The organism is Rhodomicrobium sp. R_RK_3, from assembly GCF_002198715.1.
In the GTDB taxonomy this organism is placed as follows: domain Bacteria; phylum Pseudomonadota; class Alphaproteobacteria; order Rhizobiales; family Rhodomicrobiaceae; genus R-RK-3.
Genome location: NZ_MWLK01000037.1, coordinates 170,404 through 227,112, shown reverse-complemented (window position 1 = coordinate 227,112; position 56,709 = coordinate 170,404). Strand labels below are relative to the sequence as shown.

Genomic DNA, 56,709 nt, shown 5'->3' with positions numbered 1-56,709 from the left:
GAGAGACGGTGCGCGCCACGCCCGATTATGGGACGCCCGTCAACGATACATTAGCCCTGGCAGGCTTTTGGCTGGAAAGGCCGGCTGACCGCCTTGCCCGAGTTTCATTCGCGGGTTGTAATCCCGCCTCGCCGGTCTTCCGCGACGCGCGGCCCCTCGCGCTGACAAAACAGGTTCGTAGTATGAGTGTCGACCTCGCCGCGCCAATGCCGTTCCCCCGCGTGAAACCGGTGTCCCCGACCACAGCCCTTCGCGTCAGGCAGGCGCGCGAAAAGCTCATGAGCCGCTCCGGCACGCGGCCCGAATTCAACTACGAGCTTCTGGCGATCTTCGTCCGGTCGGAACTGACGGCCTCCCTGGCCATCCCGCTGCTGGCGGTGGTGGTGGCGGTCGGCCTGTTGCCCTGGGCGCCGGTCGACAAGCTGCTGTTCTGGCTGGCGACCGTCTTCATCTCCAAGGGTATCCTGATCCTGCTCTGCCGCAAATTCCAGGCGCTGAGCCGGAAGCAGGCCGATTGCGAACTGTGGCGCCGCTATCTGGCCGCCGCCGAATTCCTCTACGGCACAACCTGGGCCGCCGTCGCTTTCATCGATTTCGCGCCCGCCGACCAGCGTTCGGCCTTCTTCTTCGTCTTCGCCGCGATCATGGTCGTCGTCGCCATGCGCACCATGTTCGCCTCGACCGTGATGCGCATCCTCTATGCCGGCACCATCCCGATGACCACGGCGCTGGTGCTGCGCTTCGCCCTCGCTGAGCAGCCCTTCTACTGGGCCATGGCGGCGGTCGCCATCGGCATCCATGTCTATCTGATCTTCCTGGCGAGCGGGCTGCACTCGACCGTGCTGGCGATGCTGGAATACCGCGCCGAAAAGGACGCCCTCGTCGGCGAACTCGAACAGGCGAAGGCGGTCTCGGACGAGGCGCGGCGCCGGGCGGAGGCGGCGAACCTCGCCAAGTCCAAATTCCTCGCCAATATGAGCCATGAGCTGCGCACGCCGCTCAACGCCATCCTCGGCTTCTCCGAGATGATGCGCGACGAAATCCTAGGGCCGATGCAGAACCCGACCTACAAATCCTACGCCCAGGACATCCACCATAGCGGCGAGCACCTGCTGAACCTGATCAACCAGATCCTCGACCTCTCGCGCATCGAGGCCGGGCGCTACGAACTGGCCGAAGAGCCGGTCATGCTGGCCGATGTGATGGATGATTGCCAGCGCCTGCTCAGCCTGCGCGCCGAGAGCAAGGGCTTGAAGGTCATCGAGAATTTCAAGGAGACCATGCCCCGGCTGTGGTCGGAGAAGCGCGCCGTGCGCCAGATCTGCCTCAACTTGCTCTCCAACGCGATCAAATTCACCCCGCCCGGCGGCACCATCACGCTGACCGTCGGCATGAGCCGCAAGGGCGAGCAGTTCCTCAGCGTCAAGGATAGCGGGCCGGGCATACCGGAATCGGAAATCCCCCGCGTTATGAGCCCGTTCGGCCAGGGCTCGCTCGCTTCGGCCTCGAATGAAGGCGGCAGCGGTCTCGGCCTGCCCATCGTTAAAGGGCTGGTGGAACTCCATGGCGGCAGGCTCGACCTGAAGAGCCGCCTCCGCCATGGCACCGAATTGAAGATCACCTTCCCGCTCAGCCGCGTCATGCAGCCGACGCCGCGGCTTGCGATCCCCGTCACCGTGGCCGCCCCCGTCGCGCCGGCGGCGGTGCTGCGCGTGAGCAACGGCTGACGATCAGCCCACGTCCCGCGCGCGACCTGGCATCAGGTAAACAGGCGCCAGAGCAGCGGCAGCAGCAGGGCGGTCGCCAGCGCGTTGAGGCCCATGGCGAGGCCGGCGAAAGCACCGGCGACCTCGTTCACCTGCAAGGCGCGCGCCGTCCCCAGGCCATGGCTGGCCGTGCCGATGGCAAGGCCCCGGGCGCTCCAATCGGTGATGCCGAGCATCGTCATCAGCGGCGGCCCGAGCATCGAGCCGAGGATGCCGGTCAGGATCACCAGCACGGCGGTCAGCGAGGGCAGGCCGCCGAGCTGTTCCGAGATGCCCATGGCGACCGGCGCCGTCACCGATTTCGGCGCGATCGAGATGGCGGTGATCGCGCTGCCGCCGAGCAGCGTCACCAGGGCGTAGGCCGAAACCGACGCCGTCAGCGAGCCGGTGAGGATGCTGGTGAGCACCGCCAGCGCCGAGCGCTTCACCCGGTCGAACTGCCGGTAGAGCGGGATGGCGAGGGCGACGGTCGCCGGGCCGAGCAGGAAATGCACGAATTGCGCGCCTGCGAAATAGGTGGAATAGCTGGTGCCGGTCAGCGTCAAGGCCGCCACCAGCAGGATCACGGCGAGCAGCACCGGGTTGAGCAGCGGGTTGAGGCTGCCGCGCCGGTAGACCCAGCTTCCGGCCTGGTAGGCGACGAGTGTCAGCGTCAGATGCAAGAGCGGGCTGGCGGAGAGATAGACCCAGATTTCGCGCAAATTTCCACTCATGACGTTTTGCCGTCCCTGCCCTCGGCGGCGGGGGTGGCGCGGCGGCTGAGCCACTGCATCATCAGCCCGGTGACGGCGATGGTGAGCAGCGTCGAGACGACGAGCCCCACCGAAATCGGCACGATCTCGGCCCGCAGCAGCTCCAGATGCAGCATTACGCCGACGCCGGCGGGCACGAACAGCAGCGACAGATTGCCGAGCAGCGTGTCGGCAAGCCGTCCGATATCGTCCGGGATGCCGCCGCGCAGGACCAGCCCGCCGAACAGCAGCGCCATGCCGCAAACCGGGCCCGGCACGGAGAGTCCCGTCGCGGTGACCAGGAGTTCCCCGGCCAACTGGCAGCACAAGATGAGAGTGAGAGCGTTGAGCATGGAAATTGAATTACCTTTCAAGGAGATGCGGTCGGATAGCTCCCTGCAAGCGGCAGGCCAGGAGCGGGGCGATGTTCACCCGGAATTCACGCCGCATTCGGAATAGTCGGCAAGAGATTGATTGCGCAGCCAACAGAATTTACAACGGTCCCTGCTGGATCATGGGTGCCACGCAAAAAGCACCCGGCGGCGGCACCCGCCGGGGCGTCTCCCGCGGGTCTCCGGCCCGGCGGGGATTGGGAGCCGCTACACTTTGGAAGGATCGCATGAAACGGATCGTCATCGCGGCGCTCGCCGTCAGTTTTTCGGGCAGCGCCATGGCTGAGCAATTGCCGCTGAAGCGGGTGGTGTTGTCGACGGCGGGGCTGGCGCAGTTCACCCATGCCGGCGAGGTCGTGGCGGGCACCACGATCGACCTGTCGGTGCGGCTCGACCAGGTGGACGATCTGCTGAAGAGCCTGACCGTGTTCGACCAGGAAGGCGCCATCGGTGGCGTCAGCCTGCCCGGCAAGGCGCCGCTCGCCGAGCTGTTCCGCGACCTGCCTTTCGGGCCCGAGGCGCTGAATTCGCTGCCGAATCTGCTGAACGCCCTGGTCGGCTCGGAGATCGAGATCGAGGGGCCGGTAAACGCCAAGGGCCGGGTGCTGCGGCTCGAAGAGGTGCAGGCGCGGCTGCCCGACGATGGCGGCCAGCAGGTGCAGCACCGGCTGACCATGATGACCGAAGGCGGCTTCGTGCAGGCCGTGCTCGAGGAGCTGTCCGCCGTCCGCTTCAACGATGAGAATACGCGCAACCAGATCGACCGGGCGCTGAAGGGCGTCGCGGCGAACCGGGCCAAGGAGCGGCGCACGCTCGCCATCAACCTGCTGGGGCGGACGACGCGGCCGGTGGGCTTCAGCTATGTGGTCGCCGCGCCGGTCTGGAAGACCGCCTATCGGCTGGTGCTGCCGCCGGATGCGGGCGGCAAGGCGCGTCTGCAGGGCTGGGGCGTCGTCGAGAATCTGACCGGCAGCGACTGGGCCGATGTCGAGCTGGCGCTGATTTCGGGCAATCCGGTGGCGCTGAAACAGCCGCTCTATACGGCGTTCTATGTCGAGCGCCCGGAAATTCCGGTGACGACCGCGCAGCGTATCGTGCCGCGCCGTGATGACGCCGAGGAGGCGGTTCCCGCGCCCGCGCCGATGGCCAAGGGGGGAGTTCTGCGCTACTCCCGCCTCGCCGATAAAGCCGAGGCGCCAGCCGCGCGGGCGATGAGCATCGCCCAAGACTCCGCGCCGATGCCCGAGGAGATGGGCAACGCCGCGCTGGCCGCCGAGGCCGAGGAAGCCACGACGCAGATCTCCTATAAATTCCCGGAAAAAGTGACACTGGCCAACGGCTCCACCATGATGGTGCCCTTCGTCGACCGCGAGGTCGCCGCCGCCCGCACCTGGCTCTATCAGCCTGACACCAATGCGCGCCACCCGCTCGCCGCTGTGCTGCTGCAGAATGACAGCGCGAGCGCCCTGCCGGCCGGCATCATCACTGCCTATGACCGCACCAGCGACGGCCGCTCGAATTTCGTCGGCGACGCGCAATTGCCGCTGACCGCCAAGAGCACGTCGAAATTCGTCACCTTCGCGCTCGACGCCAAGACCGATGTTCGCCGTACCGACAATGGCATCAAGCAGACGCGGCTCGGCAAGGTGGCGAACGGCCAGCTCACCGTGTCGGTGAAGTCGGTGCGCCGCATCGATTACGAGATCACCCCGCCAAAGGAGGAAGACCGCGATGTCGTCATCGACGAAGTCCGCCCGAGCGGCTGGAACCCGGTCGGCGATGCGGCCAAGATCGAGCAGACCGCCGCGCGGCTGCGGCTGAAGGTGAACGCGCCCAAGGGCCAGACGACGAAGGCCTCGCTGGGCCTCGAGCGCACCGACCAGGAATTCATCGCGCTGAATACGCTGGATGCGGGCGGCATCGAGGCGACCTTGCGGGGCCTGGAGAATACCAGCCCGGCCTTGCAGCAGGCGCTGGCCCAGCTCGGCGCGATCGTCGCCGACATCAACAGGGCCGAGCGCCGCCGCGAAGCGATCGAGGCCGAGGTCAAGGGCGTTTCAGAGGATCAGGAGCGCATCCGCAAGAACCTGCAGGCGGTCGGCGCCAATTCCGATCTCGGCCGCCGCTATGTCGAGGCGCTGAAGACTCAGGAGAACCGGCTCGACGCGGTCAAGGAAGAGAGCGACAAGTTGGATGAGGAGATCGCGGCGAAGGGCGAGGAAGCCGCGACGGTTGCGAAGACGCTGGTGCTTTAAGGCGCCGGCGGCCGGCGTCGACGGCCCGGCAGGGTCTTGACGACCGGGCGAAATTGCCGTGGATTGCGGCCATGAGCCAGATCGTCGTTGCCGCGCTGTACAAATTCACGCCCTTCGCCGACCTGCCGGCGCTGAAGGCCTCGCTCGAACACGCCTGCGCCGAGGCGGGCATTCTCGGCACGCTCATCCTCGCGCCCGAAGGCATCAACGGCACGGTCGCGGGCTCGCGCGCCGGGATCGACGCCCTGCTCGGCCATATCCGGGCCATCCCCGGCTGCGGCGATCTCGACCACAAGGAGTCTTTCACCGACACGCCGCCCTTCTACCGCATGAAAATCCGGCTGAAGCGCGAGATCGTCACCATGGGCGTCCCCGGCATCGATCCGAACCGGCTCGCGGGCACCTATGTCGAGCCGCAGGATTGGAACGCGCTGATCGCCGATCCGGAGGTGGTGCTGATCGACACGCGCAATGATTATGAGGCCCGCATCGGCAGCTTTCCCGGCGCCATCGACCCCCAAACCACCTCTTTCGGCGAATTCCCCGACTGGTTCGACCGCCGCACCGACCTGCATGGCAAGCGCAAATTCGCGATGTTCTGCACCGGCGGCATCCGCTGCGAGAAGGCGACCGCCTTCCTGCGCCTGCGCGGCTTCGACGAGGTCTATCACCTCAAGGGCGGCATTCTGAAATATCTCGAAACCGTCCCCGAGCATGAAAGCCTTTGGCACGGCGAATGCTTCGTCTTCGACCAGCGCACCACGCTCGCCCATGGCAATGCGCCCGGCTCCTACGAGATCTGCCATGCCTGCCGCAATCCGGTCAGCGAGGCCGACCGCGCCGCGCCGGGTTATATCCCCGGCGTGAGCTGCCCGCATTGCGCCGACGCGCTGAGCGAGGACCAGAAGCGCCGCTTCGCCGAGCGCCAGAGGCAGGTCGAACTCGCCGAGCGGCGCGGTGTCGGCCATATCGGCGTCGCGCCGGAGCCGCGAGCCAAGCGCCGCGCGTAAGTCCCCAGCCTGAGCTCGCAAACTCCCTCCGCACCCGCACGGACTGGACGGCGCGCTTCTACATGATAAAGTCGTCACTTATGGTTGACGCGAGGTGAAACTTCTCGCCGCGCGCGGCAGCTTTGCCCTGCGCGGCGAGGGGTTTGGCCGGCGAAGAGAGCGCCGGTTCATCGCTCGCCCGGCGTCAGCCCGTATAGGAGGCCAGTTCGACGCAACAATGCCATTTCGCATCCAAGCTGCCAAACAGAGCAGGCGGGCGGAGCGGCATCATCTGGGAGGAAAACATGACGGACACGACGCTCGGCGCGGCTCGGATGGACCGCGCGGCCGGGACAAGCGGCGACTACCAATGGTTCAGAACCTACCCCAAGAGCGTCGATTGGTACGCCGAACTGAAAGGCGAGCCGCTCCCCGACATTCTCGACCGAACCGTGAGCGAATATCCGAACGCCATCTGCACGTCCTTCATGGGCGCCACGCTGACCTATCGCGAGATCGGCGCGTTGGCCGACAAGGCCGCCAAGGGATTGCAGCAACTGGGCGTGACCAAGGGCACCCGCGTCGGCCTGCTCCTGCCGAACGTGCCCTACTACCCCGTGCTGTACTACGCCATCCTGAAGGCGGGCGGCATCGTGGTAAACTTCAATCCGCTCTACACGGTCGAGGAGATCGCGCATCAGGCCAAGGACAGCGGCGCGTCGATCATGATCACGCTCGACCTGAAAGCCATCTTCCCCAAGGCCGAGGCGCTGCTGGCGTCGGGCGTCCTGTCGAAGCTGATCGTCTGCCCATTCCCGAAAGTGCTGCCGGGCCTGAAGGGCATGCTGTTCAAGCTCGCCAAGGGCAAGGAACTGGTGAAGATCAACGCCTCGGCGCAAAAGGCCAAGATCGTCAGTTTCGACACCCTCCTCGACAATGACGGCAATTACAAGCGCGTGCCCATCGATCCCGACAGCGACGTCGCGGTGCTGCAATATACCGGCGGCACCACCGGTACGCCGAAGGCCGCGATGCTCACCCATTCGAACCTGTCGATCAATCTGAAGCAGGCCGACCTGTGGGAGATGCATATAGAAAAGGGCACCGAGCGCATCATGGCAATCCTGCCCTTCTTCCACGTCTTCGCCATGACCACGATCATGAATCGCGGCATCTCCAACGCGGCCATGCTGATCCTGGTGCCGCGCTTCGACATCGACATGGTTCTGAAGTTGATCCGCGTGACCAAGCCCACGACGATGCCCGGCGTGCCGACCATGTTCAATGCGCTGCGCAATCATCCGAAGATGAACCCCAACGATTTGAAATCGCTGCGCACGGGCGTCTCGGGAGGCGCGCCGCTGCCGGTCGAGCTGAAGCGCAATTTCGAGAAGGAGGCGGGCGTCATTCTGGTCGAGGGCTACGGGCTGTCGGAGACTTCGCCGGTCGCCACCTGCAATCCGGTCGAGGGACCGGTGAAGGAAGGCTCGATCGGCCTGCCGATGCCGGGCACGATCCTGTCGCTGCGCTCGCTGGAGGACCCCACCAAGGAAGTGCCGCTCGGCGAGAAGGGCGAGATCTGCATCGCCGGGCCGCAGGTGATGAAAGGCTATTGGAATAAGCCGGAGGAAACCAAGGCGGCGTTCGTCGGCAAATTCTTCCGCACCGGCGATGTCGGCATCATGGACGCCGACGGCTTCACCTATATCGTCGACCGCATCAAGGATCTGATCCTTTGCTCCGGCTACAATGTCTATCCGCGCCGCATCGAGGAGGCGATCTACCAGCATCCGGCGGTCGAGGAGGTGACGGTGATCGGCATTCCCGACACCTATCGCGGCGAAGCGCCGATGGCCTTCGTCAAGCTGCGCGCGGGCGAGGCGGCGACGCCGGCGGATGTGATGAAATTCCTGGAGCTGAAACTGTCGAAGATCGAGATGCCCGCCAAGATCGAGTTCCGCGACGAGCTGCCGAAGACCATGGTCGGCAAGCTGTCGAAGAAGGAATTGAGGGCCGAAGTGATGAAGAGATAGATCACTAAGGCGGATTGTACCCGAACCCTCCCGGCCCTGGGGCACTCCTGGGGCCGAACCACTTTACCTATTTCGTAAAACCGTCACAAAACCGTTGCAAAATTCATAAGACATGCGCGGAACCGGATGGTGACAGGCAACTCCACGCAGTCATGCGCGAAGGAGTGGCGATGTCTGCGTTCGTGACCTATTCCGATATTCAAAGCGTTCTCAAGCTCGAACCCCATATGCGCAGCGCGGCGAAATGCGAGGCGCCGGCGCTGGTCTGCCATATCGCGGTCTGGCCGAAAGCCGGGGAAGACCCGCAAGGCACGCGCTCGGTCGCCGACTTCAATTTCCGTATCGAAAAGTGGAAGAACAGCCTCAACCGGTTCCTTGCGGGCCTTTCCGCATTCGGCAATGCCGCGCCGGCCTTGCGCCTGCACAGCCGCAAGGGCGAGGAGCGCATCCGCACCTTCCGCCGCAGCGCGGTCGACGTCGCCATGGTCTGGCGCGGCATACCGATCAACGCCCAGATCGAAATCCACACCGACTATGCGACCTTCACATTCGTCGCCAGCCTTGGCGGCCTCGACGCGCAGCCGAAACTGGATGGCGACAACCGCGATTGCGATCTGCGTGAGGCGCGCACCGGCGACAGCGATCTGCATGCGCGCATCCTGACCTTCCTCTCGCAAGCCGCGCGCCGCGACAGCGGGACGCCCGCCGCCGCCCCGGCTCCCGGCGAGCCGGCGGACCTGGATGCTTCGCCCGGCATGTCGGGCGAGACCGATGCGGAAGAGGAGGACATTGCCAGCTTCGCCGCCAACCAGCTTTACGAGGTGTTCTGGTCGATCTTCCTCGATGAGGCCTGCCGCAACGGCCAGTCGGCGGCGGGGATTCCCGGCGAGATCTTCGCCGACCTGCGCGGCGTCGTACTGGAGCCGCAAGTGGACCAGCGCACCGGCATCTGGATGCCGCGGCTGCAGCGCCGGCTCTCCCCGGCGCAATGGCTGCGAGGCCTGGCGGGCGAGTCTCAGGCGGAGCCGGCCGAGGTGAAGACCTTCGCCGACGAGGCTGTCTGCCATCAGATCCTGAAGAACTACGAGAAATTCGTCGCCTATCAGAATTTCAAGACCGACCAGCGCGAATTCGTGGCCTCGCGCGTGTTCAAGAACCGCGCCATTTTCGTCTCCGCGCTCGGGGCGGAATTGCTCGCCCAGGCCGCCGGCGACAGCGACGAAAGCGCCGAGCCGGGCGACGCCTCCGACCGCGCCATCCGCTATCTGATCCTGCTGGCCGATGCGAACGAGCGACAGGCGGGGCGGCTGGTCGAGCTGGTGAACACGCTTTCGACGCTGCAGGCGGTCGCCCTCAAGGACATCGACAAGATCCGCGAGATCGGCACCGCCATCCGGCTTGCCGGCGCCGAGCTCGACGAGATCTCGCGCGAATTCCGCACCTATATCCAGAATGAGGAGGTCGGACGCGCCGACCGCAGGTTCAACGACCATGAGGAGGTGCGGCGGCTGGAGACCCGGCTCTGCGACATGGAGACGAGGCTCACCGAAGTGTCGAGCACGCCTGTCGGCGGCCTGCAATACCGCGTCAGCCGCGCCCTATATTACTCGTCGCGCTTCAAGACCCGGATCGAAGGGCTCGACGTCAAGCCGATCACCACCTGGCAGCAATATGACGAGTTCGTCAAACGGCGGCTCTACTCGACCTTCGACTATCTGATCGAGGTCGGCAACCGCATCATCAAGCTGCAGGCGCGGGTGCAGACCACGCTGGAGGCGGTCGAGGCCAAGGCGCTGGTGCAGATTTCGAAGAATATCGAGGAGCTGAATGCCGAGCTGAACCGGGTCTACAACTCGCAAAGCTGGCAGACGGCGCTGCTTTTCGTCATCGGCATCACGGCGTTCGCCGGTGAGATTTTCGGCCCTGTCGCGGTGCATCAGGACTTGGGCCAATATGCCTATCAGGTCGTCGCGGTGCCGCCCGATTGCATGATGCCCGCCGAGCTGCGGCACCCGCTTCCGCAGCAGCAACCGCAGCCCCAGCCGCAACCGCCCGGCGCTCCGGTTGCGGGCGCGGCGACCGAGCCGCCACCGAGCGTCGGCGCGCTTCCCAAATCCGACGATTCCTGGTCGAACAGCGACAATCTGCGCTGCGGCGGCGCTTACCGGTTGAACGGCTACATCTTTGGCGTCGCCATCTCCCTGCTGCTGGGGGTGGTCGTCCATGCGCTGCGGCTGCTGAAGGCCGGCTGGCGGCAGCTCACACGCGGCACGGTCGGGGAATGGCGCCAGCGCCTCACCGCCGGGCGGGACGCACGAAGCTCATCAGCAACAGCCCCGCGCCCAGAAACAGCATGATCACCGATAGCGCGATCTGAAGGCTGCCGCTGATCTCCGCCACGAGGCCAATGACGAAGGGCGCGGCGAAGGCCGTCACCTTGCCGGAGAAGGCGAAGAAGCCGAAGAACTCCGTCATATGCTCGGCAGGCGCCATGCGGGCAAGCAGGCTGCGGCTCGCCGATTGCAGCGGGCCGGAGGCAAGGCCGATCAGGATCGAGAAGGCGATATAGACCATCTCGCCGGTGCTGGCGAAGGCGCCGTCGGTCGGCGCGCGCGGCGTCGCCGACAGCACGAACAGCACGGTGTCGCGGTCGATCGACATCGCCCCGGTCAGGCCGATCATGATGGTGAGGATCGCGCCGATGATGACGGGCTTGGAGCCGAGCTTGTCGTCGAGGAAGCCGCCGATCAGCGCGCCGACGCCCGCCGCCAGCGACAGGATGATGCCGAAATAGCCGATGACAATGGTCTGCCAGCCGAATTCGGTCGCCGCGTAGATGCCGCCGAAGGTGAAGATCGCGAGCAGGCCGTCGATATAGAGCATCCGGGCGGCAAAGAAGAAGGCGATGTCGCGATAGGCGCGGATTTTCTGCAGGGTTCCGACGACCGAGGCCAGCGCGCCGCGCAGCGAGACGCGCTCGGCGCCGGCGCGGGCCGGAGCGTCCGGCGTGAACAGGAAGAAGGGGATGACGAAGAGGACGAACCACAGAGCGCAGAACGGGCCGACGATGCGGTCCATCTCCCGGCTGGCGACGTCGAGCGTCAGCAGCGGTTCGAGGCCGAGCATGGTCAGGCCGCTGCCGGTGTCGATCAGCACGAAGGCGACCATGAAGATCAAGGCGACCAGGCCGCCGATATAGCCGAGCCCCCAGCCGGTGCCGCTGAGCCGGCCGAGCTGTTCGGGCGCGACCAGACGCGGCATCAGCGCATTGTTGAGGATCTCGGCATATTCGATGGTGACGGTGGCGACGATCAGCGCCAGTACGATGAACCAGATATTGCCGGTCGCGCCGGGGACGGCGAACCACAGCAGGAGCTGGCCGGCGACGAAGCCGATCGACAGCAGGAACATGATCGGCTTGAGGCGCCCGCGCGCATCCGCGAAGGCGCCAATGATCGGGCCGCCGAGCGCGATGAACACCGCCGACACCGCCATCGTATAGCCCCAGATCGCGGTGCCGCGCGCCGGGTCGCCGATGAAATAGGCGCTGAAATAAGGGGCGAACAGAAAGGTTGTGACGAGCGTGTAGAAGGGCTGCGCCGCCCAGTCGAAGAACATCCAGCCCGTGATCGCCAGCGGCCCGGCGGATTTTGTCACGGGGACGTAGTCAGATGCGACCGATGTGCTCATGGCGTGGCCCCAATGAGAGCGAAAGGGCAATTTAATGCCCGTTTTTCTCGGCCGCGTGAAGGCGGGAATCTCGCGCATGCACGTCATTCGTCGGAGCGCCGCCGGTTCCGCGGTCAGGGGTCACTGCCCCCGCGCGTCGCTTCGTCTCAGAGTTGCAACCGCAAAATCGCCACGCGTTTAACCATCCTTAGTGCATCCGGATGCGTCGCGGTCCGTGTTCCGGTTTAATCCAAATCCGTTCCGAATGTGATCGCGGGGATGTGTGATGCGTATTCTGACCCTTGTTTTTGCGGCATGCCTGTTATCGCTCGGTTTCGCGAAGCCGGCGGACGCCTCGCTGCTTGTCCGCGTCGACAAGGGCGAGCAGCGGATGCGCGTCTATGTCGATGACCGGCTGATGTATACTTGGCCGGTCTCCACCGGCCGCAGCGGCTACAGCACGCCGCCGGGACTTTACCGGCCCTATACGCTAAGCCGCTACCACCGCTCGCGCCGCTACAACAACGCGCCGATGCCCTATTCGATCTTCTACCGGGGCGGCTACGCCATCCACGGCACCAACGACATCAACCGGCTCGGCGGCCCCGCCTCGCATGGCTGCATCCGGCTGCATACGACGAATGCGCGCGAGCTCTTCCAGATGGTGGAATATTTCGGCAAGGACTCAACGCGGATCGTTATTCATCAGTGACGCCGGGCTTGGCCGGGGTGGTCTGGCCCTTGCCGCGCAGCCGCAATTCGGCGAGGAAATCGCGCAGGCGAGGGCGCTCGGCCTCGATATAGGGCAGCGGGCGGCAGAGATCGACAGCGGCGATGCCGATGCGGCCGGTGAAGGCGCCGTTCATCACGCCCTCGCCGAGCTTGGCCGATAGCCGCGCGGTCAAACCATGGCCGATGAATTGCTGGATCAGATCGTCGCCCAGCGCGACGCCGCCGGTCACCGCCAGATGGCCGAGCACCAGCCTTGCCAGTCGCAGCGAGCCGAGAAAGCCGGGGCGTCCGCCATAGAGCGTGGCGAGGCGGCGCAGCATCGAGAGATTGGCGACGGCGACGAAGCCGACATCGATGATGGCCGAAGGGCTGATCGCGGTGATCAGCGCGACGCGGCGGACGGTCGCGCCGATGATGCCATTGGCCTGGATGTCGAGCGGGCGCAGCATCTCGCGCTCGGTGAGGATCAGCAATTCGCGCGCGTCGAGCACTTCGCGGCGGTGGTCGGCGAGGCGGCGGGCGCCCCATTTCAGCTCGGCGCGGCCGGAGAACAGACGTTCGATGCCGTGCGAGACGTCGGTCGCCAGCGCCTTATCGGCCTGGGTGAGCGCGCTGTCGGCCTTGAGGCGGATGGCGGCGACGCGGCCGAGGCGGAAGAAGCCGAGCACTTCGCGGCCGGCGATCATCAGCCCCGCGAAGGCGGCGATGAGGGCGCAGGCGAGCGCGAGATAGCCGATCCAGCCGCCGCTGGCGAACAGATCGATGATGAATTTATAGGCCCAGATGCCGAGGGCGAGCGAGATCAGGCCGGAGAGCGCCGAGAAGAAGATGCCGCCCCAGCCGATGCCGCGCCGCCAGCCCATCATGGCGCGCAGGGCCGAAGTCGTGCCGGGTTGCTCCTCGGGCGGCGGCGCGTCGGCCGGCAGTGGCTCGGGCAAGGCGGTCTCGAGCGGGCCGAGGCGGCTATCGTCGAGGCGGAACACCGCCGGCTTGCGGGGCTGGTCTGGGCCGGTCATTCGAGCTTGTCCCCGAACAGGAACTGCATGGCGCGGTCGAGCCGGATATGCGGCAGCACCGGGTTCGCGCCGAAGCCGTCATTCTGCAACGCGGGCGGCCGGAAGCGGAGAAAATTCAGCGCGGTGCCCTGGAGCGGCGAGGCGACGGCCTTGCCCGACAGCACAGGCAGGTCGCCGGGGAACAAAGCCACCTCCTCGCGGCCGTCGAAGCGCTGGCCGTCGATGACCTCGCCCGGCAGCGGCGTGCCGGCGATGCAGGCGAGCGCGCCGCCGCGTTCGCGCGCTTCGAGCTCGCGGGTGGCGCGCACGGCGGCGAGCGCCACGGATTGCACCGAGGCGCCGGAGAACACGGCGCGGTCGATGGCCTTCTGCACGAGGCGCTGCAGGATGGCTTCCAGCCGGTCGTGACTGGTGTGGTGGATGTGGTCGGCCTTGGTGGCGGCGAACAGGATGCGGTCGATGCGGCGGCCGAGGATGCTGGCGAGCCAGCTATTGGCGCCGGGCCGGAAGCAGCCGAGGATCGCGGCGAGGGCGCGTTCAAGATCGGCGAGCGCGGCGCTGCCGGAATTCATCGCGCCGAGCACGTCGATCAGGACGATCTGCCGGTCGAGCTTGGCGAAATGATCGCGGAAGAACGGTTTTACCACATGCGATTTATAGGCTTCGAAGCGGCGCGCCATCATGGCGTGCAACGAGCCGCGCGGCCCGTGGGCGCCGCCGGGCAGGTCGAGCGGCATGAAGGTCAGGGCGGGGGAGCCTTCGAGGTCGCCGGGCATCAGCATCCGGCCGGGAGTGACGGTCGACAACAGGCTGGTCTCGGCGCGGCAGCGGCGCAGATAGGCGGCGAACAGCTCAAAGCCCTGCATGGCGATCTGCTCGTCCTCTCGGGCATTCGGATCGACGCCGCGCAGGAATTCATGCCAGTCGCGCGCGAAGGCGGCCCGCTCGGGGGCGCGGCTGAGCGCCATCGCCTCGGCCGACCATTCCTCGAAATTCAGCTTCAGCAGCGGCAGGTCGAGCAGCCACTCGCCGGGGTAATCGACGATGTCGATATGCAGCGCCGAGCTGCCGAGCTGGCGGCTGAGGAAGGCGGTCGGCTCGTATTCGAGGGTGAGGCGGAGCTGGCTGACGCGGCGGGTCGACTCGGGCCAGTCGGGCGGCGAGGCGGTCAGCTTGGCGAGGTGGTCCTCATAGGCAAAGCGCGGCACGTCATCGTCGGGCTGGGGTTCGAGATAGGCCCGGATCAGCCGGCCCTCGGCGGCGGCGCGGAAGAAGGGCAGGCGGCCGCCGGCGATAAGGTTGTGCACCAGCGCGGTGATGAAGACGGTCTTGCCGGCGCGGGCAAGGCCGGTCACGCCCAGGCGCACGGTCGGCGCGAAGACGCCGGTCATGCTGCCCGCGGCGCGCGCTAGACTGCCGAGTTCGTCGAGGATCACGGAAAGGCTCGGGGGATGCGGGGAAGGGGGCTTGAGCGTCGAATGTGGGTGCCGGCGGCCCCCCTCCACCGGCGGCTCCGCCACCGCCCACTCCCGCGAGGGGAGAGAGCCGAGTTGCGGAGAGGATCACGCTTTTTGCCCTCGCCGCTTGTGGGAGAGGGCGGGCGCGTCAGGAGGCGGAAGCCGCTTGCTCCGCCCGCGGCATCAATAAGGCTGGCCCCACCGCCGGTAAGGACGATAGGCCGGTTCGTCGACGCGGTCGTCATCATCGGAATAGGCCTCGTCATCGGCGTCCTCGGGATCGGCCGGAACCGGATAGGCGCCGTCATACCGGCGGCGGGCGCGGTCCTGCTGGTCGGCGTAGTCGCGCGGCGGATATTCGCGCGTGCCATAGCGCTGCGTGTCGCGCGGATCGGCATAGGGGTCGTCCTCGGCCGGGGCCGGCGCCGCAGCGGACGGATTGCGGTCGTAAGGCGAGGGCCGGGCGCCTGGAATGTCCTCGGGCGGAACGGTGCCATAGGGCGCCGGGCGGCGGTCGCGCAGATCCTCCGGAGGCACGGTGCCGTAGGTCGAGGCGGAGCGGTCCCGCGAATCGCCATAGGGCGCGGCGTCGTAGGGGGAGAGGCGTCCGCGCGGTTCATCCGACGGGGCGGCGCTATAGGCGCCAGAGCGGCCGCGCGCGTCATCGGACGGCGCTGAGTCATAGGCGCCCGACCGGCCGCGCGGGTTGACCGGCGGATATTCGTTGCGGGCGACCGGCGCGGCGCCGCCGCTCTGATAGCGGAAGATGAGGCTGCTGGACGGACCTTCCTCGGAATAGCCGGTGATCTTGCAGCCCTGGGCCGAATAGACCGGCGCCTGGCCCTGCAGCAGCAATTCGCCCTTCTCCTTGTCGAAGCCGCCCTCGACGAAATAATCGACCGGATCGCAGCCCTTTCGGAACAGCTTGGCGTAGCCAGACAGCCGCCCGTCGGATTTTTCCTCGCCTTCGAACAGCACGGCGCCGGGCTTGATGCCGGCCGGCGTCAGGCCAGCTTTGGGCTGGTCGTAGCTGAAGGTCCGCTTCTTGCCGTTTTCCTCGAGCCGCACCAGCGACCCATTATGGTCCCACAGGCTGACCGTTGCCGCGGAGGCGGGCAAACCGAGGAAGAGATAGGCCGCGCCAGTTGCGGAAAGGGCGGCGAGCTTGCGAAAGCTGCGCATGGTCGGTCTCCTATAAACCCTGGCTTTCGCGGTTTTATACCACGAAACAATCGCCAATGGATTTACGTTTGGTCAGTTATCCTTACGTCGCACGATGAATGCGAGCCTCTCGAACAGATGCACGTCCTGTTCATTTTTCAGCAAGGCACCATGCAGAGGTGGTATGGCCTTTTTCGGATCGCGCTCGCGGAGCGTGTCCGCGTCGATGTCCTCGTTTAAAAGAAGCTTTAACCAATCAAGCAGTTCCGAGGTCGAGGGCTTTTTCTTAAGGCCCGGCGTGTCGCGCAGCTCGTAGAAGATGGTCAGCGCCTCTTTCAGCAGCCGCTGCTTCAGATCCGGAAAATGCACTTCGACGATCCGCGTCATGGTGTCCGGGTCCGGAAACTTGATGTAGTGGAAGAAGCAGCGGCGCAAAAAGGCGTCCGGCAGCTCCTTCTCATTGTTCGAGGTAATCATAACGACGGGCCGCTGCACCGCCTTGACCGTCTCGCCGGTCTCGTAAACGTAGAATTCCATACGGTCGAGTTCCTGCAGCAGATCGTTCGGGAACTCGATGTCGGCCTTGTCGATTTCGTCGATCAGCAGGACGGGACGCTGATCCGCGACGAAGGCGTCCCAGAGCTTGCCGCGCCGAATGTAATTGCGGATGTCCTTGACGCGCTCATCGCCGAGCTGGCTGTCGCGCAGGCGGCTGACGGCGTCGTAATCATAAAGGCCCTGCTGGGCCTTGGTGGTGGACTTGATGTGCCATTCGATCAGCGGCGCGCCAAGGGCGGCGGCGACTTCATGGGCGAGGACGGTCTTGCCCGTGCCGGGTTCGCCCTTGATCAGCAGCGGCCGCTCCAGCGCGATCGCCGCATTCACGGCGACGCGCAGATCCTCCGTCGCGACATAGCTCTTGGTGCCTTCGAAGCGCATCATCCATCCCGGTCCGTTGCATGGTGTTGTCTTGTGGCCGGGCGGAGGCCCGGCAAGCGTTGGGCGCACGCGCCGATCTCCTGCAGAGGAAAGCCCGAGCGGCGATATTAAGCAATTTCTTTTTCGTCGCGGCTATTCACGGGCGATTTCAGCGAATTTGCTGCCTTCGCGTTTACCTTTCATAAGCTTCGATGCCTCACCCTGAAACGAGACTTAAGGTCAGCTTAATCAAGGAGCATGGCATGGGGTTGATTCAGGCACTGGCAGGTCCGCAGGGTCTTCGGCATTTCGCAAGGTCGGGCGGCATCGATTTCGGTGATGATTTCCACGGCTATGAGCCTGATTTCGGACTGCCCTGGGCCGATGATGGCGGCGCCAGGCACGATCTCGACCACGAGCCGGAAGCCAATGACGTCTTCCTGGTTTGCGAACAGACTGGCGCGACCGTCTCTGGCGAGCCGCTGTTTGCCCGCCCCTTTGCCTCCAGCGACGACGCGCTAGCGCTGAGCGAGGACGGCTATCTTATCAATGGCGACGGGCATTTCCTACTCGGCATGGCCCTTGACGAGAACGGCAAGCCCTCTGCCAGCGAGCCGGAAGTGGTGCGCCTGGACGCCGCCGGCATCGAGACCGTCGGCACCACCCGCCTCACCTACCGCGCCAACCTGCCCGCCTTCCCGCTCACCGCCAATGCCGATTATGACGTCACCGGCAGCGAGCTGCTCGACAAGACGCTGTTCGCCCGCGACCCATCGGTGCAGGGCTCCGGCATCGTGCTCGGCGACGACCGGGTGAAATTCCTCGACCGCTCGTTGGCGGGCGGCTCGGTGCGGGTGATCGCGGGGGACGGGCGCATCGTGCCGCTCGTGCTGCGCTGGGCGAAGGCCACATCGCTGCGCAGCGCCGGGCGCGATAGCTGGAACCTGTTCTACCGCGTCCGCCGCGACGCGCGCGCCGGCGAGGTCGCCTGGAAGAATATCGGCCATGCCTTCGGCTTCAGCGCCGACGGCCGTCTGGACGAGGTCTCGCTCGTCGTCCCGGTGATGGACATGATGGTCGACGGCGTGCGGCTCGGAAATATCTCGATCGTCTTCGGGCCGGGCGGCGTTACTCAATTCGCCGACCGCAGCGGTCTCGTCAAAATCCTGGCCGCGGAAGCCGATGGCTGCCTCGGCGGCGAATTCACCGGCATTTCAATGTCCGGAGGCGGACGGCTTTTCGCCCATTACGCAAATGGCGTCATGCGTCCGCTCGCCGACATCCAGTTTTCCGGCGAAGAACGATGGTTCGGCGCAAATGAAGATGCACGGCATAGCCTTGAGCGGCGTGTGGTCTAACCGCGCTAAACCTCTCGTCTTTTAGCAAAATTGTCGGTTCTGCGGCGGCGCCGGGGCAGGCTGCCGCCGCGAATCTGTTACGGTTCATCTTGACTTGAGGGCAATTAGGGCTAAATACGTGCCGCACGAGCATGGCTTGACTGCGCCCGCATTGCCACTCTTTGAAGGCGCTTCGAAAGCCATTGGGAGCAGCGTCGCATTAATCAGCAAGAGGTTTTACATGGGCGGGTCTGATCTGCCGGACGATTATCGGCCGTCGGAAGACGAACCGTTTATGAATGAGAGTCAGCTGGCTTATTTCCGCAAGAAGCTGGTCGACTGGAAGTCCGACATCCTGCGCGCCAGCCGCGAGACGCTGGACAATCTGCAGGACACCGGCCAGCACCCCGACCTCACCGACCGGGCAAGTTCCGAGACCGAGCGCGCGCTCGAGTTGCGTGCCCGCGACCGCCAGCGCAAGCTGATCTCCAAGATCGACGAAGCCCTGATGCGCATCGACGATGGCAGCTACGGCTATTGCATCGATACGGGCGAGCCCATCAGCCTGAAGCGGCTGGAAGCCCGCCCCGTGGTCGAGCGCAGCCTGGAGGCGCAGGAGCGGCATGAACGGCGCGAGCGGATTTATCGCGACGAGTGAACACTTTCTTTACCGGATGCGCCGACGCTCCCTGAGCGCGATTTCAACGTGAGAGGGTCTGGCATGGCGGTCTTGGTCACCGGAGGCGCGGGCTATATCGGCAGCCACATGGCGCTGGAATTGTCCGACAACGGCGAGACGGTCATCGTCCTCGACAATCTGTCGACTGGCAGCCCCCGGCTGGTACCGCTCGGCGTCAGCCTGATCGAGGGCGACATCGGCGATGAGGCGCTTTTGGGGCGCATCCTGAGCGAACATCCAATCGACGCCATCTTCCATTTCGCCGGCTCGATCGTTGTGCCGGACTCGGTCGCCGATCCGCTCGGCTATTATCTCAACAATACCGTCAAGTCGCGCGGCCTGATCGCCGCTGCGCTGGCGCATGGCGTGAAGCATTTCATCTTCTCCTCGACCGCCGCCGTCTATGGCGTCCCGGAGCGGACGCCGGTTTCCGAGGACGCGCCGATGCAGCCGATCTCGCCCTATGGCTGGTCGAAGCTGATGACCGAGCGGATGCTCGCCGACACCGCCGCCGCCCTGCCCTTGCGCTATTGCGCGCTGCGCTATTTCAACGTCGCCGGGGCCGACGCCGCCGGTCGCTCCGGACAGGCGACGCCGCGCGCGACGCATCTGATCAAGGCGGCCTGCGAGGCGGTGACGGGTAAGCGCGCTTTTCTCGACGTCTATGGCACGGACTATCCCACGGCGGACGGCACCTGCGTGCGCGACTACATCCATGTCACCGACCTCGCGCGCGCCCATTGGCAGGCGCTGCTGCATTTGCGAGCCGGCGGCGACAATCTGGTTCTGAATTGCGGCTATGGCCGGGGCTATTCGGTGCTGAAGGTGATCGATACCATCAAGCACGTCTCCGGCGTCGATTTCGACGTCCGCTTTTCGCCGCGCCGCGCGGGCGACCCAGCCGAGCTCGTCGCCGGCATCCATCGGATTCACGAATGGCTCCCCGCATGGCGGCCGCAATTCGAGGACCTGGAGCTGATCGTCGAGCACGCGCTGAACTGGGAGCGCAAGCTCGAGGCGCACGCCCGCGCCCAGACCGTCGCGGCGGCGGAATAGGCCGCGCTGCGCGATCTGGTTCGGAAGTTCATCAGCCCTCTGAGTTTCCACGCTCGTCGCCCCCGCCGTCGGAGCCGGGGCCCGCTCGCTCATCCTCTTCACAGCCGTGCGCGCGGATCCGGGATCGGGTCCCGGCTCACCGCTCTGCCGCCTCCGGACGACGAAAAGAGCCGCTGCGATATCGACGCGGCGCCCTCAAAAAAAATGCGATAACTATCTGAAGTTTATGGGTTTTTCTTCGGTGCGCCGTCGGGCTCGACGGTCGCCGCGTCGGGAGGCGGCGTGCCGGTGTCGCTATTGTCGGTCGTGCCGTCGCTCGGTTCGTCGAGGAACATCAGCCCCTCCTCGATCGACACCACCTCATTGCCGTCGAACTCATATTCCTCGCCGTCCGCCATCTTCATCGTGCAGCCGGTCGGGCACAGCCCTTCGATGACTTGCGACGGTTTCACCACGATGTCCTGCGTCGCCGTCTTTTCGGTGACGGCGATCTTATGCTCGGCCGTGTCGCGGTTGGTCAGTTGCAGCGCATGAGCCTGGGGGGCCGCGATGAGGACCGCCAAACACGTAAACGCATATACGCTTCGCGCCATGAAACTTACCGGGATTGATTGGGAAGAAATGAAAAGAAGAGAAAGGGAAGAATTTCTTCTTCCCTTCAACTGATTCGTCGAGCTTACTTCTTGCCGCCCTTTTTGGCGCCGCCAGCCGGCTTTTCGGCCGACTTCGTAGAGGCGGGAGCAGCTTTCGGCTTGCTTTCTGTCTTCTTCTTCATTTGATCTACCTTTGGGCAAAGCGGAACATCTGTCCGCAGATTGCAATCTGAGCCGCGCTATGCCATTAGGCAAATGAATTTTTTCTCTGTTTAATATCGACAAACCCGATGGATAGCGGGAACGCGCTCACCCATGGACATCACGCTCGCCAAAACCTTCCTCGCCATCGCCGAAGCCGGCTCCTTCGTCGATGCCGCCGAGCGGCTGCACGTCACCCAATCGACCGTCAGTACAAGGATCAAGGCGCTCGAGGATCTGCTCGGGCGATCGCTGCTGGAGCGCTCCAAATCCGGGGCGACGCTGACGCCGGCTGGCCAGCAATTCCACAAGCACGCCCTCGCCTTGGTGCGGGTCTGGGAACATGCGCGGCTCGAGGTCGGTCTCGCCGAGACGCACCGCGATCATCTCTCCGTAGGCGGACAGCTCAGCCTGTGGGACGGCTTCCTGCTGCATTGGCTGGCCTGGATGCGCCAGAACATACCCGACATCGCCGTGACCGCGACCACCGGCTCCTCCATCGGCCTGATGGACCGGCTGATCGAGGGCACGCTCGACCTCGCCATCATGTACCGCCCGACCAACCGGCCGAGCCTCATCATCGAGCACCTGTTCGACGAGGAGCTGGTGCTGGTCTCCAGCGGCAGCGAGCGCCGTCAGCCGATGTCGGATTATGTCTTCGTGAATTGGGGGCCGGAGTTCCAGGCCGATCACGCACTGGCCTTCCCGAATTTGCGCCTGCCCGGCCTCTCGCTGGATCTGGGCGCCTTCGGCGTGCGCTATCTGCTGGAGACGCAAGGCGCGGCCTATTTCGCCATCCGCGCCGCGCAGCCCTACATCGACAGCGGCGAGCTGGTGCTGCGTAAACGCTCCCCGCGCTTCGTCTATCCGGTCTACGCCGTCTACCCCGAAGACCGCGACGAGGAAGCCTACGAACCGATCCTGGAGAGCCTGAAGCAGATCGCGGCGGGGCTTTAGAGCCTCTATCGGATTTGGGCCTTGGTGGAACTCAAGCGGCTCGCCAGACCATAAACTCGTCATTCCCGCGAAGGCGGAGTCCGCTGCGGCGGGCCGCGCCGACCGCCTAAGCCACCTTCAGCAACGGCCAGAAGGCCCAGTCTTCCAGCGGGCAGCGGGAGACGGGATTGGCCGGGTCGTAGGGGCGGATGCGGGCGGCGTCGCGGCCGGGATAGTCGACCACCACATGCGAGGCGCGCAGGCGGCGGGCGAAGCTGCCGGAGCCGGAGAGCGTCTGCAGGCGGATCGGCGCGGAGGGGCGGCCGTCGAGCTGGATGGTCGACATCGTGCGCTGCTTGGGCGCGGCGCGCTGGCTGGCCTCCTGCGGCATGTCGGTGAGGTAGAACACCGCCGTGTCGGGCGTCGTCACCTGCGCCAGTTTCGAGAACCAGTTGCCCTGCAACTGGATCTGGCCGGTCTCGGCGCCGTGCACCCGCTGCAGCACCCGCGCGACCACGGCGAGCCGAGGCTCGGGGCGCTGGCCCTGATGCAGCAGCACCAGCCGGCGATAGCCGCGCTGGCGCATGAGGTAGATCGACAGGACATATAGCACCGACCAGACGCAGCTATGATGCACGGTGTCGACCCAGAGCGGTCCACCTTCGTCGAGACCGCTCGCCTCGGTGATCTTCAGCGCGGTCTCGATCGCGCAGAAATAGGCGTTCACCTGGGCGTCGTTCATGCTGCGCAGGACCAGCGGCTCGAAATGGAAATCGATGATATTGACCGCCGCCTTTTCATTCGCGGCGTAGGAAAAATCATCGAAGCCGTCGAGGCGCTTCAACAGGAAATGATCGAGCCGCCCGTCGCGCACCTGGGCGATGAGGCGGTCGCGCACATGGCGGGCGCGGCCCTCATCGGCGAGGGCGCTCATGACATGCACATCGAAGCGGTCCTGATTGGTGTTGAAGGCATAAGCCGGACTCATGCTGGTCGCTCCTCCTGCCCGCGCGGCGGGCATCACCGATCCCCCCGGCAAATCACGGCATCATCCCGGCCGGCCCCGAAGCCGGACCGGGACGATGCCGTCACCCCCGGGCCAAAAACTCAAACCTCCAGCGCCGACTCGCCGGTGAAGATCATGTCGCGGTCGATGGTGCGTCCGCGCTGGGCGCTGATCTTCTCCAGCACCACCTGCTGGGCGCCTTGCAGCGATTCCTTCGAATGGCGCTCGCCGGACTGCTTGGCATCGACGGTCGCCTCGCTCGGCAGCCACTGGTCCGCCTTGACGACGCCGAGATCCTTGGCGCGGCTGAAGATGTATTCTGCCGTGTTCCATTTCCAGCTCGGGCAGGGCAATGCGGTCTGGTCCGGTCCGCCATAGATGAAGCGGTGGGCGCAGAAGCCGCCGCACATCGGCAGGATCTTGCAGTCGCGGCAGGTGGCGTTGTCGAACGGCGTCCACTGCGTCCACAGATTGGCGTTGACGCTGTCATGCAGCTTCTCCGGCTCGAAGATGCTGCCGGTGCGCTTGGACGGATCATGCGCCGTCTCCCAGCATTTATGCACGTCGCCATTGCCCGAGATCACATAGCCGCCTTCGGAGGCGGCGACGCACATGCCGGCAAAACCGCCCGAGGGCTTGATGGTGCTGGCAAGGCCGAGGCGGCGGGCCTTGGCTTCGAGGTCCAGCACCCGCCGGTTGAATTCGGCGCGGGCGAGCTTTTCCTCGAAGGCGCTGCCGCTTTCCGGCGTCGAGGCTTCGATCGGCGCGAAATAGACGTGGAAATTGCCGCGCTTGGCAAAATTCTTCTCCACGAACCCGTCCAGCAGCACATTGGCATTGTCGACATTGCGCTGGCCGACATTGACGCGGACGCTGATCGACATCGGCGTCTGGTCGAGCGTCTCGCCGATATTCTCGATGATCCGGTCATAAGAGCCATGGCCGGAGGTCAGGGGACGCATCTTGTCATGCGTTTCCTTGTCGCCGTCGATCGTCACCTGCACCCATTTCACCCGACGCGAATAAAGCTGCGAAGCCATCTCGCCATTGAGGAACCAGGCGTTGGAGACGATGCCGGCGCTGTAATTGATCTTCTTCTTATCACAATAGGCGATCAGCCGGTCGGACAGGCGGAAGATCGAATCCTTGCCCATCAGCGGCTCGCCGCCATACCAGACGACCGTGAGCGTTTTCAGATTGGCCTTGGCCTGGACGAAGCTGAGGATGGCGTCCTGCACGTCGGGCGTCATCTTCTTGGTCGGCTTGTTGAGGCCCTGGAAGCAGTAGCCGCAGGCGAAGTTGCAGGCCATGGTCGGGGCGATGGTCAGCGTCAGGCTGGTCTTGGCGCCGCGCGCGTTGTTGTAGTCGCGCTGCACGAGGCTCAGCTCATCCGCCGTTTCGCCGACGATGTGGCCGCCGCTCGCCAGCGCCTGCAGCAGCAGCCGGTCCTGCACCTTGCCGGCGGTGAAGGGCGCTTCGGTCAGGCCGAAATATACCTTGGCCTCGCTGGCCGAAAGCAGGATCAGCGAGCGCGAGCGCGAGTTGAACAGCAGCGCGCTGCCATCGGCGAGGCGGACCGGGATGTCGTAATGCGAGGTCTTGTAGCGGTTGGTCGCGGCGCTCTCGCCCTTGGCCCTTTGCAGCCGCGACAGGTTCTTGCGAGCCGCCGCCTCCAGCGCCTCGGCGCGCTTTGGATCGCGCAGCTCCATCGGCAGCGGCACCGGCTGGAAATCTTCGTCTTCGCCGGTTTCGTTTGGAGCTTGGCATTCGTAATCCATGATGTCCTCGCTTAAATCCGGGTGACGGCGACGAAGGTCAGTCTGGGTTCGGTCCTGGTCATCGGGCGGCGCCCGCGATGGGCCTGCCGGACCTCGCGGCGGTGAGCGTCTTCAGCGTGCGCTCCGACAGATCGGCGATCAGCTCATTGCACAGCGCCATGAACACATCGGCGCCCATCTCGGCGTCGATGACGGGCTTGCCGCTCTGCTCCTCGACGGGCAGGCCGGACAAGGTGACGACGCGCCGGTTCAGCGCGATCACGGTGTAGTCGCCGACGCCGGTGAGCCGGAGGGCGAAGCGCCCTCCGAGCTTCTCCAGATGCCGCGCGTCGTAGAGGGTCGGCAGCACCTCGAACATGGCCGAGCGGAAGAAGGAGAAGCGGCTCGACGCATTGCCCGGCAATTGCCAGCGCGGATCGAGCAGGATGTCGGGCGTCAATACCAGCCCCTCCATGAAGCTGGCGAAGGCGACCGGGTTCGAAACCAGCCGACGCCCCGACGCGAGGATTTCCTGCATCGTGATGCGGGCTGTGTTGTTGCGCATATCGACCATCAGCATGGCGCGAACCTCCTCTTCATCAGCACGACGGCAGCAGCGGAATGATGTTGATCACGCAGGCCGAGACCGGATCGCCGAACGGCACGTCGATACCGCAACCGCCGCCGGCATTGGCGGCGCAGGCCCCGGTATTCACCCCGCAGAAATCGGCGCCGGTCTTGGCCGCGCAGGCATCGGCGTCGGTGCCGCAGGTCTGGATGACCGGCGCCCTGGCCGCGCAGGCGCTCGCCGCCGCGCCGCACACGCCCGGCAATCCCGCCTTGACCGCGCAAGCGCTCGCATCGGCGCCGCAGATCCAGCCGCTGCTTTGCTTGGCGCCGCAGATCGCGACGTCCTCGCCGCAGACATTGCCGCCGCTGATCTTCGCGCCACAGCCGGAGGCGTTCGAGCCGCAGACGGTGCCACCGCTGGCATTGGCGCCGCATCCCGAAATGTTTTCGTGGCAGGCATTGCCGCCGCTGGCATTCATTCCGCAACCGCCCACCGCTTCGCCGCAGGTGTTGCCCGGGTTGGTGTTGGCGCCGCAGGTGTTGCCGTCGCAAGGCGCCGGGGGCGCGTTCGTGTTGCAGACCCAAACGTCGCTGCGGCAAACCGGCTCGGGTCCGTCCCCCATGACAATGGAGAATACGTTGTTCCAGCGGGTCCGATCCCCTACGCCAGGATCGTTTGGTTCCTCGGCCAGCCTGAAAGTTGGTGCGTCGACAATTTGTACCAAATGCTGCCTCCATCGCAATTGAGTCTCAACGCGATGGTTACTTAGCAAGCGGCGTGCCAAATTTTTTAATTTGCGACTTTTGTTGAATGTAGCATCTAAATTGCTGTCGATAATGCGATTTTCTTCTGCCTCTATTCTCGCAAAGGCGGAATGTCGACGTATCGCCGACAAAGCGCGCCGCGCACTCGTCGGCGCGCCGGCAACGGACGACCTGGCGTTGAGGGACTGTTTCCGGCATGGGGCCACCGCACGGGGGCCGGCCGGCGTGAGGCCGGCCGGGGTCTCGAATGTGGCCGCCAAAGTCAGCATGAGGGCAGACCCGGGATGATGTTAATGAGGCAGGCCGAGAACGGATCGCCGACCGCCGCGTCGATGGCGCAGAAACCGCCGGCATTGGTGCCGCAGACGCCGACATCGACGCCGCAGGCCTCCGTTCCGCCATCGACACCGCAAACCTCCGCGTCGACGCCGCAAGCCTCCACGCCGCCATCGGCGGCGCAGGCGTCCGCGCGGGCGGCGCAGGCGACGACTTCGCCATCGGCGGCGCAGGCGCCGGCATCGGCCGCGCAGGCTCTGCCGGTCCAGATCTTTGCCCCGCATGCGCTGGTGGCTGCACCGCAAACGCCGGGCGTGCCGAACTTGACGGCGCAGACGGCTGCGTCGGCGCCGCAAATCCAGCCGATGGTCGACTTGACTCCGCAGCCGTTCACATCCACGCCGCAGGCATTGACGATGGTGCCCTTCAGCCCGCACAGGCCCGCAAGCGTGCCGCAGGCCGTGCCGACGCCGACATTCTCGCCGCAGGCCCCGAGCGCCGCATCGCAGGCCTGTCCAGCGCCGGCATTGGTGCGGCAGGCAGTAAGGGCATCGCCGCAGGTGGTCCCTGCCCCGGCCCTTTCGTGACAACTCGAGTCGGCGACCAGGATATGCGTCCGCGGGACGACGGCGCCGTTGCGGACCCCGCCGATCGCGGAGTCCCACTCGCCATCGCCGCCGGCATCGTAGCGAAGCCTTGGCTGCAGGAAATTCGGCCCGTCGACGATCTGTACCACCTGCTGCCCCCACCGCGATTGTGCCTGTATGCGGTGGTCACTCAGCAAGCGCCGTGCCAAACATTTTGAGGGGTGACGAAAGTCGTAGTCGCAGCGCAAACGACTGTTTTGTCTCGGGTTTTTTGTTGCGAATATTATGGAAAAACCGCTCTGCCGACACCGCTGCGGGGGCCTGCGCCGGGATTTCGGCGGAAATCGCAAGGTGGAACGTTCCTCCGCGGCAGGGCGCGAGGCCGGGGCGAGGCCGGCCGGCGACCCGAATGCGGCGCCCCGGCTCAGCATGAGGGCAGGCCCGGAATGATGTTGACGAGGCAGGCCGAGAACGGATCGCCGACCGCCGCGTCGACGGCGCAGAAGCCGCCGGCATTCGCGCCGCAGACGCCGGTATCGACACCGCAGGCATCGACGCCGCCATCCGCGCCGCAGGCTTCCGCGTCGACGCCGCAGGCGTCGATGTCGCCATCGGCGGCGCAGGCATCCGCATCGGCGCCGCAAGCCTCGACGCCGCCGTCGGCGGCACAGACCTCGGCATCGGCGCCGCAGGCCCCGACATCGCCGTCGGCGGCGCAGACATCGGCATTGGCGCCGCAGGCATTGACGCCGCCGTCGGCGGCACAGACCTCGGCGTCGGCGCCACAGACCACGACGTCGCCATCGGCGGCGCAGACACTGGCATCGGTGCCGCAGGCATCCACACCGCCGTCGGCGACGCAGGCATCGACATTACCGCCGCAGGCCTCGACACCAGCATCGGCGACGCAGGCATCGGCATTGCCCCAGCACGCCCCGGTCTCGGCGTCCTCGGCGCAGATCGCGGCATCGACGCCGCAGGCCGACGGGCCGATATCGAGGGCGCAGGCCTGCGCGTCGGCCCAGCAGGCCCCGACATCGATATCCTGGGCGCAGACCTGTCCGTCGAGGCCGCAGGCGATGATGCCCATATCCATGGCGCAGACTTCGGCCTTGCCCCAGCAGGCATCGATCTCCGTGTCCGCGCCGCAGACATCGCCGTCGAAGCCGCAGACGACGACGCCATTGTCGATGGCGCAGCCCTCGACATTGGCGCCGCAGCCGCCAAATTGCAGATTCTCCGCGCAGCCATCCACATTGCCGCCGCAGGCCACGACATCGCCGTCGGCGACGCAGGCGTCGCCGTCGACCCCGCAGGCCCCGACGTCACCGTCGGCGACGCAGGCATCGCCGTCCGCGCCGCAGCCTCCGGCATCGCCGTCGAGCCCGCAGACCGCGCCATCGGCACCACAGCCGCCCACCTCGAGATTGCCGCCGCACGCCCCGGCATCGCCGCCGCAGACGACGCCGCCATTATCGGCGCCGCATACCGCGTTCTTGGACAGGCAGAAGCCGACACGGCCGTCCTCGCCGCAGATCACCGATTTCTGCACGCAGGCCGTTCCCGGCCCGCCCTTGACGGCGCAGGTCGAGCCCGCGTCCACGCCGCACAGATTCGGCGGCGTCCATTTGATGGCGCAGGCGCCCGCATAATCGACCCCGCAGATCCAGCCGACCGAGGCCTTGATGGCGCAGCCGGTCAAATCCTCGCCGCAGGCGCCGAAGCCGCCTGCATTGGCGGCGCAGGCGGTTTGGCGCGCGCCGCAAGCCGTCGGCGGGTTGACGTTGCCGCCGCAGACGCCCGCCCGGGCGCCGCAGCCCGTGCCGATGCCGGCATTGCCGCCGCAGGCGCCGACATTGCCGCCGCAGGCGCTGCCCTCGCCGCTATTGCCCGCGCATGGCGTTGCCGCTCCGCCGCAGGCGCTGTCGCGTCCGTTGTTGCCCTCGCACACACCCGACGCGGCCGCGCCGCAAACGCTCGTCACCCTGGGCGCGGCGTAGACCGCCGCCTGCCACTGGTCACCCTCTTCGAACTTGCGATTGTCGACGGCCGCGGCCTGGAACGTCCCCCGGTCGATGACTTTTACCACGCGCTTGCCCTTTCGCGTTCCGCCTTCGCATTGGCACGCGCCCTACCGGCGTGGCAAGGCAGGCCGCCGCAAAGACTCATAAGACGTTTCGTAGGTTTCGGCCGCGCATCCGACAAGTCGAAGATGAGGCGTCCGGTACCAGTTTAGCCGATGATCAACCGCTGTCAACCGGCCACAGCGTCAATAAAAATGGCAATAAAATCAAAATTCGTGGATATGGCACAAGCAAATTTACGCGCAATGTTTTGGATAATCATCAATAGATGACAGTGCTCCGCCACCACGCTCGATCAGGGCGTATGGCCGGCAAGCAATTTAAGCGCTTTCGCTCCTAGTCTAACTCCATCGGTTGCCGGTTTTATTGTTGGGCCGGTCAAGCCCAGCCGGGCGTCTTCGGAGCAGGGCTCCGGCCAAGAGAGAGGCCCTGTTACAACGGTAATGAGCAAATGCCATGCCAGAGCGCATTTGCCCGGACGGGCGGCCGAAAATCGGCAAACCGCTGCCAGCGCTGCGTTTTTTTGGGTGCCGTATTATGACAATGTCGGATGGCCGACACTCAGGCGGGCTTCGGTGCCGGAATTTCGACGCTCGGCAGCTTTCAACTCCGGCCGCGGGCCAGGCTGCGCCATTGGCCGGGGGTGACGCCGAAGGTCTTCTTGAACTGGCGGTTCAGATGGCTTTGGTCGGCAAAGCCGGTCGCGGCGGCGATCTCGGCCAGCGGCAGCCCGGCATCGATCAGGCCGCGCGCGTGTGCCAGACGGCGCATGACGAGGTAGCGATGCGGGCTGGTGCCGAAGGCCCGGCGGAACTGACGGGCGAGACTGAAGCGGTCCAGGCCGCTGGCCGCTTCCAGCTCCCGCGACCGGACGGCTTCGGTGAGATTGGCGTCGAGATAGGCGCGGGCGAGATCGAGCCGGGGCAGGTCGAGTTTGGCGGCGCTGTCGCCCGGTTGTCCGGCATGGCGTGAGAGGGCCGCCGCGAGTTCGGCCAGCATCTGGTCGACCAGAAGGTCCTCCAGCTCGCCCTCGAGATCGGACAGACCGGCGAGCAGCGCCCGCCAGAGCGCCGCATCGGCCACCACCGGGTCGCGCACGAAGGGCAGGCCGCCCCGGCTGTCCGCGAGCGCCCGGCGCAGCAGGGCAGGCTCCAGATAGAGCATCCGGTAGCGCAGGCCGTCCTCGGTGCCCGCGCCGCCATCGTGCAGCTCGTCCGGATGCAGCACGATCACCTTGCCCGGCGTACTGTAGCGGACCGCGCCGCGATAGCGGAAGGTTTGGACGCCGTACAGCGTCATGCCGATGGCGTAGGTGTCATGACGGTGCGGCGCGAAGGCGGTGCCGAAGAAACGCGCCTCGATGCGGTCGAGGCCGGGGAAGGCGGGCGCGGCCACGATGCCGCTCTCATCGGGCCGCTCGCACAAACGTCCAAGACCCTGCAATCCCTCGCGCGTTAGAAATCCGGCCATGGTTTCCGTCTAGCCCGTCACGCTCCGAGTCCCGATCATGTTCGATACCAAAATCGCCATCGTGCTGCGCGAGGATCTTCCCGTCTGGCAAAAGCTCAACGTCGCCGCCTTCCTGGCCAGCGGGCTCGCCGCCCAGTCGCCGGAGATCATCGGCGCGCCTTATGTGGACCGCGCCGGCAATCGCTACAATGCCTTACCGGTGCAGCCGGTCATCATCATGGCCGCCGATGCGGCGATGATGGGGCAGATCCACCGCCGCGCCCTGGAGCGCTCGCTGACCGTCTCGCTCTATGTCGAGGAGATGTTCTCGACCGGCCATGACGCCGCCAACCGCGCCGTCTTCGCGGAATTCGCGCCCGATGACGCCAAGGTCGTCGGCATCGGCTTGCGCGCGGCCAAAAAGATCGCCGACAAAATCACCAAGGGCGCCCAGATGCACGGCTGACCCGGCATCTCACGGGTGAACCTTGGCGGCGGCGTTGTACCAGTCGTAAATCTCGGCGCCGTTCCAATGCAGCACGCCCGGATGGCGGTTGATATGGGCGTAGACGCGCTCGAGATAGTCGATGCGGAAGGGCTGGCCGGAAATATAGGGATGGATGGCGATGGCCATGATGCGCGGCCGGCTGGCGCCCTCCGCATAGAGCCGGTCGAAGGCGTCGGCGCAGCGGCGGTAGAAATGCTCCGCCTCATGATGCTGCACCAGCATCATCGGAATGTCGTTCAGCTCGATCGAATAAGGCAGCGTGACCAGCGGCCCTTTCGCGGTGCTGATGACCGTCGGCTCGTCGTCATAGACCCAGTCGCCGATATATTTGACGCCGGCCTCGGCCAGCAGCTCGGGCGTCTCGAAGGTCTCGGTGAGGCCGGGCCCCAGCCAGCCGATCGGGCGCTTGCCCCAGAATGTCTCCAGCGTGTCCATGGATTTTTGGATCATGCCCTTCTGATCCTCGATCTTATGGATCGGCATCTGCTCATAGGCGTGGCCCATCGGCTCCCAGCCGGCATCGCGCGCCTGCGCCGCGACGCGCTCATAATCGAGACAGACCCTGGCATTGACGGAAAGCGTCGGCCGCACGTCCAGCCGCTCGAACAGATCGAAGAAGCGCCAGACGCCGACGCGCATGCCATATTCGTGCCAGCTCCAATTGGGCACGTCGGGCAGCATGAGCTGGCCGGTCGGGGCCGGCAGCACCTGGCGGGCCATGGCGCGCGAGATGTCCCAGACCTCCAGATTGACGATGCTCCAGACGATGATGCGGGCATCCCCCGGCAGCTCCAGCGGCGGCCGGTCGACGATCGCCGAAAAGGGCGCGCGGTCTCGGGGGATCATGGGCTGGCTCATTGCGGCTCCGGTCGTGATGGCGCTTCGGGCGGGGGGCATCTTAGCACCGCCCTCGCCATTGGCCAGCCCTTGCCGGCATCCCCCGATTGGGCCGGTTGACCCGGCAAACCGGGCCGCGCCACACTCTGACCCAGAATGCCAAAAACAATGGGGAGGAGCGATGAAAGCGATTCTATCGGTCGTCCTGGTGATGACCGGGCTCGCGGCCGGGAGCGCCAGGGCACAGGATTTGATGACGCAGAAGAAGACTTTTGGGCCGTTCGATTTCACCACCCAATCGGGCCGGGAGCTGAAGGGCGTCAAGGTCGGCTGGGAGAGCTACGGCACGCTGAACGCGGACAAGTCGAACGCCATCCTGATCTGCCATTATTTCTCCGGCAGCAGCCACGCCGCCGGCAAATACGCGGCCGCCGATCCGGCACCGGGCTATTGGGACGCCATCATCGGCCCCGGCAAGGCGATCGACACCAACCGCTATTACGTGCTGTCGTCCGACACTCTGGTCAATCTGGGCGCCAACGACCCAGCCGTAATTACGACCGGCCCGGCCTCGATCGACCCGCTCACCAACAAGCCTTACGCCATGGATTTCCCCATCGTCACCATCCGCGATTTCGTCGAGGTGCAGAAGCGACTGGTCGAAAGCCTCGGCATCAGCAGGCTGGTGATGGTCGCGGGACCGTCCATGGGCTCGCTGCAGACCTATGAATGGGCGGCGAGCTATCCCGACATGGTCGGCAAGATCATGCCGGTGATCGGCGCGCTCGACACGGACGCCAATCTGGTCGCCTGGCTCGACGTCTGGGCAACGCCCATCCGGCTCGATCCGAAATGGCAGAACGGCAATTATTACGGCGGCGAGCCGCCGCTTGCCGGGCTGGCCGAATCGCTGAAAGTCATCACGCTGCAGGCCAACCATTGGCGCTGGGCGAACAAATCCTTCGCCGGACCCGCCGGCGCCAAATGGGCCAGGGAGGGCGAGGACCCGGCGAAATCCTTCGCCAATCAATATCAGGTCGAGCAGGCGCTGGCGGATGCCGGCGCGGCGCGCGCGAAAACCTCGGATGCCAATCATTTGCTCTATCTGATCAAGGCGAACCAGCTCTTTGCCGGCGGCGACGCCAAGGCGAAGCTTTCGCGAATCAAGGCGCCCGCTCTGATCATCTACCAGCCGGAGGATCAGGTGTTTCAGGCCGCCTTCGTCGAGTCCACGGCGCGGATGCTCGCCGCCAATGGGGTCAAGGTCGAGACCGTGCAGCTCAAGGGCGACCGGGGCCATCTCGACGGCGTCCTGACCATCAAACAGGCGGAGGCGGCGGTCGCCGCGTTCCTAGCCCGCTGAGGGAGAGGCCGGGAGCGGCGGCGGGCTGCAGATCACCAAAAGTTCAATCGCACCGCATCCGCCGAACCCCGGTTTCGTGTATGCGTTAATGCGGTTCGCACGGTGCGGAAATTGGGACGCGTCATGAAACCAGGCTTGATCCTATGGGCGGCGATATTCGGCGCGTCGCTGGCGCAGGCGGCGGCCTTGGCGCAGACGCCGGCGAATAGCTGGCGCTCGCCGCAGGGCTCGCTCAGCGAATTCCCGCTGCTCGGCCCGGACGATTGCCGGAATTACGGCGCCGGTTATGGCTATGCCGAGTGCCCCGGCGCGGACGAACGGCCGAAAGCCGGGCAGCGCGATGCGGCGCGCGCTGTCAGGCCGCCGCTCCCCATGCGCCGCTCCGCCGCCCTGACCAGCCCCGCCATGATCTCCGATGCAAGCCCGTCCGGCGAGGACCAGCCCGGTCCGGTCGAGCAGCGACTGCGCGAGATCGCGGGCGATCTGCTGCTCGCCGGTTTCGAAGGCCGCTCGCCCTCCGACGCCGGCACGCTTCAGGCCGGCGCGGCGCTTAAATCGGGCGCCATCGCCGGCCTGCTGATCGACGAGGGCAATTTCGGCGACGCGGCCGGATTGCGGAGTCTGACCGGCTTTCTCAAATCGCAAAGCGAGACGCCGCCGATCCTGCTGGCGGAGCGCCCGGGCGGCGTGCCGCCGCAATGGGCGCCGGGGCGCGGCTTCAAAGCCTTCCCGACGGCGGCCGAAATCGGCGTGCGGGCCGACGCGCTCGACGCCTTCAACCGCTACCGCGATATGGCTGCGGAATTGTCCTCGCTCGGCGTCAATTTGAACCTCGGGCCGAGCGCCAATGCCTGCACCGACGCCGAGGCCGACAGCGACGATTGTTTCGGCAGCGCGCCGCCGCATGTTGCCGCCTTCGGCACGGCTTTCAATTACGGCCATCACGACGCGCATGTGCTGACCGCACTGCGCTACCAGCTCAGCGCCGATGCGGGAGCAAGCCTCGAGGCGATGCGCGACATGGTCCGCCGTCTCGCGCCCGACGCGCTGGTGATCGCCCTGCCCGATGCCGACGAGGCGCCGCCGGAATACCTCGCCGCCGCGCTGCGGCTCCTGCGCGAGGCCGGCTTCGACGGCGTCATCATCGCCCGGCTGCCCACCTCCGACGCGCCGACCGATTTCGGCGAAGCCACCGTGCAGGCCCTCGCCGTCGGCGCCGACATGGTGCTCGCGGCGGAGGCCCCCAGCGCCGAGGATTTCGGAGAACGCGCGGTCGAGGCGCTCAACGCGGCGGTGCAATCCGGCCGGCTTGCCATGCCCCGCATCGAGGATGCCCACAGCCGCGCCGGCCAGCTCCAGGATCGGCTGCGGAGCTGGACCAATGGCGTCGGCACGGAAGGCGGCCTGACCTCGTCGACGGATGGCGGCGCCGGGCGGTGAGGATGAGGGCCGGACGTCCGGTCCCGCTCAGGCGTCCGCGCAAGGGAGCGCAATGCTCAGCACCGATAGAACGCCGGCCACCACCTCATGCGGCGGCGATTCGATCGAGGCGATGATGGGATTTTCGTCCGGTTCCGGTTCCTCGAGCGCCTCGAACTGGCTGTGCAGCAAGCCGCGCGGCATGAAATGCTCGTGCCGGGTGGCGAGACGCCGGGCGATCAGCGCCTCATCGCCCTTGAGATAGACGAGGCGCACATCGGGGCGTTCGCCGATCAGAATATCGCGATAGCGCCGCTTCAGCGCGGAGCACGCGACGACCCCGCGTTCTCCCGAGCCGCGCGCCGCGTCGATCCATGCGGCGACGGCGGCCAGCCAGGGGCGGCGATCCTCGTCGGTGAGGGGAATGCCGCTCTGCATCTTATCGACATTGGCGGCGGGATGGAGCCAATCGGCATCCTCGAACGTCCATTGCAGGCGCGAGGCCAGCAGCGTGCCGATGGTCGACTTGCCGGACCCTGAAACGCCCATCACGATCACCACCGACGGAGACGGGCAGGCAGCGTTCGCCGCCGGATGGAGGGTGTCCGTGGGCATCAAGCCGCCCCTCCCGCCGATGCGGCCCGATCCGTGAACCAGTGCAGATGCCCCACCGGGCGAACCAGCGCTGCGGGCAACATTCCGTCTCCTTTCCGGGCGCGTTCTGCTACGCCGCTCTTATCTTCTCCCGTGGCCAAGAATACCACATCGTTGCTGCTGTCGAGGGCCGGATAGGTCAGCGTGATGCGCGCCTCGGCCTTCGCGCCGATGACGGCGACCGCCCATCGGTCCGTCTCCAGCAGCGCCGGCTGGCCGGGAAACAGCGAGGCGGTGTGCCCGTCCTCGCCGATGCCGAGCAAGGTCACGTCGAAAAGCGGGCGATCCGGCGCGAGACTATCGGCGCCGTAAAAGCGCTTCAGGATCGTCTCATAGGCGGCGGCGGCTTGCTCGGGCGATAAGCCCTCCGTTGGGACCGGATGGATGTTCCCGGCGGGAATCGGCACCCGCGCGAGCAGCGCCTCGCGCGCCATCCGGTAATTGCTGTCGGGATGATCATGCGGCACGAACCGCTCGTCGCCCCAGAACCAATGCGTGCGGCTCCAGGGCAGGCGCGAGGCGATCTCCGGCGCGGCGAGGCATTCATAGAGGCGCCGGGGCGTCGATCCGCCCGACAGGCATAGGGCGAAGCCGCGATCGCTCGCCAGGGCAAGCTCGCATAGCCATTCGGCGCCGGCGCTGGCGAGCGCTTCGGCGCTCTCGAAGATGCGATGTTCAACCGGCATCACTTTGATCCTTACGCGGCTTCATGAGGCTTTGCCCAGGCCGGACGCCGCGCGGGGCAGGATGAAGCGCTCCATCGCCTTGGCAAAACCGTCCTCGCCATTGCTGACCGTCACGACATCGGCCGCCTGCTGCACCTGCAAACTGGCATTGCCCATGGCGATGCTCAACCCGCTCCGCTCGAACATGGCGACATCATTGCCTCCATCCCCGATCACGGCGATCTCCGCCAAGGGGACACCGAGCAAAGCCGCGATCTCGGTCAAGGCCGCGCCTTTGTTGGCGAGGGGATGGGTGATATCGAGATAATAGGGCTGCGAAAGTGCGACGGATGCCTCGCCGGCGAGCGCGGCGCGCATGGCGGGCTCGCATTGTTCGAGACGCGCGAAATCCTCGGCAACGCCGACGATCTTGGCGGCTTGGTCCAGCGCGTCACCGAAATCGTCGACGATCACCGGCTGGAACCCCACCGTGCCCGCCTCGAACGCCACATAGGCGCCGGCCGGATCGCGCACCAGCCAGTCCTGGCCGGTGAATACCCAGACCTGCAACTCCGACGCATCGAGAATATCGACCGCGCGCCGGGCGGTCTGGGGCGAAAGCAGGTGCGCGCTGATGACGGAGAGATCGGGCCGTGCCACGATGCCGCCATTGAAGCCGGCGAGCGGCGTCGTAATCTCCAACGGCCCCAGCAGCATCGCGAGCCCGCGCGGCGGGCGGGAGCTCGTCACCGCGAACAGGATGCCGCTTGCGCGCAATGCAGCCACCGCCTCGCGCGCGCTCTCGGTCAGATACTTGTCATCGGTGACCAAGGTGCCGTCGACATCCGAGACCACGGCTGAGCAGGTGAACGGCAATGGCCGCGCGCGGATCATGACGATTTCCGGCCATTATCGACCTCGACGCTTCGCCAGCGCCGGCCGTCGCGGGCCAGCAGCGCGTCGGCCTCGGCCGGGCCGGCGCTGCCGGAGGCATAGACCGGCAAATCCGCCGAGCCCTCCTCGGCCCAATGGTCGAGCACCGGCTGCACGATGCGCCAGGTCTGCGCCACCATATCGGCGCGCATGAACAGGGTCGGGTCGCCCATCATCACGTCATAGAGCAGCGTCTCGTAGCCGACATTGGGTTCCTTGGGGAACCAGTCGTCATAGCGGAAATCCATCTTCACGGCGGCCAGATCCATCACCGGCCCGGGGCGCTTGACTTCGAACTGCAAGGAGATGCCCTCATCCGGCGCGATGCGCAGCACCAGCCAGTTCGGCAGCAGCGTGTTGACCGGCGTCTCCTGGAACGCCGCATAGGGCGCCTGCTTGAAGCAGATGGCGATTTCACTGTTGCGCCGCGTCAGATGCTTGCCGGTGCGCAGGTAGAACGGCACGCCGGCCCAGCGCCAATTGTCGATCTCGAGCTTCATGGCGACATAGGTCTCGACGTTCGAATCCGGCGCGACATTGGTCTCCTGCCGATAGGCTCGCTTAGGCTGGCCGAGCACCGTGCCGGGGCCATATTGCCCGCGCACCACGGCGTCCGGCTTGACGGCGGGAATCGCGGACAGGATTTCGGCCTTCTTTGAGCGGATCGCCGAAGCGTCGAAGCCGATCGGCGGCTCGATGGCGACCATCGAAAGCAGCGTGAACAGGTGATTGGGGATCATGTCGCGCAGCGCGCCGGTCGCCTCGTAGAACCGGCCGCGCCGCTCGACGCCAACGGTCTCGGCCACGGTGATCTGCACATGGTCGATGCGGTCGCGGTTCCAGATCGGCTCGAAAAGCCCGTTGGCGAAGCGGAACGCCATGATGCTCTGGACAGTCTCCTTGCCGAGAAAATGGTCGATGCGGAAGATCTGGTCCTCGCGCAGCGTGCGCATGATGTCGGCATTCAGCTCGCAGGCCGACCGCACGCTGTGGCCGAACGGCTTTTCGATCACCACGCGCCGCCAGAAGCGGGGGACGCCGTCCTGGTCCTCATCCTGATCGGTGAGCCCCGCCTTGCCGAGCTCGTCCACCACCGTGCCGAAGAAGCGGTCGGGAATGGCGAGGTAGAACATGACGTTGCCCTGCGTGCCGTGGGCCGTTTCGGTCTCCGCCAACAGGGTGCGTAGCCGGGCGTACAGCTCGGGCTGGGTGAAGTCGCCCCGGAGATAGGACATGCTCTGGGCGAGCTGTGTCCAGGCGTCGTCGTCGATCTGTTCCGCCTCGAACTCCGCCGCGGCTTTGCCGACATAGCCTTTCAGCATCTCGTGCAGGTCGCTCCGCCAGCTTTCGGTCGTTCCTTCGCGGTGGCCGATGCCGATCAGCGCGAAATTCTTCGGCAGCGCCTTGGTGCGGGCGAGATTGTAGAGCGCCGGCACCACCAGACGCTTGGTCAGGTCGCCGGCGGCGCCGAAGATGACGATGGCGCAGGGGTCGGCAGGCTTGGCCTGGCGCCGGGCCGGCGACGCCGCCGCCTGTTCCGCCTCGGCTATCGCGTTTGGGTCGTCGAGCATGCATTGGCTCCGCAAGATTCGATGGGGCGGGGTGGGCCTTCGATTAGTCCGCTTTCGGCTTGGGGTCGGTGGGCTCCTGCCCCTCGACATGGCCGCCAAAGCCGAAGCGCATGGCAGAGAGCATCTTTTCGCCGAACGTGTGCTCCTGGCGCGAGCGGAAGCGGGTGAACAGCGCCGAGGTGATGACATCGGCCGGGACGGCTTCCTCGATCGCGGCCTCGACTGTCCATCGGCCCTCGCCCGAATCCTGGACATAGCCTGAGAAGCTCTCGAGATAGGGGTCCTTGGCCAACGCCGACGCGCTGAGGTCGAGCAGCCAGGAGGAGATGACGCTGCCGCGCCGCCAGACCTCGGCGATGTCGGGCAGGTTCAGCGTGAAACGCTCGTCCTCGGGCAGATGTTTGCTGTCCTTGTTGCGCAGGATGTCGAAGCCCTCCGCATAGGCCTGCATCAAGCCGTATTCGATGCCGTTATGCACCATCTTGACGAAATGCCCGGCGCCGGAGGGACCGGCATGGATGTAGCCGCGCTCGGCGCGCGCATCATTGTCCTCGCGGCCCGGCGTGCGCGGAATGTCGCCGGTGCCGGGCGCGAGCGAGGAGAAGATCGGATCGAGATGATCGACGGCCTCTTTCGGCCCGCCGATCATCATGCAATAGCCGCGCTCGATGCCCCAGACCCCGCCCGACGTGCCGCAATCGACATAGTGGACGCCCTTCGCGGCCAGCATCTTGGCGCGGCGGATGTCGTCCTTGTAGTAGGAATTGCCGCCATCGATGATGATGTCGCCAGGCTTCAGCAGGTCGCCGAGCCGCTCGACGGTCGTTTCGGTAATCTCGCCCGCCGGCAGCATGATCCAGACCGCGCGCGGCGTGTCCCCGAGCGCCTCGACCAAACCCTCGAGCGATGGCGCGGCGGCGGCGCCCGCTTGCGCCAGCGCGTCGCGGGCTTTGGCATTGGCATCGAACACCACGCATTGATGGCCCGCCTTCATCAGCCGGCGGGTCATGTTGCCGCCCATCCTGCCGAGCCCGATCATGCCGATCCGCATTGTCTTCTCCTCCTGTCGCCTCAGGCCAGCGCTTGCCTGACGGCTTTGTCCAACGCCGCCAACCCCGCCGCGACATCCGAACCCAGATGCACCCGCAGAACCCGCCTGTCGCGTTCCGCCAGCACCTCGAGGTCGCCGCGCGCCTCCGCCGCTTTTACCACGCCGAACGTATATTCCTGACCTGGAACCTGGAGGTCGGCGGAGTCGTCGCAGGTGATCTGCAAGAAGACGCCGGAATTGGGGCCGCCCTTATAGGCCTGTCCGGTGGAGTGCAGGAAGCGCGGCCCGAAGCCGAGACAGGTGGCGGTGTGGCTCTTGTCGCGGATGAGAACGCGAATAGCCTGCAAGGTGTCGATATGCTGTTGGCTGCGCTCGACATAGGCGAGCAGCGCGCAATAATCGCCCGCGCGCAATTGCCCGAAATGCGTCTTGAGGACATCCGCCAGCGTTTTGGCGCCGGCGAAAATCCTGCGGCCCTTCTCATCGGCGAAAAGCGTAATCCCGCCTTCCCTAAGGAATGGGGTTTCCGGCGGCAGCGCGCCCGTCTTCTCATAGGCTTCGGTCAGTTCGCGCGTCTTGATCTTGCTGGCCTCGACATCGGGCTGGTCGAAGGGATCGATGCCGAGAATCGCGCCCGCGACCGCCGTCGCCATCTCCCAGCGGAAGAATTCCTGGCCGAGATGATAGCGGTCCGTCACGCCGATGCGAACCACCGGCTGGCCCGCCGCCTCGAGCGCGTCGACGGCGGCCTCCTGGTTTGCGTCGGCCTCGCCTGAGAGGCCGATATAGACGAACAGGCGATCCTCCCCATAGACATCGGGCGCGCCCAGCGGCTCGGCATCGACGGGGATGAGCCCTTTGCCCTGCTTGCCGGTCGACTCCGCGAGAAGCTGTTCGAGCCATGCGCCGAAATCGGCGATGGCCGGAGAGGCGATGATGGTGACTTTGTCGCGGCCCGATTTGCCGAGCACGCCGAGGATCGTTCCGAGCACGACGCCGGGATTGTCGGGCGCGGGCACATCGGCGGCGCAGGAGCGCACCATGAGGTCCGTCCTGTCGACCAGCCGGGCGACATCGACGCCCATGGTCGCGGCGGGCACCAGCCCGAAATTCGACAAGACGGAATAACGCCCGCCGATACCGGGCACCCCGAACGCGACCTGGTGGAACCCATCGCGCCCGGCGACCTTTTGCAGTGCGCTGCCGGGATCGGTAATGGCGATGAAACGTGCCCCGGCCTTGTCGGCGCCGACCGCCCGCTTCACGCTTTCGAAGAAATACTGCTTCAGAATATTGGGCTCGAGCGTGCTGCCGGATTTGCTCGAGACGATGAACAGCGTTCGCGCCGGATCGATCCGGCTTTCGATGGTGCGGATCTGGGCCGGGTCCGTTGAGTCGAGCACGAGCAGCTCGGGCCAGCCGTTCTGCCGCCCGAACGTTCGGGCGAAGACCTCCGCGCCGAGGCTCGATCCGCCCATGCCGAGCAGCACCACATGGCTGAAATCCTGCTGGCGCACATATTCCGCCAGACGCTTCAAGGCGCCGATTTCCTTGCGCTGCTCATCGACGATGGTCAGCCAGCCGAGCCATTTCGCCTCGTCCGCCCCAGTCCACAGACTTGCATCGCCCGCCCAGAGCCGCCGGATATCGCCATCATGCCGCCATTGCTCCAGCGAGGCGGCGACCACCTTTTCCAGCGCGGGCGGCAATTTGTAGGACTGGCCGTCGAGCTTGTCGCCGAGATTGGCGGCGCGCTTGCGGGCAACCGCGCCGAGAAGCTTGTCGAAGGCGTCGCCGAATTGCTGCACGCCCTCCTCGACCAGCCGAGCGCCCACCGCGTCGATCGAGATGCCGAACCTGTCGAGCGCCGCCATGACCTGCTCGGCCTGGTCGATATCCGCCTCCAGCGTCGGCGCCACCTTGCCGTGATCCCGGAACGCATCCATGGTTGCCGGCGGCAGGGTGTTGACCGTATCGGGCGCGATCAGCGTCTCGACATAGAGCACGTCGCTATAGTCCTTGTTCTTGGTGCCGGTGCTCGCCCAGAGCAGCCGCTGCACCCGCGCGCCGCCCGAGCGCAGCGCCTCCCAGCGCGGACCGGCGAACAGACGCTTGTAGCGCTGATAGGCAAGCTTGGCATTGGCGATGGCGACTTTGCCGCGCAGAGCCGTGAGTCCGTCGCGGGTCTCGGCCTCATTGGTCTGGCGCAGGCGTTCCTCGATGCGCTTGTCCACCTCGACATCGATGCGGCTGATGAAGAAGCTGGCGACGCTGGCGATTTTCGATGCATCGCCGCCATGCGTGACGAAATGCTCGAGCCCGGCCAGATAGGCTTCGACGACCTCCTCATAGACCGCCTGCGAGAACAGCAGGGTGATGTTGACATTGATGCCTTCGCCGAGAAGCTGCCGGATCGCCGGCAGGCCTTGCTTCGTCGCCGGCACCTTGACCATCAGATTTTCCCGGCCGACGGCGGTCCAGAGCCGGCGCGCTTCGGTGATGGTTGCCTCGGTGTCCAGCGCCAGATAGGGGGAGACCTCGAAGCTGACATAGCCGTCCTGGCGGTTCGTCGCGTCGTAGACCTGGCGAAGGGCATCGGCCGCGTGCTGGATGTCCTCGATGGCGAACCCTTCGTAAAGCGACATGCCATAGCCGTCGGCGAGGCGCGCGGCCGCCTTCAGCGCGTCGTCGTAATCCGTGCTGTCGCCGATCGCCTTTTCGAAGATCGAGGGATTGGAGGTGACGCCGGTCAGCCCGTCCTGCTCGATGAGCTTGGCGAGGCCGCCCTCCTCGACAAAGCACCGGGCGAGGAAATCGAGCCAAACCGCCTGCCCGTAATCGCGCAGCAGCTTGAGCGGGCTTACAGTTGGGACTTCGGGTTGCGCATTCATGATCTCGTCCTCTTGGACTTGGCAATCTGCTCCTTCGCCGCCTCCAGCACCTTGTCCGGCGTGAAGCCGAACGCCTTCAGCAGATCCTTGAGCGGCGCCGAAGCGCCGAATGTGTGCATCCCCATGCGGGTGCCGGCCGGGCCGGCATAGCGGTCCCAGCCGATCACCGAGCCCATCTCGACCGAGACCCGCGCCGTGACATCCGGCGGCAGCACGCTATTGCGATAGGACTGATCCTGCTCTTCGAACAGCTCCCAGGACGGCATGCTGACGACGCGCGCCGCAACGCCCTGCCGCGTCAGCTCCTCATAGGCCGAGATGCACAGCGCGACCTCGCTGCCGGTGCCGATCAGGATCACCTCCGGCCCGCCATCCGGAGCGTCCGCCAGGACATAGGCGCCGCGCGCCACGCCGGCCGCCGGCGCGTAGCGGCTCCGGTCGAGCGTCGGCAGCGCCTGGCGGCTCAGCGCGAGACAGGCCGGCCGGTGCAGCCCGATGATGACGCGCCAGGCTTCGGCGACTTCGTTGGCGTCGGCCGGGCGCAGCGTGACCAGTCCGGGGACGCCGCGCAGCGACAGGAGCTGTTCGACAGGCTGATGCGTCGGCCCGTCCTCGCCCACGCCGATCGAGTCATGTGTGAAGACATAGATGACCGGGAGCTTCATCAGCGCGGCGAGGCGCATGGGCGGCCGCATATAGTCGGAGAAGATCAGGAAGCCCGCGCCGAAGGGCCGCGTCTTGGACAATGCGAGCCCATTCAGAATAGCGCCCATCGCGTGTTCGCGGATGCCGAAATGAAGGTTGCGGCCGCCGGGCGTGTCCGCTTCCATGTCGCCCGCGCCCTCGAAGGTCAGCCGCGTCTTGGTGGACGGCGCGAGATCGGCCGCGCCGCCGATCAGCCAGGGATAGTGCGCGGCAATGGCGTTCAGCACCTTGCCGGAGGAGTCGCGCGTCGCCAGCCCCTTGGCATCGGCGGGGAAAACGGGAAGGTCCGCGTCCCAGCCCTCCGGCAGCTCGCCCCGCTGCATCTGCTCCAATTCGGCGGCAAGCTCGGGGTGCTTGCCCCGGTAGGCTTCGAACAGATGGGCCCATTCGGCGCGGAGCTGTCCGCCGCGCCGGCCGATGCCGTCCCGGAAATGCTCACGAACGCCGTCCGGCACCAGGAATTTGGCGTCTTCCGGCCAGCCATAGGCGCGCTTGGCGAGACGGATTTCCTCCTCGCCGAGCGGTTCACCATGGGCGGCGCTGGTATCGTGCTTATGCGGAGCCCCATAGCCGATATGGCTGTCGACGATGATGAGAGTCGGCGCGTAGCCGGTGCTGCGGAAGCTCTCGATGGCGTCCGGCAGTTTCTTCGTGTCATTGGCATCGCCGACATGCTGCACGCTCCAGCCATAGGAGAGGAAGCGCGCGCCCACATCGTCGCTGAAGGCGAGATCGGTGTGCCCTTCGATGGTGATGCGGTTGCTGTCGTAGATCCAGCACAGGTTGCCGAGCATCTGGTGCCCGGCGAACGACGCCGCTTCGCTGGATACGCCTTCCATCATGTCGCCATCGCCGCAAAAGGCGAAAACGTTGTAGTCGAACAGGGTGAATTCGGGGCGGTTGAAATGCTGGGCCAGCCAGCGCCCGGCGAGCGCCATGCCGACGCTGTTGCCGCAGCCCTGACCGAGCGGCCCGGTCGTGGTCTCGACGCCCGAGGTTTGCTCATATTCGGGATGGCCGGGGCATTTGCCGCCGAGCTGGCGGAACTGCTTGATGTCCTCGAGCGTGACCGCCGCTCCGCCCGTTGGTCTTCCCTCGTCGTCGACTGATTTCACGCCGCACAGATGCAGCAAGGCGTAAAGCAGCATCGAGGCATGGCCGTTCGAAAGCACAAAGCGGTCCCGGTTCGGCCAGACCGGATGCTCGGGGTCGTAGCGCAAAAACTGCTGCCAGAGCGTATAGGCCACCGGCGCCAGTGCCATCGGCGTGCCGGGATGGCCGGAATTGGCCTGCTGCACCGCGTCCATCGCGAGCGTGCGGATGGTGTCGATGCAGATTTCGTCAATCGTGTGCGGCGACGCCTTGGCCTTGGGACGATGTTCGGAAAGCGTGGACTCCGAGCGGCCTTGGGTCATCATTCGTCTCCGATATGCGAACTGAGGGCGGATTGTCGCGGATCGCAGGTCGACCCGACAGTCAGGGACCGGAGCGGGTCCAAATCCCTTGTCGATCGCGAGGGCGATGAAATTTGCGTCCTAGACAACAACTCGCCTCATTGAATCTGGTTGCATCGCCTGAGCCCCTCCCGCTTTCGGCGAGCGCGGCCCCTCCAGGGCCATGGCCGGCCCTGCTTCGAGGCGGTTCAGCGCAAGGGAGCGAAATCCGATCAGCTCGAAACCGGATTCGGGGTGCGGGGCAGCTCGGTCACCACCTGGGCTTCGAGCTGGTTCAGGATTTCATGCACGTAGGAGCGGCTGACGGGCACGCAGAAGGTGCCGGTCTCGTCCAAAAGCAGCACACCCCGGTCGCCTTCGCGGCGGTAGGACAAGACCCGGTCGATATTGACCAGATGGCTGCGATGCGAGCGCACGAAGGGCGCGGCCGCGAGTTGCTTTGCCAGCACCGAGATCGACCGCTCGCAAAAATGTTCGCCGATATCGCCATCGTCGGAGCGGAGCGCGATCCAGGTGTAGTGTCCGTCCGCCCGGATCGCGAGGATATTGCCCGGCGCGGCATAAAAGGTCGAATGATTGCGCCGCACGGGAATGCGCATCGGGCCAGGAGGGCTGGGCGGCTCCGGCGGCTGTTCCTCCGCCCTGGCCTCCGGCTTTGTCTCGGGCCTCGGCTGCGGCAATGGGGGAGCGGGCGCGGAGGGGGCGGCCACGAACTCCGCCGCCTCGCGCGGCTCGGGCTTCTTGTCGGGCAGCGCGATGACCAGGAATATCCCGCAGATGAAGAACGTCGCGATGGCGACGATGAACGCCACATTGTGCTGCGACAGCACCGAATCCGCGATCAGCGCGACATGCTCGCTGCGCCGGATGGTCGTCGCCAGCATCGCCGTGTAATGCATCGCCGACACCGCCAGCCCTAGCGCCACCGCCCCGGCGGCCGTCGCCAGCGGTCCGCGCTCCCGGAAGGTCATCCAGAGCGCCAGCGTCGAGGCGGCCATGCCGATCAGGATCGCGCCGATGACGCCCACGGCATCGTAGCTGACGATGCAATTCGCCCTTATGGCGCTCATGCCCATGTAGTGCATCCCGGCAATGCCGCCGCCCATCAGCACCCCGCTGATCGGCAGCGCCGCGCGGGTGACGTGGCCGGAGGACGCCGAATACAGGCCAAGGCCGGTGAACAGGATGGCGATGAAGACCGAGATCGTCGTCGTTAGCGTGTCGTAGCCGATAGGGATCGGCGTGCCCAGCGAGAGCATGCCGATGAAATGCATCGACCAGATGCTGGTGCCGATGGTCGCCGCGCCGGAGACGATTTTCAGCTTATAGGAGGCAGCGCTGAGATCGCCTATGCCGGTCATGATGAGCAGGCCGGTGAACGATCCGATGATCGCAACGGATACGGAGAGCAGTACGAGCAGCGTATCGTACGAAACGATTATCATTGCTTGAGCGGCCGACGCAGCCGCTCCCTCCCGGTATTTTTCGCGATTATACGTCGATTGGCGGGTGGGGTAAATCTTCGAGCCGCGAATAGGCAAAAGCCCGTTCAGCCATCGCCGTCTTACGCCCGGTGCGGGTCCATGCGGGCCGATTACGTGGCTTGTCGCGCACAGGCGGCGGCGCGTGCGAGCAGGATGGCGCGCTCGCGGGCGTTGGCGGTCAGGGCGGCGGCGCGTTCGAATTCCCCGCGCGCTTCGCTGTAGCGTTCGAGCTTGCTCAGCAGGTCGCCGCGCACGCTCGGGAGATGGTGATAGCGGCTGAGGCTCGGGGCGGCCATCAGCAGATCCACGGCCGCGAGACCGGCGGCGGGGCCGTCCGCCATCGAAAGGGCCACCGCGCGGTTCAGCTCCACCACCGGCGACGGCGTGACGGTGGCAAGGCGGTCATAGAGCGACAGGATCAGCCGCCAATCAGTCTCCGCCGCTGTTCGCGCCCTCGCATGGCAGGCGGCGATGGCGGCTTGCAGCACATAAGGCCCGGGCGGACCGCCGATGCTGCGCGCGCGCTGCAGGGCGGCGAGGCCGCGCCGGATCAGCAATTGATCCCAACGGCCACGATTCTGGTCGGGCAGCAGCACCGGCTCGCCCGAGGCGTCGACCCGCGCCTTCAGCCGCGAGGACTGGATTTCCATCAATGCGGCCAGCCCATGCACTTCCGGCTCTCCCGGCGCGAGGCCGGCGAGAATGCGCCCCAGCCGCACGGCCTCCTGGCAAAGCTGCGGCCGCATCCAGTCGTCCCCGGCAGTCGCGGAATAGCCCTCGTTGAAAATCAAATAGATGACTTCCAGCACCGAGGACAGCCGGGCCGCCAGTTCCGCCCCATGCGGCACCTCATAGGCGACGCGCTCCCTGGTCAGCGTGCGTTTGGCGCGAACGATGCGCTGCGAAATCGCCGCTTCCTGTGCAAGGAAGGCGCGGGCGATCTCCCCGGTGGTCAGCCCTCCGACGACGCGCAGCGTCAGCGCGATGCGCGCCTCCGCCGGGAGCAGCGGATGGCAGGCGGTGAATATCAGCCGCAGCAGATCATCGCCGACATCGTCGTCGAGCATCGCCTCGAGATCCGGCGTGCTGGCCTCCTGATCGGTTTCCAGATCGTAGGCGATTGCTTCGTGCTTGCGGTCGAGCAGCTTCTGCCGGCGGAAATGGTCGATGGCGCGGTTGCGCGCGGTCGCCATCAGCCAGGCGCCGGGATTCTCGGGGACGCCTGTCTCCGGCCATCGCTGCAGGGCGGCCAGCAGCGCGTCCTGCGCCAACTCCTCCGCCAGGCCGACATCGCGCACGAGGCGCGCGATGCCGCCGATCAGCCGCGCGGATTCGATCCGCCAGATCGCGTCGATGCTGCGCTTGACATCGGTCGTCGCCATGGCGACCGATATGAGCAATTCCGGCCGGCGCGCGCAAGAGGCCGGCCGGCCCGCGGGTTCACTCCTCCCCTGGCGCCGGGTTGATCGAGGCCAGATTCATGGCGCGCCAGCGCTCGATCGCCTCGCCCTGCACGAAATCATCCAGCTCGAAAAGCTGGCGCACCTCGATCTCGGCGGCGCAGCCCTCACCGGCCGGATTAGGAAAGCGCTTGGTCCACTCCAGCGCTTCCTCGCGGGAGCGCACCTGAATCAGCGTGTAGCCGGCGATCAGCTCCTTGGTTTCGGTGAACGGGCCGTCCGTCACCACCTGCTTGCCGCCGTCATAGCTGATGCGCCAACCCTCGGACGAAGGTTTCAGCCCCGTGCCGTCGAGCAGCACCCCGGCCCTCGCCAGTTCCTCATGATAGGTCGCCATCTCGGCAAGCATCTTTTCCTCCGGCATGACGCCGGCTTCGCTGTCTTTGGTCGCTTTCACGATAATCATGAAACGCATTGCGGCTCCTCCTTTTAAGCGTCCTTTAAAATCCCGTTCCGCTAGCACGACGAACGGCGACGCGCCCTATCGACAGGCCTAAGCAAAAATCCGGATAGCCTCAAACCAGCGCTGAAAATCACAAGGCCATCCGTCCGCAATAAACAAAATTTGTGCATGAAACGAAATATCGGACATATAATCCTGCCTTCCCGGAACGCGGATTGAGGCCAGCATCCTGATACAAAGGCAAGGAGACGCCCGTGGTTCAGCTTATCGTTAATGGAAAGAAATTGGAGGTCGAGGCCGACCGCGACATGCCGCTGCTCTGGCTGCTGCGCGACGAACTCGGGCTGACCGGCACGAAATTCGGCTGCGGCCAGGCGCTCTGCGGCGCTTGCACGGTCCATGTTAACGGCAGCGCCGTCCGCTCCTGCCAGACCTCGCTCGGCGATGCCGATGGCGCGACGGTCACCACCATCGAGGGCCTGTCGCCGGATGGCAACCATCCGCTCCAGGTTGCCTGGCGCGCGCTGAACGTGCCGCAATGCGGCTATTGTCAGGCCGGCCAGATCATGCAGGCGGCGGCGCTGCTGACCGAGACGCCCGATCCGAGCGACGACCAGATCAACCAGGTGATGAGCGGCAATATCTGCCGCTGCGGCACCTATCCGCGCATCCGCGCCGCCATCAAGGACGCCGCCAAGAACATCAAATCGCCGGGCAAGGGAGCAGCGCTATGAAACCGACCCGCACCCTTTTCGCCGAGATCGAGAATATCAGCCGCCGCAACTTCGTCATGGGAGCCGCCGCCGGCGCTTTGGTGCTCGCCGCCGGTTTCCCGGTGAAGGCGGAAAAGCCGCCGAAATTCGCCGGCGACGGCATGCCCAACGGCCTGCGTGACGATCCCAAGCTCGTCCTCTCCATCGATGGGGACGGCATCGTCACCTTTACCTGCATCCGCTCCGACATGGGTCAGGGCGTCCGCACGGGCCTCGCGCTCATCATCGCTGACGAACTCGAGGCCGACTGGGCCAAGATCAAGGTGATCCAAGCCGAGGGCGACGAAGTCCGTTACGGCAACCAGGACACCGACGGCTCGCGCAGCACCCGGCATCATTTCATGGTCATGCGCCGGATGGGCGGTGCCGCGCGCGACATGCTGGCGGCGGCCGCCGCGGCGGAATGGGGCGTGCCCGCCTCCGAGGTGAAGGCGGTCAACCACGAGATCGTACATGAGAAATCCGGCCGCAAGCTCGGCTACGGCGCGCTCGCCAAGGCGGCGGCGGCCCTGCCGGCACCCGCGCCCGAAAGCGTCAAGCTGAAATCGCCCGCCGATTTCCGCTATATCGGCAAGGGCAAGACCAACCTCGTCGACGGCTTCGACATCACCACCGGCAAGGCGCAATACGGCATCGATACCCGGCTCGACGGCATGGTCTACGCCGTCGTCGCGCGCACGCCGGTCTATGGCGGGACGGTGAAATCCTACGACGCCGCCGCCACGCTGAAAGTGCCGGGCGTCCTCAAGGTCGTCCCGATCGAAGGCACGCCGCCGCCGTCCGAATTCATGCCCGTCGCGGGGATCGCGGTGGTCGCCAAGAACACCTGGGCGGCGATCAAGGGCCGCGAGGCGCTGAAGATTGAGTGGGATGCCGGCCCGAATGCCAGCTATTCCTCCGATTCCTACCGCACGACGCTGGAGACCGCCGCCCGCAAGCCGGGCAAGGTCGTCCGCACCCAGGGCGATGCCGAGGGCGCGCTGAAGAAGGCCGCCAAGCGCCTCGATGCGGAATATTACGTGCCGCATCTGGCCCAGGCGCCGATGGAGCCGCCGGCCGCCGTGGTCCGCATCAAGGACGGCAAATGCGAAGCCTGGACCTGCGTCCAGTCCCCCCAGGCGGCGCGCGACCGGCTGTCCAAACGGCTCGGCATCACGCCGGAGAACGTCAAGGTCAATGTGACGCTGCTCGGCGGCGGTTTCGGGCGCAAGTCGAAGCCTGATTACGTCGTCGAGGCCGGCCTCGTCAGCCAGGCGATGGACGGCCTGCCGGTGAAGCTCACCTGGACCCGCGAAGACGATCTTCAGCAGGGCTATCTGCACACCGTCTCGGTGGAGCGGCTCGAGGCCGGTCTCGATAAATCCGGCAAGACGGTGGGCTGGCTGCATCGTAGCGCGGCGCCGACCATCGGCTCGATTTTCGTCGCCGGCGCGAAGAACGAGCTGCCCTTCGAGCTCGGCATGGGCCTCGTCAACACGCCGTTCGACATTGCCGACGCCCAGTTCGAGAACCCGGAGGCGGACGCCCATGCCCGAATCGGCTGGTTCCGCTCGGTCTCGAACATCCCGCACGCCTTCGCCGCGCAATCCTTCGTCGCCGAACTGGCGGCGGCGGCCGGGCGCGATCCGAAGGACTATCTGCTGGAGCTGATCGGGCCGGCGCGCAAGATCGACCCCTATTCCATCGGCGACAGTTGGAACCACGGCGAGGATCCCTCGCTCTATCCGCTCGACACCGGCCGCCTGCGCGGCGTCATCGAGCGGGCGGCGTCGGAAATCGGCTGGGGCCGCAGCGTCGCCAAGGGGCGCGGGCTCGGCATTGCCGGGCATTACAGCTTCGTCACCTATGTCGCCGTAGCGGCGGAGGTCGAGGTCGGTGCGAATGGGGCGCTCTCGATCCCGCGCGTCGACATCGCCGTCGATTGCGGGCCGCAGGTCAACCCGGACCGCATCCGGGCGCAGATGGAAGGCGCCTTCATCATGGGGCAGGGCCTGACGACGCTCAGCGCCATCACCTTCAAGAACGGCGCCGTCGAGCAGTCGAATTTCGACGGCTATGAAGTCACCCGCATCGACGCGGCGCCGACCGACATCCGCGTCCATCTTGTCGGCGGCCAGGACTGGAACGCCCCGCTCGGCGGTGTCGGCGAGCCGGGCGTGCCCCCTGTCGCCCCGGCGATCTGCAACGCCATCTTCGCCGCCACCGGCAAGCGCATTCGCTCACTGCCGATCGGCAATCAGTTGAAGGCGTAGCCGGACCCAATATGGCCGTCCGCCCGCCCCTTCGGGGTTGGGCGGACGGTCCCTTGCGCCGGGCGAGAGCAGCCCGCCAGCGCTGGCCAATGGCCACTGACTATCCAACCCAGGGCAAGACGTTGCTACACGGAGAGGCATTACCCCCTCACCCGGCGTGCTAGCGCACGCCGCCCTCTCCCTATGGGAGAGGGCTGGGCTGAGGCGCTTTGACAGGCTGAGAATCGTCGCGGCGACTAAGACAAGCCGCCCAAATCCGATCCCGCTCTAAGGATAAAGCCGCGTCTTCTCCCAAGCCTCGGCCGGTCCGCCGCGCCGAAATACAATCCGGTCGTGCAGCCTGAACGGGCGGTCGTGCCAGAATTCGATTTCGGTCGGCACCAGCCGGAAGCCGGACCAGTATTCCGGGCGCGGCACCTCGCCGATCGCGTATTGCGCCGTATAGCGCGCAACCGCCTTCTCCAGCGCGAAACGGCCCTCCAGCGGACGCGATTGCGCCGAGGCCCAGGCGCCGATGCGGCTGCCGCGCGGGCGCGTCGCAAAATAGGCATCCGCCTCCGCATCGCCGACCCGCTCGACCGAGCCGCGCACCCGCACCTGCCGCCGCAAGCTCTTCCAGTGGAACACCAGCGCCGCCTTGCCATTACCGAGAAGTTCCCGCCCCTTGGCGCTCTCCAGATTGGTGTAGAAAGTGAACCCCGCCGGACCCGCAACCTTCAGGAGAACCATCCGCACATTGGGCAAACCTGTGGCATCAACTGTGGCAAGCGCCATCGCGTTGGGATCGTTCGGCTCCTTGGCTTCGGCGTCCTTCAACCAGGCCGCGAACAGCGCAAACGGGCTCTCTGAATCGGAGAAATCAGGGGCCTGCGGGACTTTGTCGTAGGAGCTGCCGGTCGGCTCGGTCATCTTGGGTGCCGTAATTTTTAAGGGCTCTCACGCATAGATAATGGCAAGCCATCTTATTGTCTCCCCAATCCTGAGATTATTGTCAGCCCGACCACTCAAGTCGGCTGGATACACGTTTGCCGGAGTCCTCAGGGCGAATTCTCCGTGAGGCCTGTCCGTCCTGGCGCGATGCGCCTGGACGCAGCAGGTCTTTTGTGTAGGATGCCCGCGGTCCTAAATGTTGGAGGAAACGGGTGATCGAACGTGGAACGCTGATGAACGGCAAGCGCGGCCTGATCATGGGCGTCGCGAATAACCGCTCCATCGCCTGGGGCATCGCGCAAGGCGTTGCCGCGCAGGGCGCCTCGCTCGCCTTCACCTATCAGGGCGACGCCTTGAAGAAGCGCGTCGAGCCGCTGGCCGCCGAGATCGGCTCCAACATCGTGCTGCCCTGCGACGTGACCGACACCGCCTCCGTCGATGCCGTGTTCGCGACGCTCGCCGAGAAATGGGGCTCGCTGGATTTCGTCGTCCACGCCATCGCCTATTCCGACAAGGACGAGCTGGACGGCCGCTATGTCGATACCACCGCCGAGAACTTCAGCAAGTCGCTGCTGATCTCGTGCTATTCTTTTACGGCCATCGCCCAGCGCGCGGAAAAGCTGATGACGAATGGCGGCTCGCTGCTGACGCTGACCTATTACGGCGCCGAAAAAGTGATGCCCCATTATAATGTGATGGGCGTCGCCAAGGCCGCGCTGGAGGCGAGCGTGCGCTACCTCGCGGCGGACCTCGGCAAGCAGGCCATTCGCGTCAACGCCATTTCCGCCGGCCCGATCAAGACCCTGGCCGCGTCCGGGATCAGCGACTTTCGCTATATATTGAAGTGGAACGAATATAATTCGCCCTTGCGTCGTGTCGTGACCATCGAAGATGTCGGCGGCGCCGGGCTTTATTTGCTGTCGGATTTGAGCCGGGGCGTGACCGGCGAAGTGCATCACGTGGATGCGGGTTATCATGTCGTCGGCATGAAGGCCGAGGACGCGCCCGACATATCCGTCGCTATAAAAAACGGAGAGTAAGCTATGCATCCCATGAGGCTGATCACCTATGCCGTTCTGACCAGTGTGGCCAGTCTCGTGGCCATGGGTGGTGTCGGCTTCTATGTGGGCTATTCGGCCGGACGTGGCGATCTGAGCGAGCTGAAGGCGCTGGTGGCGACCGGCGGCTCTCCGGAAAATGCGGCGGCCCTCGCCGAACTCTTGAAGCAGAACAGCAATCAGGCGGTCGCCCAGGCGCCGGCTCCGGAAGTCAATCTCGGCCCGGTGCTCGACGAGATCCGCTCGATGAGCGCCCAGCTCGGCAAGCTGGAAAAGAATGCCGCCGCCACGCCCGCGCCCGCGACGCCGCAGGTCGTCGACCGCGTGGTGGAGAAGGTGAAGGAAGACCCCAAGACCAAGCAGGAGCTGACCTCGGTCAAGCAGCTCCTGGCTGAAGCGAACGAGCAATATCAGACCTGCAAGGCCAGTCTGACCACGCTCGAAGCCAAGCTGGATGACGCGAAGGCGTCGCCGACCCAGGTTTCGCTGAACCAGTCCGACACCCGCGACAATGTCCCGGCGGCTCGCGAAAACGCCTCGGTGGTGCTGTTCGACAACGTGCTTCTGAAGCGCGACCAGAACAAGCTGTACAACGACGTCGACGTGGCGCTCAGCCTGCAGTCGATCGCCTCGCGCTCGGCGCGGGTGGTGGTGAATCAGCAGAGCCTCGGCATCTCCTTCGGCGAGCGCAAGATCTTCCAGCACCGCGACGTCACTTGCGAGCTGGTGCTGATGGAGACCGATCTCGAAGGCGGCAAGGCGCGCTTCAGCATCGCCTGCAAGCGATAGCGCGCCAGACATGGCGCTGATCTATTTTCTCCGGCACGGCCAGACCGATTGGAACGCCGCCCGCCGGATCCAGGGCCATCTCGACACGCCGCTGAACGATACCGGCCGGAGCCAGGCGGCGCGGAACGGGCGCGCTCTGGCGGCGGCGATCGGCGACCCGTCCGCGTTCGATTTCGTCTCCAGCCCCTTGGTGCGCGCCAGCGAGACCATGGAAATCGTCCGCCGTGAAATGGGGCTCGACCCAAAGGCCTACCGCACGGATTTGCGCCTGCGCGAATTCAATCTCGGCGACTGGCAGGGCGAACTTTACGACGAGCTCAATCTGAAATTCCCCGACCTCGTCGCCGAGCGTGAACGCGACCCCTGGAATTTCCGCTATCCGGGCGCGGCGAGCGAGAGCTACGCGATGCTGTCGGTGCGTGTGCTTGAATGGCTCTCGGAGCTGGAGCGCGACACGGTGGTGACCGCCCATGGCGGCGTCGGCCGCTGCATCCGCCGCCATTTCCTGAAGCTGGAGGGGACCGCCGGCTACCGTCTCGACGCGCCGCAGGACAAGGTGTTGCGCATCGAGGACGGCGCGTTGAGCTGGATTTAGCGCGTCGCCGCCCGGGCGGTTGCATCCGCCACCATACCCTCAGACGTAATCCCCGCGCACGCGGGATTTACCACGCCGCAGCGTAAGTGGTTGGGCAGAAATTCAATTTCGAGTTTGTGAATACTGAGATCCCCGCCTTCGCGGGGATTTCGAAAAAGGGGTGCCTGCCTGCCGCGTCACGCCGCCCTCGCCGCGTCAAGCCGCGAGCCATCCCTTCAATTGAACTTCGGCGGTTGACCGAGGTCGAAATTCGGCGCCGCGCCGCCGCCCGGGGGCGGGGCGAGATTGCGGAATTGCTGCTCCACCGCAGCCGGGTCCATCACCGCCGTCTTGCTGATCCAGTAGGTCACCATCTCCGGCCAGGCGATCATGATCGCGACCAGGATGAGCTGCAGCCCGATCCACGGGATCGAGCCAAGATAGATGTCGCGGCTCTTGATTTCCGGCGGGGCGATGCCGCGCAGATAGAACAGGGCAAAGCCGAAGGGCGGGTGCATGAAGGACGTCTGGATGTTGGCGCAGATCAGCAGGCCGAACCAGATCGGGTCGATGCCGAGCTTCTGTACCGCCGGCATCAGCAGCGGGATGATGATGAAAGCGATCTCGAAAAAATCGAGGAAGAAGGCGATGAAAAAGATGAAGATCATGGTGAAGATCAGGAAGCCGGTCTGACCGCCGGGCAATCCCGTCAGCATGTGCTCGATCCACAAGCCGCCGCCGACGCCCTGGAAGATCAGGCTGAAGACGCGCGAGCCGATCAGGATGAACACCACCATCGCCGTGATGCGCATGGTCGTGGTCATGGCTTCGTAGGTCAGCTTCCAGGTCAGCGTGCCGTAGAGCGCAGCGAGGCCAAGCGCGCCGACCGCGCCCATGGCGCCGGCCTCGGTCGGAGTGGCGAGGCCGAGGAAGATCGTGCCCAGCACCAGGAAGATCAGCGCCGCCGACGGCACGATGCCGCGCAGGCCCTTCCACAGGAGCGGCCAGCCGCGCAGCGTGCGCGCCTCGACCGGCAGCGCCGGTACGTGATGCGGCCAGACGAAGCTGACGATCGCAACCCAGATCACGAACAGCGCAAGCTGGGCGATGCTCGGGCCGATTGCGCCGGCATACATGTCGCCGACGGATTTGCCCATGACGTCGGCGAGCACAACCAGCACCAGCGATGGCGGGATGAGCTGCGTGATGGTGCCTGAGGCCGCGATGACGCCGGTCGCGTGGCGCATGTTGTAGCCGTAGCGCATCATCACCGGCAGCGAGATCACCCCCATGGCGATCACCGAGGCGGCGACGGTGCCGGTGATGGCGCCGAGGATGGCGCCGACAAAGATCACCGCGTAGGAGAGGCCGCCGCGCACCGGGCCGAAAAGCTGGCCGATAGAATCGAGCAGGTCTTCGGCGAGGCCGCAGCGCTCCAGAATCGCGCCCATGAAGGTGAAGAAGGGGATCGCCAGCAAGAGGTCATTGGAGACGATGCCGAAAAGCTGAAACGGCAGCGCGCCGAGGAAGCTGGGGTCGATGACGCCGAGCTCGATGGCGATGAAGCCGAAGAACAGGCCGACGGCGGCGAGCGAAAAGGCTGCCGGATAGCCGATCAGCAGGAAGATGACGAGGCCGCCGAACATGGCGGGGCCGAGATTGTCTTTGAGGATTTCGATCATTGCAGCGGCGTCTGATAGGCGATTTCGTCGACCCTGAGGCCGCGAAGCGCCGCGCCGCGCTTGATGATCTCCGCGAGACCCTGCAGCGCCAGCAGCGCGAAGCCGACCGGAAGCATCAGCTTGACCGGCCAGCGGATCAGCCCGCCGGCGTTCGAGGACATCTCGCTCTGGTTCCAGCTATCGAGAAAGACCGGCCAGGTGAAATAGATCATGATCAGGCACATCGGCATCAGGAAGACGACGCCGCCGAGCAGGTCGATCCATTCGCGGGCGCGGTGGGAGACGGAGCCGTAGACGAGGTCGACGCGGACATGCTCGTTGCGGCGCAGGGTCTCGGCGGCGCCGAGCAGCACCATGCCGGCGAACATGTACCACTGCACTTCGAGCCAGGCGTTGGAATTGGCGTGGATGGCGTAGCGGGAGAAGGCGTTGCCCGCGCTGATAAGGCAGGCGATCAGCACAAGCGAGGAGGCGATGACGCCGCCGAATTTCGACACCCGGTCGATGGCGGTGGCGAGCGGCAGGAGCTGAGCGCCGAAGCGCAGCGCCGCCCTGACGACGATCGCCATGGCAACAAGGATTGCGACCGCGACGGCGATCTTGACCACGAATTTCCCCCCTGCGAGCCCGTCTCGGGACGCATCATCGGCAACCGCTTGACACCGCCACGCGGAGGCAGCGGGCGCGATTTTGCGGGATGATAAAGTTTAGCCGGAAGGGCGCAAAGCAAAATCCGAGACGCGTGGCCGGATCGACGAAAGGACTATGACGCGAAACTCGCTCAGCCTCGCCGCCATCGACGCTAGGAAACGGTTGACTGACGCATCGTCGTGCGGCG

At 65.7% G+C, this 56,709-nt stretch carries 47 protein-coding genes; 18 read left to right on the top strand and 29 right to left on the bottom strand.

Annotated features, from left to right (window positions below):
• Nucleotides 1-182 precede the first annotated feature (182 nt).
• Nucleotides 183-1,727, top strand: coding sequence for a HAMP domain-containing sensor histidine kinase (locus BLEFHOIH_RS24505; RefSeq protein ID WP_088348675.1), 1,545 nt, complete (start codon nucleotides 183-185; stop codon nucleotides 1,725-1,727).
• A 32-nt stretch (nucleotides 1,728-1,759) separates the two neighbouring features.
• Here the strand turns inward: BLEFHOIH_RS24505 and BLEFHOIH_RS24500 are convergent, their stop codons facing one another.
• Nucleotides 1,760-2,479: an LrgB family protein gene (locus BLEFHOIH_RS24500; RefSeq protein ID WP_088348674.1), complete on the bottom strand. Its 720-nt coding sequence runs from the start codon at nucleotides 2,477-2,479 to the stop codon at nucleotides 1,760-1,762.
• The gene (locus BLEFHOIH_RS24495) at nucleotides 2,476-2,850 is read right to left on the bottom strand and encodes a CidA/LrgA family protein (RefSeq protein WP_088348673.1); all 375 of its coding nucleotides are present in this window, start codon (nucleotides 2,848-2,850) and stop codon (nucleotides 2,476-2,478) included. Before BLEFHOIH_RS24495 ends, BLEFHOIH_RS24500 begins: the two co-directional genes overlap by 4 nt.
• Nucleotides 2,851-3,116: 266 nt before the next feature.
• Between BLEFHOIH_RS24495 and BLEFHOIH_RS24490 the strand changes: the two genes are divergently transcribed.
• From BLEFHOIH_RS24490 to BLEFHOIH_RS24475, 4 genes are all read left to right on the top strand, one after another.
• Complete coding sequence (locus BLEFHOIH_RS24490; RefSeq protein WP_088348672.1) at nucleotides 3,117-5,144, top strand: DUF4139 domain-containing protein; 2,028 nt, start codon at nucleotides 3,117-3,119, stop codon at nucleotides 5,142-5,144.
• A gap of 71 nt (nucleotides 5,145-5,215) precedes the next feature.
• Nucleotides 5,216-6,154 carry a rhodanese-related sulfurtransferase gene (locus BLEFHOIH_RS24485; RefSeq protein WP_088348671.1) on the top strand — a complete coding sequence of 313 codons (939 nt, stop codon included), beginning with the start codon at nucleotides 5,216-5,218 and terminating at the stop codon, nucleotides 6,152-6,154.
• A 284-nt stretch (nucleotides 6,155-6,438) separates the two neighbouring features.
• Nucleotides 6,439-8,166 carry a long-chain fatty acid--CoA ligase gene (locus BLEFHOIH_RS24480; protein ID WP_245297180.1) on the top strand — a complete coding sequence of 576 codons (1,728 nt, stop codon included), beginning with the start codon at nucleotides 6,439-6,441 and terminating at the stop codon, nucleotides 8,164-8,166.
• A gap of 170 nt (nucleotides 8,167-8,336) precedes the next feature.
• Nucleotides 8,337-10,523 carry a DUF3422 family protein gene (locus BLEFHOIH_RS24475; protein ID WP_088348670.1) on the top strand — a complete coding sequence of 729 codons (2,187 nt, stop codon included), beginning with the start codon at nucleotides 8,337-8,339 and terminating at the stop codon, nucleotides 10,521-10,523.
• Here BLEFHOIH_RS24475 and BLEFHOIH_RS24470 read toward each other — a convergent pair.
• On the bottom strand, nucleotides 10,462-11,856 hold the full coding sequence (locus BLEFHOIH_RS24470) for an MFS transporter (RefSeq protein WP_170937361.1): 1,395 nt from the start codon (nucleotides 11,854-11,856) through the stop codon (nucleotides 10,462-10,464). The two genes, BLEFHOIH_RS24475 and BLEFHOIH_RS24470, sit on opposite strands and share 62 nt — an antisense overlap.
• A gap of 265 nt (nucleotides 11,857-12,121) precedes the next feature.
• Between BLEFHOIH_RS24470 and BLEFHOIH_RS24465 the strand changes: the two genes are divergently transcribed.
• Nucleotides 12,122-12,547 (top strand): L,D-transpeptidase, encoded by a 426-nt coding sequence (locus BLEFHOIH_RS24465; protein ID WP_088348668.1) that lies wholly within the window; start codon nucleotides 12,122-12,124, stop codon nucleotides 12,545-12,547.
• On the opposite strand, the gene BLEFHOIH_RS24460 is transcribed toward BLEFHOIH_RS24465, so the two are convergent.
• The 4 genes from BLEFHOIH_RS24460 to BLEFHOIH_RS24445 form a co-directional block, all read right to left on the bottom strand.
• Complete coding sequence (locus BLEFHOIH_RS24460) at nucleotides 12,534-13,583, bottom strand: TIGR01620 family protein (protein WP_088348667.1); 1,050 nt, start codon at nucleotides 13,581-13,583, stop codon at nucleotides 12,534-12,536. The two genes, BLEFHOIH_RS24465 and BLEFHOIH_RS24460, sit on opposite strands and share 14 nt — an antisense overlap.
• Nucleotides 13,580-14,974 (bottom strand): YcjX family protein, encoded by a 1,395-nt coding sequence (locus tag BLEFHOIH_RS24455; protein WP_088348732.1) that lies wholly within the window; start codon nucleotides 14,972-14,974, stop codon nucleotides 13,580-13,582. The genes BLEFHOIH_RS24460 and BLEFHOIH_RS24455 overlap by 4 nt, the downstream gene beginning before the upstream one ends.
• A gap of 249 nt (nucleotides 14,975-15,223) precedes the next feature.
• Nucleotides 15,224-16,222, bottom strand: a complete 999-nt coding sequence (locus BLEFHOIH_RS24450; RefSeq protein ID WP_088348666.1) for a hypothetical protein — start codon at nucleotides 16,220-16,222, stop codon at nucleotides 15,224-15,226.
• 72 nt (nucleotides 16,223-16,294) lie between these two features.
• Nucleotides 16,295-17,140 (bottom strand): MoxR family ATPase, encoded by an 846-nt coding sequence (locus tag BLEFHOIH_RS24445; RefSeq protein WP_088348731.1) that lies wholly within the window; start codon nucleotides 17,138-17,140, stop codon nucleotides 16,295-16,297.
• A 242-nt stretch (nucleotides 17,141-17,382) separates the two neighbouring features.
• On the opposite strand from BLEFHOIH_RS24445, the gene BLEFHOIH_RS24440 reads away from it, so the two are divergent.
• From BLEFHOIH_RS24440 to galE, 3 genes are all read left to right on the top strand, one after another.
• Nucleotides 17,383-18,477: a hypothetical protein gene (locus tag BLEFHOIH_RS24440; protein WP_088348665.1), complete on the top strand. Its 1,095-nt coding sequence runs from the start codon at nucleotides 17,383-17,385 to the stop codon at nucleotides 18,475-18,477.
• A gap of 220 nt (nucleotides 18,478-18,697) precedes the next feature.
• Nucleotides 18,698-19,114: an RNA polymerase-binding protein DksA gene (gene dksA, locus BLEFHOIH_RS24435; protein ID WP_088348664.1), complete on the top strand. Its 417-nt coding sequence runs from the start codon at nucleotides 18,698-18,700 to the stop codon at nucleotides 19,112-19,114.
• A gap of 63 nt (nucleotides 19,115-19,177) precedes the next feature.
• On the top strand, nucleotides 19,178-20,191 hold the full coding sequence (gene galE, locus BLEFHOIH_RS24430) for a UDP-glucose 4-epimerase GalE (RefSeq protein ID WP_088348663.1): 1,014 nt from the start codon (nucleotides 19,178-19,180) through the stop codon (nucleotides 20,189-20,191).
• Nucleotides 20,192-20,415: 224 nt separating this feature from the next.
• Here galE and BLEFHOIH_RS24425 read toward each other — a convergent pair whose 3' ends face one another.
• On the bottom strand, nucleotides 20,416-20,754 hold the full coding sequence (locus tag BLEFHOIH_RS24425) for a hypothetical protein (RefSeq protein WP_088348662.1): 339 nt from the start codon (nucleotides 20,752-20,754) through the stop codon (nucleotides 20,416-20,418).
• A gap of 345 nt (nucleotides 20,755-21,099) precedes the next feature.
• Here BLEFHOIH_RS24425 and BLEFHOIH_RS24420 point away from each other — a divergent pair, with 345 nt between their 5' ends.
• Nucleotides 21,100-21,942 (top strand): LysR family transcriptional regulator, encoded by an 843-nt coding sequence (locus BLEFHOIH_RS24420; protein ID WP_088348661.1) that lies wholly within the window; start codon nucleotides 21,100-21,102, stop codon nucleotides 21,940-21,942.
• Nucleotides 21,943-22,048: 106 nt separating this feature from the next.
• Here the strand turns inward: BLEFHOIH_RS24420 and BLEFHOIH_RS24415 are convergent, their stop codons facing one another.
• From BLEFHOIH_RS24415 to BLEFHOIH_RS24385, 7 genes are all read right to left on the bottom strand, one after another.
• Entirely contained in the window at nucleotides 22,049-22,909 is an 861-nt protein-coding gene (locus tag BLEFHOIH_RS24415) for a hypothetical protein (protein WP_088348660.1), read from the bottom strand.
• Between the two features lie 119 nt (nucleotides 22,910-23,028).
• Nucleotides 23,029-24,705 carry an SPASM domain-containing protein gene (locus tag BLEFHOIH_RS24410; protein WP_088348659.1) on the bottom strand — a complete coding sequence of 559 codons (1,677 nt, stop codon included), beginning with the start codon at nucleotides 24,703-24,705 and terminating at the stop codon, nucleotides 23,029-23,031.
• Between the two features lie 58 nt (nucleotides 24,706-24,763).
• Nucleotides 24,764-25,264, bottom strand: coding sequence for a hypothetical protein (locus BLEFHOIH_RS24405; RefSeq protein ID WP_088348658.1), 501 nt, complete (start codon nucleotides 25,262-25,264; stop codon nucleotides 24,764-24,766).
• 19 nt (nucleotides 25,265-25,283) lie between these two features.
• Nucleotides 25,284-25,979 carry a hypothetical protein gene (locus tag BLEFHOIH_RS24400; protein ID WP_125461880.1) on the bottom strand — a complete coding sequence of 232 codons (696 nt, stop codon included), beginning with the start codon at nucleotides 25,977-25,979 and terminating at the stop codon, nucleotides 25,284-25,286.
• A 302-nt stretch (nucleotides 25,980-26,281) separates the two neighbouring features.
• Nucleotides 26,282-27,031: a hypothetical protein gene (locus tag BLEFHOIH_RS24395; protein WP_088348656.1), complete on the bottom strand. Its 750-nt coding sequence runs from the start codon at nucleotides 27,029-27,031 to the stop codon at nucleotides 26,282-26,284.
• Between the two features lie 275 nt (nucleotides 27,032-27,306).
• Nucleotides 27,307-28,971: a hypothetical protein gene (locus BLEFHOIH_RS24390; protein ID WP_088348655.1), complete on the bottom strand. Its 1,665-nt coding sequence runs from the start codon at nucleotides 28,969-28,971 to the stop codon at nucleotides 27,307-27,309.
• 598 nt (nucleotides 28,972-29,569) lie between these two features.
• Nucleotides 29,570-30,436, bottom strand: a complete 867-nt coding sequence (locus tag BLEFHOIH_RS24385) for an AraC family transcriptional regulator (protein ID WP_088348654.1) — start codon at nucleotides 30,434-30,436, stop codon at nucleotides 29,570-29,572.
• Nucleotides 30,437-30,473: 37 nt separating this feature from the next.
• Between BLEFHOIH_RS24385 and BLEFHOIH_RS24380 the strand changes: the two genes are divergently transcribed.
• Nucleotides 30,474-30,881 (top strand): DUF2000 family protein, encoded by a 408-nt coding sequence (locus BLEFHOIH_RS24380; protein WP_088348653.1) that lies wholly within the window; start codon nucleotides 30,474-30,476, stop codon nucleotides 30,879-30,881.
• 9 nt (nucleotides 30,882-30,890) lie between these two features.
• On the opposite strand, the gene BLEFHOIH_RS24375 is transcribed toward BLEFHOIH_RS24380, so the two are convergent.
• The gene (locus tag BLEFHOIH_RS24375; RefSeq protein WP_088348652.1) at nucleotides 30,891-31,769 is read right to left on the bottom strand and encodes a polysaccharide deacetylase family protein; all 879 of its coding nucleotides are present in this window, start codon (nucleotides 31,767-31,769) and stop codon (nucleotides 30,891-30,893) included.
• Between the two features lie 172 nt (nucleotides 31,770-31,941).
• Between BLEFHOIH_RS24375 and BLEFHOIH_RS24370 the strand changes: the two genes are divergently transcribed.
• Entirely contained in the window at nucleotides 31,942-33,123 is a 1,182-nt protein-coding gene (locus tag BLEFHOIH_RS24370) for a homoserine O-acetyltransferase (RefSeq protein ID WP_088348651.1), read from the top strand.
• 123 nt (nucleotides 33,124-33,246) lie between these two features.
• Entirely contained in the window at nucleotides 33,247-34,563 is a 1,317-nt protein-coding gene (locus tag BLEFHOIH_RS24365) for a glycoside hydrolase family 3 N-terminal domain-containing protein (RefSeq protein WP_088348650.1), read from the top strand.
• A 27-nt stretch (nucleotides 34,564-34,590) separates the two neighbouring features.
• Here BLEFHOIH_RS24365 and BLEFHOIH_RS24360 read toward each other — a convergent pair whose 3' ends face one another.
• The 10 genes from BLEFHOIH_RS24360 to BLEFHOIH_RS24315 all read right to left on the bottom strand — a co-directional run bounded on the left by BLEFHOIH_RS24360 (nucleotide 34,591) and on the right by BLEFHOIH_RS24315 (nucleotide 47,825).
• Entirely contained in the window at nucleotides 34,591-35,157 is a 567-nt protein-coding gene (locus BLEFHOIH_RS24360; protein WP_245297179.1) for a gluconokinase, read from the bottom strand.
• Nucleotides 35,157-35,882, bottom strand: coding sequence for a 6-phosphogluconolactonase (gene pgl / locus BLEFHOIH_RS24355; RefSeq protein ID WP_088348649.1), 726 nt, complete (start codon nucleotides 35,880-35,882; stop codon nucleotides 35,157-35,159). Before pgl ends, BLEFHOIH_RS24360 begins: the two co-directional genes overlap by 1 nt.
• Nucleotides 35,883-35,903: 21 nt before the next feature.
• Nucleotides 35,904-36,755 (bottom strand): Cof-type HAD-IIB family hydrolase, encoded by an 852-nt coding sequence (locus BLEFHOIH_RS24350; protein ID WP_088348648.1) that lies wholly within the window; start codon nucleotides 36,753-36,755, stop codon nucleotides 35,904-35,906.
• Nucleotides 36,752-38,365 carry a glucose-6-phosphate dehydrogenase gene (gene zwf / locus BLEFHOIH_RS24345; protein WP_088348647.1) on the bottom strand — a complete coding sequence of 538 codons (1,614 nt, stop codon included), beginning with the start codon at nucleotides 38,363-38,365 and terminating at the stop codon, nucleotides 36,752-36,754. The genes BLEFHOIH_RS24350 and zwf overlap by 4 nt, the downstream gene beginning before the upstream one ends.
• Nucleotides 38,366-38,408: 43 nt before the next feature.
• On the bottom strand, nucleotides 38,409-39,416 hold the full coding sequence (gene gnd, locus BLEFHOIH_RS24340) for a phosphogluconate dehydrogenase (NAD(+)-dependent, decarboxylating) (RefSeq protein ID WP_088348646.1): 1,008 nt from the start codon (nucleotides 39,414-39,416) through the stop codon (nucleotides 38,409-38,411).
• Between the two features lie 20 nt (nucleotides 39,417-39,436).
• Nucleotides 39,437-42,307 (bottom strand): bifunctional transaldolase/phosoglucose isomerase, encoded by a 2,871-nt coding sequence (locus BLEFHOIH_RS24335; protein WP_088348645.1) that lies wholly within the window; start codon nucleotides 42,305-42,307, stop codon nucleotides 39,437-39,439.
• Entirely contained in the window at nucleotides 42,304-44,427 is a 2,124-nt protein-coding gene (tkt, locus tag BLEFHOIH_RS24330) for a transketolase (protein ID WP_088348729.1), read from the bottom strand. The genes BLEFHOIH_RS24335 and tkt overlap by 4 nt, the downstream gene beginning before the upstream one ends.
• Nucleotides 44,428-44,678: 251 nt before the next feature.
• Nucleotides 44,679-45,911 carry an MHYT domain-containing protein gene (locus BLEFHOIH_RS24325; RefSeq protein WP_088348644.1) on the bottom strand — a complete coding sequence of 411 codons (1,233 nt, stop codon included), beginning with the start codon at nucleotides 45,909-45,911 and terminating at the stop codon, nucleotides 44,679-44,681.
• A gap of 149 nt (nucleotides 45,912-46,060) precedes the next feature.
• A complete protein-coding gene (locus tag BLEFHOIH_RS24320; RefSeq protein ID WP_088348643.1) occupies nucleotides 46,061-47,332 on the bottom strand; it encodes an RNA polymerase sigma factor in 1,272 nt (423 codons plus the stop codon).
• A gap of 58 nt (nucleotides 47,333-47,390) precedes the next feature.
• Nucleotides 47,391-47,825, bottom strand: a complete 435-nt coding sequence (locus tag BLEFHOIH_RS24315) for a YciI family protein (protein ID WP_088348642.1) — start codon at nucleotides 47,823-47,825, stop codon at nucleotides 47,391-47,393.
• Nucleotides 47,826-48,067: 242 nt separating this feature from the next.
• On the opposite strand from BLEFHOIH_RS24315, the gene BLEFHOIH_RS24310 reads away from it, so the two are divergent.
• Together BLEFHOIH_RS24310 and BLEFHOIH_RS24305 are read left to right on the top strand one after the other, a co-directional pair.
• Nucleotides 48,068-48,547: a (2Fe-2S)-binding protein gene (locus tag BLEFHOIH_RS24310; protein ID WP_088348641.1), complete on the top strand. Its 480-nt coding sequence runs from the start codon at nucleotides 48,068-48,070 to the stop codon at nucleotides 48,545-48,547.
• A complete protein-coding gene (locus tag BLEFHOIH_RS24305; protein ID WP_088348640.1) occupies nucleotides 48,544-50,838 on the top strand; it encodes a molybdopterin cofactor-binding domain-containing protein in 2,295 nt (764 codons plus the stop codon). The genes BLEFHOIH_RS24310 and BLEFHOIH_RS24305 overlap by 4 nt, the downstream gene beginning before the upstream one ends.
• A 267-nt stretch (nucleotides 50,839-51,105) precedes the next feature.
• On the opposite strand, the gene pdxH is transcribed toward BLEFHOIH_RS24305, so the two are convergent.
• Nucleotides 51,106-51,747, bottom strand: a complete 642-nt coding sequence (gene pdxH, locus BLEFHOIH_RS24300) for a pyridoxamine 5'-phosphate oxidase (protein WP_088348639.1) — start codon at nucleotides 51,745-51,747, stop codon at nucleotides 51,106-51,108.
• 254 nt (nucleotides 51,748-52,001) lie between these two features.
• Here pdxH and fabI point away from each other — a divergent pair, with 254 nt between their 5' ends.
• The 3 genes from fabI to BLEFHOIH_RS24285 are packed head-to-tail and all read left to right on the top strand — an operon-like array spanning nucleotide 52,002 to nucleotide 54,210.
• Nucleotides 52,002-52,808 (top strand): enoyl-ACP reductase FabI, encoded by an 807-nt coding sequence (gene fabI / locus BLEFHOIH_RS24295; protein ID WP_088348638.1) that lies wholly within the window; start codon nucleotides 52,002-52,004, stop codon nucleotides 52,806-52,808.
• 3 nt (nucleotides 52,809-52,811) lie between these two features.
• Nucleotides 52,812-53,615: a hypothetical protein gene (locus tag BLEFHOIH_RS24290; protein ID WP_088360703.1), complete on the top strand. Its 804-nt coding sequence runs from the start codon at nucleotides 52,812-52,814 to the stop codon at nucleotides 53,613-53,615.
• Between the two features lie 10 nt (nucleotides 53,616-53,625).
• Nucleotides 53,626-54,210 carry a histidine phosphatase family protein gene (locus BLEFHOIH_RS24285; protein WP_088348636.1) on the top strand — a complete coding sequence of 195 codons (585 nt, stop codon included), beginning with the start codon at nucleotides 53,626-53,628 and terminating at the stop codon, nucleotides 54,208-54,210.
• Nucleotides 54,211-54,425: 215 nt separating this feature from the next.
• Here the strand turns inward: BLEFHOIH_RS24285 and BLEFHOIH_RS24280 are convergent, their stop codons facing one another.
• Nucleotides 54,426-55,871, bottom strand: a complete 1,446-nt coding sequence (locus BLEFHOIH_RS24280) for a TRAP transporter large permease subunit (protein ID WP_088348635.1) — start codon at nucleotides 55,869-55,871, stop codon at nucleotides 54,426-54,428.
• Entirely contained in the window at nucleotides 55,868-56,440 is a 573-nt protein-coding gene (locus BLEFHOIH_RS24275; RefSeq protein ID WP_088348728.1) for a TRAP transporter small permease subunit, read from the bottom strand. Before BLEFHOIH_RS24275 ends, BLEFHOIH_RS24280 begins: the two co-directional genes overlap by 4 nt.
• Nucleotides 56,441-56,709 lie beyond the last annotated feature (269 nt).

Excerpts from the sequence above, each read along its gene's own strand:
- BLEFHOIH_RS24505 (WP_088348675.1), top strand. The coding sequence starts at position 183 with ATGAGTGTCGACCTCGCCGCGCCAATGCCGTTCCCCCGCGTGAAACCG.
- BLEFHOIH_RS24500 (WP_088348674.1), bottom strand. The coding sequence starts at position 2,479 with ATGAGTGGAAATTTGCGCGAAATCTGGGTCTATCTCTCCGCCAGCCCG.
- BLEFHOIH_RS24495 (WP_088348673.1), bottom strand. The coding sequence starts at position 2,850 with ATGCTCAACGCTCTCACTCTCATCTTGTGCTGCCAGTTGGCCGGGGAA.
- BLEFHOIH_RS24490 (WP_088348672.1), top strand. The coding sequence starts at position 3,117 with ATGAAACGGATCGTCATCGCGGCGCTCGCCGTCAGTTTTTCGGGCAGC.
- BLEFHOIH_RS24485 (WP_088348671.1), top strand. The coding sequence starts at position 5,216 with ATGAGCCAGATCGTCGTTGCCGCGCTGTACAAATTCACGCCCTTCGCC.
- BLEFHOIH_RS24480 (WP_245297180.1), top strand. The coding sequence starts at position 6,439 with ATGACGGACACGACGCTCGGCGCGGCTCGGATGGACCGCGCGGCCGGG.
- BLEFHOIH_RS24475 (WP_088348670.1), top strand. The coding sequence starts at position 8,337 with ATGTCTGCGTTCGTGACCTATTCCGATATTCAAAGCGTTCTCAAGCTC.
- BLEFHOIH_RS24470 (WP_170937361.1), bottom strand. The coding sequence starts at position 11,856 with ATGAGCACATCGGTCGCATCTGACTACGTCCCCGTGACAAAATCCGCC.
- BLEFHOIH_RS24465 (WP_088348668.1), top strand. The coding sequence starts at position 12,122 with ATGCGTATTCTGACCCTTGTTTTTGCGGCATGCCTGTTATCGCTCGGT.
- BLEFHOIH_RS24460 (WP_088348667.1), bottom strand. The coding sequence starts at position 13,583 with ATGACCGGCCCAGACCAGCCCCGCAAGCCGGCGGTGTTCCGCCTCGAC.
- BLEFHOIH_RS24455 (WP_088348732.1), bottom strand. The coding sequence starts at position 14,974 with ATGACCGGCGTCTTCGCGCCGACCGTGCGCCTGGGCGTGACCGGCCTT.
- BLEFHOIH_RS24450 (WP_088348666.1), bottom strand. The coding sequence starts at position 16,222 with ATGCGCAGCTTTCGCAAGCTCGCCGCCCTTTCCGCAACTGGCGCGGCC.
- BLEFHOIH_RS24445 (WP_088348731.1), bottom strand. The coding sequence starts at position 17,140 with ATGCGCTTCGAAGGCACCAAGAGCTATGTCGCGACGGAGGATCTGCGC.
- BLEFHOIH_RS24440 (WP_088348665.1), top strand. The coding sequence starts at position 17,383 with ATGGGGTTGATTCAGGCACTGGCAGGTCCGCAGGGTCTTCGGCATTTC.
- dksA (WP_088348664.1), top strand. The coding sequence starts at position 18,698 with ATGGGCGGGTCTGATCTGCCGGACGATTATCGGCCGTCGGAAGACGAA.
- galE (WP_088348663.1), top strand. The coding sequence starts at position 19,178 with ATGGCGGTCTTGGTCACCGGAGGCGCGGGCTATATCGGCAGCCACATG.
- BLEFHOIH_RS24420 (WP_088348661.1), top strand. The coding sequence starts at position 21,100 with ATGGACATCACGCTCGCCAAAACCTTCCTCGCCATCGCCGAAGCCGGC.
- BLEFHOIH_RS24415 (WP_088348660.1), bottom strand. The coding sequence starts at position 22,909 with ATGAGTCCGGCTTATGCCTTCAACACCAATCAGGACCGCTTCGATGTG.
- BLEFHOIH_RS24410 (WP_088348659.1), bottom strand. The coding sequence starts at position 24,705 with ATGGATTACGAATGCCAAGCTCCAAACGAAACCGGCGAAGACGAAGAT.
- BLEFHOIH_RS24405 (WP_088348658.1), bottom strand. The coding sequence starts at position 25,264 with ATGCTGATGGTCGATATGCGCAACAACACAGCCCGCATCACGATGCAG.
- BLEFHOIH_RS24385 (WP_088348654.1), bottom strand. The coding sequence starts at position 30,436 with ATGGCCGGATTTCTAACGCGCGAGGGATTGCAGGGTCTTGGACGTTTG.
- BLEFHOIH_RS24380 (WP_088348653.1), top strand. The coding sequence starts at position 30,474 with ATGTTCGATACCAAAATCGCCATCGTGCTGCGCGAGGATCTTCCCGTC.
- BLEFHOIH_RS24375 (WP_088348652.1), bottom strand. The coding sequence starts at position 31,769 with ATGATCCCCCGAGACCGCGCGCCCTTTTCGGCGATCGTCGACCGGCCG.
- BLEFHOIH_RS24370 (WP_088348651.1), top strand. The coding sequence starts at position 31,942 with ATGAAAGCGATTCTATCGGTCGTCCTGGTGATGACCGGGCTCGCGGCC.
- BLEFHOIH_RS24365 (WP_088348650.1), top strand. The coding sequence starts at position 33,247 with ATGAAACCAGGCTTGATCCTATGGGCGGCGATATTCGGCGCGTCGCTG.
- BLEFHOIH_RS24360 (WP_245297179.1), bottom strand. The coding sequence starts at position 35,157 with ATGCCCACGGACACCCTCCATCCGGCGGCGAACGCTGCCTGCCCGTCT.
- pgl (WP_088348649.1), bottom strand. The coding sequence starts at position 35,882 with ATGCCGGTTGAACATCGCATCTTCGAGAGCGCCGAAGCGCTCGCCAGC.
- BLEFHOIH_RS24350 (WP_088348648.1), bottom strand. The coding sequence starts at position 36,755 with ATGATCCGCGCGCGGCCATTGCCGTTCACCTGCTCAGCCGTGGTCTCG.
- zwf (WP_088348647.1), bottom strand. The coding sequence starts at position 38,365 with ATGCTCGACGACCCAAACGCGATAGCCGAGGCGGAACAGGCGGCGGCG.
- gnd (WP_088348646.1), bottom strand. The coding sequence starts at position 39,416 with ATGCGGATCGGCATGATCGGGCTCGGCAGGATGGGCGGCAACATGACC.
- BLEFHOIH_RS24335 (WP_088348645.1), bottom strand. The coding sequence starts at position 42,307 with ATGAATGCGCAACCCGAAGTCCCAACTGTAAGCCCGCTCAAGCTGCTG.
- tkt (WP_088348729.1), bottom strand. The coding sequence starts at position 44,427 with ATGACCCAAGGCCGCTCGGAGTCCACGCTTTCCGAACATCGTCCCAAG.
- BLEFHOIH_RS24325 (WP_088348644.1), bottom strand. The coding sequence starts at position 45,911 with ATGATAATCGTTTCGTACGATACGCTGCTCGTACTGCTCTCCGTATCC.
- BLEFHOIH_RS24320 (WP_088348643.1), bottom strand. The coding sequence starts at position 47,332 with ATGGCGACGACCGATGTCAAGCGCAGCATCGACGCGATCTGGCGGATC.
- BLEFHOIH_RS24315 (WP_088348642.1), bottom strand. The coding sequence starts at position 47,825 with ATGCGTTTCATGATTATCGTGAAAGCGACCAAAGACAGCGAAGCCGGC.
- BLEFHOIH_RS24305 (WP_088348640.1), top strand. The coding sequence starts at position 48,544 with ATGAAACCGACCCGCACCCTTTTCGCCGAGATCGAGAATATCAGCCGC.
- pdxH (WP_088348639.1), bottom strand. The coding sequence starts at position 51,747 with ATGACCGAGCCGACCGGCAGCTCCTACGACAAAGTCCCGCAGGCCCCT.
- fabI (WP_088348638.1), top strand. The coding sequence starts at position 52,002 with ATGAACGGCAAGCGCGGCCTGATCATGGGCGTCGCGAATAACCGCTCC.
- BLEFHOIH_RS24290 (WP_088360703.1), top strand. The coding sequence starts at position 52,812 with ATGCATCCCATGAGGCTGATCACCTATGCCGTTCTGACCAGTGTGGCC.
- BLEFHOIH_RS24285 (WP_088348636.1), top strand. The coding sequence starts at position 53,626 with ATGGCGCTGATCTATTTTCTCCGGCACGGCCAGACCGATTGGAACGCC.
- BLEFHOIH_RS24280 (WP_088348635.1), bottom strand. The coding sequence starts at position 55,871 with ATGATCGAAATCCTCAAAGACAATCTCGGCCCCGCCATGTTCGGCGGC.
- BLEFHOIH_RS24275 (WP_088348728.1), bottom strand. The coding sequence starts at position 56,440 with ATGGCGATCGTCGTCAGGGCGGCGCTGCGCTTCGGCGCTCAGCTCCTG.